Origin of the sequence: Haloarcula marismortui ATCC 43049 (genome assembly GCF_000011085.1) — an archaeon.
In the GTDB taxonomy this organism is placed as follows: domain Archaea; phylum Halobacteriota; class Halobacteria; order Halobacteriales; family Haloarculaceae; genus Haloarcula; species Haloarcula marismortui.
Map to the genome: position 1 here is coordinate 1 of NC_006394.1, position 55,514 is coordinate 55,514.

Below are 55,514 nucleotides of genomic sequence, written 5' to 3' on the forward strand. Positions count from 1 at the left end.
GTGTATACAGACAGTTGACTTAGTCATTTGGTATTTTAAAGAGGAGTTTAGTGTAACAGGTCTGGAGTTCGACTATGATATGCCCCTCTGGCCAATCTGACATCCAATCCGCCAACTATTAGCCATCTCTTTGTAGCTCCGATCAGACTCGGACAATATGCCGAAGCCCGATATCGAAGTCTTCGACGACGGCGACGCCTATCCATATTCGTCGCATATCCGCGTAGCAGGTACAGAACTCCAGCTGGGCGATCTTCTTCTCGTGTTTGATTCTCCCGATGACAATAGTGTCAGCTTCTTCGAGCGTGTCTATGGGTTCACTTGGCCGGGAATCATCACTCACGTCGTCGATGGGCCTGTTCCTGCTGAGTTTCACAATTTCGAGGACTTTGCTGCGGATCTCGACAGCGGGAAGATCGCGGTCGCCAGCAAACGCGAACAAACGAGCTTCTTCGTCGACGAAGACACCGTCCGGACTATCACGCTCTACCGATACCAGTACCAGGGCGGGTGGCAGCCGATCGTGATTGATGAGCGACGAGATCCACTTGAGAACACCCCCTTCAATGAATCAATTACTCTCTATGAGGATGGAGAGCAGGTAATTGAAGAACTACTCGGGATGAGTTCCCCTGAAGAGAAGCAGGAGGTTGAGCATATCCGCGAATTTCTGCGGTCTGCTGGTTATCAACTAGATCCAGTCCCTGATTCAGACGAATAAGCCTCTCACTCACCGATTCACATATAGTAGAAATACTGTGGCCGAACCTCTGAAATGGACTCAGTATCTACTTCGGATAGGATTGTACCGACACGCTTTGCAACACTCACGGTTGCTGGCATCCGAATTGCGTAGTCCGATGTATTCCAGTCGAGTTTTGTGAAAAAGAGAATCTCCTTACAGATCTCTAACGAAGGTGTCTCACAAATCTCGTCAGGTCGGATCTCAATCGGTGATGGTACTCCACTCCCCTGATAGGTCGTCTCTTCCGGGACATATCCGGATGTGTAGAGATAGTGGACGTCGTCATCAGGGACGCTCAGGAGGGTTCCCCGCATGGCGGGATAATCCGTAGGTGGGAACAACCTGACCTTTGGCCGCCTACGAACCCAGACTAGATCTAAATCGCGAACACCGTCTGTGGCATCAAGCAACCCTTCACGTTCTTCTTCCCAGAAGACAGATGGCTTATGAAGGACGAACCGGCTGGGACGTGTCCCTTTCTGAGCTTCGTAGTATTCCAGAATCTGCTCACCTACCTGTCTAGCCGCCTCATATGAGAGGTGGGGAGACCCATTCTCGTCCTCGGTGATATCCGGGAGTGGATCGCTCTGAAGGATAATATGGTCCCGTCCGTGAAAGACGTGAGCAAGAGCAGCTCGAATTACATCATCTCCTTCGTCTCGCTCTCTGTAGAACGAGAGCCCTGCGTAGCAGTGCCCATCTTCGATCTGTCGAGTTTTCCAGGGATGCCCTCGTTGAGACTTGTATAGAAGTCCAACTGTGAGATTCCAGGCCCGAGATGCTCGCTGTCGGTCAGTACGGATCGCAAGTGTGGATGGCTTAATCAGTTGTGTGGGGATTCGAGCCTCCATCCCGATCAGTTTGATTCGATTTCGAAGATCAGAACCTTCCGACTGGATTCGCGCATGGTCTTGGTTCTCAGGAGTACACGCGTCCATCACTTCTTGCGGAATACAGACGATGATTGCGTTCGGCTGAACCGAATCCCGTTCGATTATCTCTATGTCTTTCTGCACTAGCTTCAGGAATCGCTCCATCCGATCTCTGGGGGTCGATTTACTCGTAACAGATTGGATGTCTCGTCGACGAATTTGGCGTCTCCAGCCCTTTTTTGCATTAATAGAGAGATTGAGCGGGGAACTCTTACCTAGCCCGGGATAGGGAACCTGCCACGGATTATCACTTGTTCCTGGATGGATCCCGACCTCCATATCATGAAGTAGTTCGGTCAACCGGCGGATTGAATCTCGATCGCCGATAATCCCGAGTTTGATTGTATGGTGTCCTTCCTCATAGAGGCGTGGACCATATCTGATAAGGCCTCGTTTGGGAGAGGTTTCAGTACCTCCTTCAAACTGAATCTCTGGCTCCTCGAGGTGACGAAGCGTGAACGGGGTATCTTGGGGCGTCATTGTTCAATTCCACCTGTGTTTTCGAGATCAGAAGCTGACTCGATGAGCTCATCACGTTCGTCTCCGTCTTTGGGCGGGCGGACATTGAGGGACAGCGAGTCAACTCTGGTTACTTCGAGTTCCTTTACGACGGGTATCTTTTCACCCATAAACCGGTCAAGCTGGGTCTGATCCGACATCAGCAACTCTTCCCAGACACGCAGTTGGCGGTCGTACTTACTATTCTGGGCGTGGAAACGATTTGGCGAGAAGTCGTTTTGGAGCCGTGATTTACGCTCGCCTGTTACAGGTCGACGACCATCTGAAGTGAAAACCTGTGTGGGTAGCAGAACGTAGTAGTATTCTCCCGCATAGCGCCGTACTCGTACTTTGACACCGCGGTGGATGACATCGGGGTAGGAGTCTAACTCCTTTGCAACCCATGATCGACCTAGTTTTCGTTCGGTACCGTGCTGTCTGCGATCTAGTTCCGGGTATACGGTTGTTCCTTTCTCACGGTCGATGAGACAATCGTTGTCTCTTGCAACGAGAGTGAAAATCCCCCTGAGAAGGGATCTTACGATGTTTTCACGCTCCTCTTCTTGAGCCCGCGTTCGGAGGAACTCCTCGAACTCTCGCGTTTCGAAACGGTCCTCGTGTATGTAATGACGAGTAGACCCCGGAAGATGGTCCGGATGAACGAGCGAATATAATTTCCGCTCGTGAAGCTTGATGGGGAACGCTTCGTTGTTGTAATTATAGACGCGAGCAGATTCGGCTTCCTCTGTCGTCTCTATGATGTACAGTGTCTCTGGGTAGCGGGTTACCTGAAACAGATTCGTCGCATATTCTGTTTCCTCAGAAACCGGTTCATACGAATGAAGATATGGTTCGTACTGGAACCGTTCTGTTTTCTCGAGCTGATGAGCTTGTTGACGGAGGTCGTCGTATGTACCTACGAAAACATGGGTATCGATAGCAAAATCTCGGAACTCATCTACATCAGTATCATCTAGCCGATCTACGACCTCATCGTTAACGCTGTCTTTGAGCTTTTCGTAGAAGTCGACCAGTTTCTGATTATCGGTGACATCACGATCGAACAGGGCTTTCCAGAGCTGGTCATTAGAAAGTGTCTCCGTAAAAATATAGAAATCAAACCGGTGGGGTTGGGGTTGTTTGATATATTCGAGGAAATACCGGGCCAATTCGTCTCTAAAATCGTTCGGGCTGAGGCCTGTGGAATACGCTTTTGCCTCGGCTACCACTTTATCGCCCGTAGCTTTGTTCACAAACTGAATATCGTCAAGCGTAGAGTGGAAGGCTGAATCCCGTTCGACCATATAATTCAGCCCTTCCATGTACTCGATGACGACTTCCTTATAGTCCTCCCCGCGTCTCGCCGTCCCTTCCCGCTCTTTATATAGATTGTAGATGGGCACGTTGTATCTCGTTACAAGGAAGTCTCGTGTGAATTACTTTTCCCTCAGTCGTTGGATAGTCTACTGGGATCCGACGGTACTTCTATAAAACGAGCGGTATATATTGGAGATAATGAATCGCGAGGACTTGGGAACGACTCTGCGCCTCCTCAATCGCGAACGTGGGGCCGCGGATGCGTTACCGAAAAAGTCGCTTCACAAGCTCCTCTACCGTATTGACGTCAAATCTGCCGAGCGAAATCTGGATATCTCGATCCCGTATTATTGGTATCTCTTTGGTACTGTCTCTCCAGCCACGCCCTCGACTGTCCCCTCAGCGAGTATTAATGAGCCCGGACTTGAAGATCGCCTACGTTCTGTTGTCTCAGAGGCTCTCTCTGAATATTACGAACATGGATTAGAATGGCTCACAGACCGAATGTATGATGATGCGCCGTATCAGGTTCAGCGGGATTTTCGGGAGTTAGATAAGAAAATACGAACGTTACATACGGAGTACCACGATTTCTTTGAGGTTGACCCAAGCAGAGAATCAGTACTCAGCTCCGTCCACGACACTTTTGAATCATTTCCAAACGACCGATTTCCGGAGTACGATCGACCACTAATCAAGTGGTATAACGCGGTCACTCGAGAACTCCATTCTCATTCTCCTGATCCCTCCAGATTGATGACGGTGAATGTAACGTTCTGGCGTATCTTTGCACTCGAGCTTGCTCAACGGCATGCCCAGGGAATGTCTCCGGAAGAGGTTCGTGGGAACCTCGGTATAACCTCGTTTGAGGAGGCTCGGAGTTCTGCGATTCAGAAACTTGACGAATTCGAAGAGGAAGACCTTGATGCGAAATTTTCTGGATTACCGACTGAACTCGAATCTGAACGGAGTGCAGCTGACGAACTTGTTGCTCCGATTCTTGAACGCCGGGGAATTGCGCACGAAGATCTCCATCCGGGCCAATGACTCGATACTTCGTAGACACTAACGTCCTCATTGGACTCACGTTTTCTCACGATCGGTGGGCCGTAGAAGCAGAGCGTATCCTAGACGGTCATAACACACTCTTCACGAGTGAGTTTGTGATCTACGAGTATTGCAGCCGTCCACAAGGAGCGCCTCGAGTTGTGTCTGACCCCGATCAGCTACAGGTTGACCCTGACGATACCGATGGCGTGTTCGGGACCGTTCTTGAAGACTTTCAAGAGAACGTCGAGGATAATATCCCAATGTACAACCGAGAAATCGATTTACAGCGCTACGATGGGCTTTCCTTTGAGAGGATCTTAGAGATTTTCTTCGATAATATTGAGGTTCGAAGTCAGGCCAAGCCACACTTTGTTCGACACTTCCAGGACTACTTCTCCTCGCGTGAAATCACCCCACGGAATGCGAAACGGTGTGTCGAAGATCTTCGAGATCGTGTTCTCCACGACGCAAAGGAGCGGAAAGACGCACTAATGGATGCTGTCCACGTCATGTCGTCAACTTATGACGATCAGGAGCGCGCTCGCGGTCTAGTCAAGGAGCACATCGGAATTCGGGAGTCCCGGATTCCTCCAGTAGACTCTCAGTGGCTTCTTGACGCAATAGGGCTTGCAGAACGCGATGTGCTTCAGCGTATTGTGACCGGAGATAAGAAAGACATTGTCCGATATCAGCAACAGCTGACGTCATTATTTGATGTTTCAATCCTCTATATTTTGGATGAGTTTCATACGCGTTCCCAAGTCGGTCAGGATTCACACGAGATCCTCTGATTACGCAACGACTGGTAAGAAGGTACACTGTCGCCGGAGCTGAGGTCCACTCTGACAGGAAGTACTTATGGGTGCCCTCCGGACGAAGCGTATGGGACTCTTTGAGACCTTATTTAGCTCATCCACTGGGGATACTGTCCCTCAGGCACAGCAACCGAGTCAGCACGAAATCTTCCCCGAGGACAAGTACAATGTCGCATACGCTGTAGCCGCTCGGCGTGAAGAAATTCGGGCGTTAGAACACCTTCTAGAAGCGGATCAGACCTCACCTACCGCCCTGGAGGCTGAGCCTTTCCTTCAGGATATAATCGAAGAGATGGAGCGGGATCGGGAATACTCCCTCCGCCTTCGCACCTCTGGGGAGGAGCTCGTCGACGATCTCCGTGAACTCATAGAGCATTGGGACAATCAGGTAAATGAGCAGATAGGGACGATTTGGTGGCCTATCGGAGCAGATACGAGGTTCAGGTTGTACCTCCATTATCTGGAACTTCGTGCTGACGCGGAGGATGACCAATTTTCGTTCCCGGAGTCTGCTGGACAGGTTCACACTCTCGTCCAGCGTGGTCTCAGTGCAATAGACGATGATGACGACTCGAAGCTCGCTGTAGTCCACAAGCGAGACATTCCTTGGGAAGAACCAGTTGAGGACAGCTGATCCAGTTCGCTCCTTTGCAAAGAGACCGATTAATTGTATCCAGTATCAAACCCAGCTATGGTAGAAATCTCAGACTCCCTGTGTTCCCTGTTCACTGCGAAAATTAAGAAGGAGAATGGCACATTCGTCATCGAGATTCCTTCGAGTGAGATCAAGCATGGGGCGCTGACAGTTGATGAAACGTACCGCATCGCTCTTCTTGATTCATCCTCCGAAGCGGAATCAACATCCCCACAGAGCCCACGGCATCCCGCCTCTCAGGGGAGCACGAGCCATGATTCATCTGGTCCTCCCGTTGATGAGGGAGAAGTGCGCGACGTGACAATCGAAACCGTCGGTGATCAAGGAGACGGTATTGCGAAAGTCGAACGGGGGTACGTCGTGATCGTTCCCGGCGCTCAGCCCGACGACGAGCCAACAGTCGAAATCGAACAAGTTCAGGAGAACGTTGCGTTTGCGAGCATTGTCGATAGCGATCCGCGAGCACTCTAACCCATTCCCCTTCTGTGGATCAGTCTTCTTCTCGGTAAACCATCGGTGTGAGAAGGCTCCGTTCGCGTTTGTCTGATGGAGGTGGTTCTGAAAGTCACGTCACGTTTTCTTCACGCGCTCGCGATGGCACAACCTTCCAAAGCCGAAATACAATCTATGACAAAGGAACCGATTGAGGTACTCGACGACCTGGCCAACCAGGTCGCCGATGAGTTTGAGGCGTATAGGCAGCCGGACGAATTCAAGGATGTCTCGCTCGTGATTGAGAACAGCGATGAGGAACATCCGACGCTGATCGTCCACGTTGATAGAGAGGACGCGGAGTCCCTTGCCGACCGTATTGATGAGTTCCTCTGCGAGCATGGTGCTCGTACTGAACGGGAACGACACTCAGCTACGGATGTCCGTGTATTAGCGACGGTCGACTGACACCGCCCCTCCAATTTTTTGACTTACTGTAAACACCGCTGAAGGACCCTATCTTCATTTCCGATCAAGGGGGTCCCGACCGCTTCAGCTCAGGTGGTTAATCTGTACAGACAGATACTCTTGGAGAGCGGTGACCGTTTCTTCTGAGACTGCTGAGGCCCCGAAGTCACTCCGATACCCGTGCTTGAGTTCATCGCTCTCTATGATCTCCAGTCCACGCTCAAGCTGCTCCCGTAGCGCATCGTCGTCCCCTCGACGAAGGTGAGGCGTGACAGCGTCGAGATCGATTTCTTCTGCTACTGCCAGGACGTCCCGGAGGTCCGTTTCACGGCCGCTATGGAGCTTTGCCGCGACGAGGACTGCTCCATCGATGACTCTGGCTGTGGTCGTCACTGTACCTCCGCTCACCTCCTGTTGGTGGCTGTGGTCGTACAGGTAGTCGAATGACCACTGTGCCTCCGTCTGGCGACACCCGAGTCCGTTTACCAGGAGATCGAAGCCGATCGGCTGCTGCGGCGTGAGCCGCTTCTCGTACTCGATTACTTCGGTGTCGTAGAACCATTCTTTGGCGTGGCTGTCCGTTTTCTCGAATCCCCGCTGTTCGAGGAACTCGACGAAGTCAGCCTTTGAGTCCGGCGCGACGACGATATCGAGGTCCGTGGAGAAGCGAGCATTGAACGCTGAGACAGCGTAGCCGCCAACAAGAACGTACTCGTGGCCCTCTTGGGTGAGCTCTTCGAGCAGTTCGATGAGCGCGTCACTTCGGTTGTTGAAGCTCATGGCTGCGCCCGTTCGGTCTCTCGATACGTGACGCCGAGATCGAGGTCCTCGTACATCCGGTCGAGCATCGCCAGCCCCGACTGGAACTGGGCGTAGTTCTCGCGCATATACTCGATTGTCTCTGCTCTCGGGATCACCGGGTACCCTTCGACATGCTCGATATCGAGTAACGCGCGTGGCTCGAGGACGATCTGCAGCGGTCCGTCCAACTCGTCTCGGGGCTGTCGCTCGAATGCGGTCGGGAGGTCGAACCACTCGAAAAATGTCTCCCAGGCGTCGACGTCATGCTCACGAACAGCGAGGAACAGTGGATAGTCGTCGGGCTCGCGACCGACCTGGTAGCCGCCCTGGGTCCACACGTAGACGGCGTCGATCCGTGTGAACGCGAACGGCCAGTCACCGAATTGTGGGATGACGTACGTTTCCTCGATGGAGGGTGGACTGACGCCAGCGCTGGCAGCGACGAGCTCTCGTGCTGCGTCTCTCACGTGTTCGTCGACGACTGAGAGGCCGTCGTCATAGGTGACGTAGCCTGCGTCTTCGAGTCGGTTAACGGCCTGTCTCACCGTCTCGTACGGCGTGTGGAGGTGCTGGGCGACACGACGGATGGAGTCACCACTCTCGATCGCGAGGATGACCTGCGCCGCGGTGTCATCGAGTACCTCGTACATCTGGTGGTTACCAATAATCCGGTAACAGTTAAAAGTCTTACTCGAATGGCCATGAACCCACTATCTCTCCATACTCTCGAAGGTAGTCCTGATTCCCGCTGAAAACACGGGGAACGACTATAACGAATTCAACGAACAAAACGAACAGAACGAGAAAAACGAATGAATTGAACGCATTCTGGGGAACGAACTGGCACCCTCTACTCGATGAACAAAACGAAGAAAACGAACGTAACGAACAGAACGAATGAGTTGATGGCAACGAGTGCGTTTGCTTCAACGAGTGTAACGAACAGTTGGTTTTAACACTGTAGTAATCCTCTCACCGAGTGAAACACCCTCACCGAACGCACCGAACTAAACGACCATAACGAACGAAACGAACACAACGAGAGAAACGAAGATAATGACCGACACCAATACCGCACGAATCACGGTGGCGAATCAGAAGGGAGGCGCGGGGAAGACGACCGACGTCATTCATACAGGCGGCGCACTCTCTGCCAGAGGCCACGACGTCCTCCTGGTCGATATCGACTACCACGGAGGACTCACCTGCTCGCTTGGCTACAACGACCTGTACTACGATACCGACCGCACAACGCTGTTCGACGTCCTCGACTTCGATCAGATGGAGTCGGTGAACGACATCATCGTCGAGCACGAGGAATTCGACATCCTCCCCGCCAGTGAGAAGCTCGCGAACAACAAGAACATCCAGACGTTGCTTGAGGCGCCGAAGAGTCGCGAGCGTTTGGAGATGACACTCGACGAACTCGACAATGACTACGACTACATCATCGTCGACACGCCGCCATCCCTGAACGTTCTCACCGACAACGCCCTCGTCGCGACCGGCAACGTCGTCATCCCCGTCATCCCCGAGAAGCTCAACGCCAACAGCCTCCAAATTTTCGCAAAGCAGCTGAGCTCCCTCGAACAGGCGTACGGAGACATCAATCGGCTCGCGATTGTCTGTAACCGTGTCGAGCAGAACGCCGAACACCGCGACACCATCGAGGAGATCAAGTCGGCGTACTCCCTTCCAGTGTTCGAGATCCCGAAGCGGACTGACCTCTCCCAGTCGATCGGCGAGGGGGTGTCCGTCTTCGGCTTCGGCAAGGAGAACCAGCGCGTCGAGGATGCACGCGACTTGTTCAACGAGATCGCCGACCTGTTCGACGAGACGTTCGAGAAGACCGCGCCTGAGGAGGTGAAAGCATGAGCGACGGCTGGGGCGATGCTTCCGGCATCGAGGGCAATTACGAAGAGGAGGACGATGAGGTCGATTCCGGTGAAACGAGCGAGATGAGTGAAACGGTGGAAACCAGTTCATCGACCGAAACGACCGAATCGACTTCAACGAGTGAAACGAACGAAACGAGCAAAACGAAGACAAACATCAAGGACGAGTGGAACGGGCGGACGATCTATATTCCCGACGATGTCCTCGACGAGATGGAGGATACCTACCTCGAGTCCCAGCTGAAGCTCCGCAAGGCGGGGCAGGACGAGTTCAAGAAGAACCGCCACTTCTACCCGCTACTCGTCCAGTTCGGTGTTGAGGCGCTCTCTGATGCGGATGCTGAGGAAATTCAGGCTCGGCTTTCGGAACTCGGAGACGAATGACCTCGCGCAGAACGAGGACCGAGTTTTTGTATAGCGATATACGATATACAATATTCTGAAGTGCGGAGTTCCGGCGCTAAGAGACTCTAGACCCCCGAATTCTCCCGATGGCTCGAAAACAACAAGTGGTCCTGATTATGCTCGTAATCACGACCACTTTGAAGTACCCCGGCGCCGTCGGTGAAGCACGAATGCTGCAACCGCCTCACGACGACGCTTCCCCCAGGGTAGAGGACCCGAGACCGGGGCTGCAGGACGGTGGAGGGCCGGTGAATGCCTGACCGAGCGCTTTCGACGCCGCTCGACGACAGCTTCGAGCGCTACCTCCAAGACAAGGGGAAAGGCCGGGGCGGCGGCGGTGGGAACTATCGACGTAACGCTGCACGCGAGCTCGAACGGTTCGCCGAGTGGGCCGCCGGCGACCGCGGCGCCGACGACTGGACCGGGATCGCCGACGACGTCGGCCGCGAGCCGACCTTCGACGATCTCGACGAACGCGTGTTCCGGGAGTACGCCCGACATCTCGGTGGAGATCGGGGACTCAAGCAGAACACAGTACAAACCTATTACCGCTATATCTCTGCGTGGTGTGGCTGGTGCGTCAACGAGGGATATCTTGAGGCCCACTACGCGCAGCGAGCGAGTGCGATGGCGCCGCTGCCGGAGGACGACGGCCGCAAGCCCGGCGACCAGCAGGCCTGGACGTCTGAACAGCGCCACGCCCTCACCCGCCACGTCGACGAACGGGCCCGCGACGCTGTCGAGGCGTACACGACACTCCCAGAGGATACTGACCCCCTCGACAAGCAGCGAGCACGCTACGCGGCGCTGAAGGCGACTCGTGACCGGGCTCTGGTGTTCGTTCTCGCGTACACAGCTGTCCGCGTCGGCGAACTGCTCCGGGATCCGAACGACCCGCGCCGGCGCGGCGTCCGCTGGGAGGACCTCTCGCTCGACGACGGGAGCATGGACGTCTACCGGAAGAAACAGCAGTGGGACGCCGCCAGTCTTCCCGATCCGGTGATCTCGCCGCTCCGGAGCTATCGCCAGCTGATGGATCCGCCGACGGAGCGCTGGCCGGTGTTTCCGACGTTTGACCAACGGACGCTCGCAGAGCTCGTCCGGGAAGAGCTAGCCGAACGAGGGGAACGCCCAGAAGCAATCACTAAACGCCGTGCGGAGTACGCTCGCGACCTGCTGCTGGCGCTCGATGTGGACATTCGGCCGCCGTCGATCACGACGGACGGCGCACGGTCGATTCTCCAACGACTCTCGGAGGCCGCGGAGATCGACATCGACCATCCGAAACACGATTATCTTGCTCCGCACGGTGGCCGTCGTGGCATGGGCGAGGTTCTGGTCCGGGCATTCGGATATACTGTGGCGGCCCGATATCTCGATAATTCTGAGGAGATGGTTCGTGAGCGGTACTCGCATATCGAGGCTGGTGAGTTAGGTGATGTCGCTACTGAGGCCCTTGAGGAGATCGATAGTGTACCGCAGTAACTTATTTCGAGTGAGAGGGGTAGACCGTCGCGTTCACACCGCGTCGACGGTGAACAGCGAGTCGTCGCTGAGGACGACCTGTACCCGGCGGTGCCAGGCGTCAGCGAAAGCCTCTCGTTGCTGGTCAGTTGCCGATTCGTCGAGAATCCCTTGGAGGTTCCCGATTGCGGGTCCACCGTCAGGAACGTCGCTGACGTGGTAGGTCACTTCGACGGTCTCGTCCGTGTCGGTTCGCCGGAACCGGAACGTCGGGTCCGCCGTGTCCGGGTCGAACGCGTCGAAGCGCAGGAGGTCGCGGCGGCCGCCATAGCCGCCGGCGAGCCCGCTGAATCCGTCATCGCCGGTCGCGCCAGTCACGTACGAGATGATGCGGCTCATCACGCCGTACGCGGCATCGTCCTGCGGGCCGGCCGTCTGGACCTCGATTTCGCTCCGGACTGGATAGTCGTCGGGATACAGGGCGTCGAGCCCGAGCTGGACGATCCGATAGGCACCCGAGGCTGTCGGACAGGAGTGTCCGGCTTCTTTCACCGCGTCCCGGTAGGTGACGACGAACGGCTCGCCCGGTTCGAGGACGCCGAGGGCCTCCGCGACGGGGTCGCGGATTTCGATCGGGTCGGCGTCGTAGTCGACCTGCCAATTGGTTCTCGTCTGGGTCGTGTCAGTCGCAGTCGAATTCGATGTCATGAGTTGTGGTTGTGATCGTGTCTCGTGGTCAGTAGCGGAGCAGTCGCATCCCGTTGAGGATGACGAGGAGGACGCTGGCCTCGTGGACCAGCATTCCCGACGCGAGGGTGACGTAGCTGGTGAGCACGCCCGCGAGGAGGACGGTCACGGTCAGCACCGCGAGCCCGACGTTCTCGAGGACGTTCCAGCGCGTCGCCTTGCTGAGTTTGACCGCGTACGGGATGCGTTCGAGGTCGTCGGCCATCAACGCCATGTCAGCCGTTTCGATAGCGGTGTCCGTTCCCGCAGCACCCATCGCGATGCCGACATCGGCAGTGGCCAGCGATGGCGCGTCGTTGATGCCGTCGCCGACCATCGCGACGACGTGGCCGTCGGCCTGGTAGCCCTCGATGACGGACTGCTTGTCCTCGGGGAGGAGTTCGGCACGGTACTCGTCGATACCGACCTCCTCGGCAACGGCAGCGGCCGTCCGCTCGTTGTCGCCGGTGAGCATCACCGTCTCGATGCCAGCGTCTTGGAGCGCCGCGACGACCCCAGAAGCGGCCTCCCGGAGCTCGTCCCGCATCGCAATCGCGCCGATGATGTCCCCGTCCCGAACGACGTGGACGACTGTCTCGCCGCGCCCCTCACGCTCGCGGACGTAGTCGGCGACCCGATCGGGGACATCGACGTCGCGGTCGTCCAGCAGCGCGCGGTTGCCGACGACGACTTCCTGGCCATCGGCATGGGCGATGACGCCCTTGCCGGCGACCACGTCGAAGTCGTCGGGATCGGGGACCGACCTGCGCCCCACGTCCGTATCGTCCGCTTGGGCGACCGTCGCTCCACCGTCCGTCGCAGCCGTCTGGCGTTCGCGGGCCATGTCGACGATGGCGTCCGCGAGGTGGTGTTCGCTCTTCTTCTCGGCGGTCGCTGCGAGCGAGAGGACGTCGGCGGCGGCGACGCCGAACCCCTCGATACCGGAGACGGTGGTCTCGCCCTTCGTGAGCGTCCCCGTCTTGTCGAAGGCGACGAGATCGATCTTGCCGGCGCGTTCGAGGTGTTCGCCGCCCTTCATCAGCACGCCCGACCGGGCGGCGTTACCGATGGCCGAGACGATGCTGACCGGTGGCCCGATGACCAGCGCGCCCGGACAGCCGATGACCAGCAGCGTCAGCGACAGGATCGCGTTCTGCGTGACCGCGTACGCGCCGATAGCCAGGGCAATGACGGCCGGCGTGTAGTACTTCGCGAACCGGTCGATGAGACTCTCCGTGGGCGACTGAGCCTCCTGGGCCTCCTCGACGCGACGGATGATCCGTTCGAGAGTCGTATCCGATCCCGCTCCCGTCGTCCGGATTTCTAGCGCGCCCTCCTGGTTGACCGTCCCGGCGTACACCTCGTCGCTGTCGGCCTTGTGGACGGGCGCGCTCTCGCCGGTGACCGGCGCCTGGTTGACTGCGCTCTCGCCGTCAACGACGGTTCCGTCGACCGGGATCTTCCCGCCCGGCTTTACGACGACGACTTCGCCCTCTTCGACATCGCGGGCGGAGACCTTTTGGAGTGTCCCGTCGCGACGGACGGTCGCCGTGTCGGGCGTCATCTCCAGTAGCTCCTGAAGTGCCGTCCGGGTCTTCCGCATCGTCCGGCCTTCGAGGTAGCTGCCAAGGCTGAACAGGAAGACGACGGCGGCGGCTTCCCAGTACTCCCCGATGACGATAGCACCGATGGCGGCCAGCGTCACCAGCGTCTTGATGCCGAGCGTCCGGTTGGTGACCTCGTGGTAAGCGGTCTTGGCGATGTCGTAGCCACCCACGACCGTCGCGAGGACGAGGATGGCGGCGCTTGCCATCTCGAAACTCGTGAGGTAGCCGAGACTCCAGCCACCGCCGTACAGCAGGCCGCTTGTCGCCGTGACGATGGCCTTCCGGTGGTTCCGGTAGTACTGCGTGATCGATTGTTTGTTCATAGTGTTAGGCGGGCTGGGGAGTGTACCCCTGGTTTTCGATGGTCTCTGCGAAGGCGTCGGGGTCAGCGACGCTGTCGTCGTACTCGATCTCGACGCGGCCGGTCGCGTAGTGGACTTCGACGTGCTGGACGCCGTCGACGTTCGACAGGGCGCGTTCGACGGTACTCGCGCAGGTCGGGCAGTCGAAGTCGAGGACGCGGAATTGGGTTGTGTCGCTCATTACAGTTTGAGATAGTGCCCGTACCTCAATAAGTATTTTTTATATGATATGTTTGAATTCGGATACGAGTCGTTGGAACAGTCAAACGGGTCGTCTAGGGCTTTCGCTATCGCGGGTCCATCCTGTACTGGATACCTCGACAGACACCTACCCGACTCCTGCCCCGCTACCTTTTCCCGCGTGCTCGCGCTCAGTCCTCGTATGAGTGATTCCGATACCGACCACCGTCTCGACGACATCGCGGTGCGAGACACTCGGATTTCGGACGCCATCGACGAGCCGATGCGGGCGATGGTCCTCGACATTCTGTCCGAGGAAGCCCTAACTGCGACCGAGGTCCACGAACGCCTCGACGATCGCGGCATCGACCGGACGGAGAACACGGTCCGCCATCACATCAACGAGCTCCGGGATGCGGGCCTCGTCGACGTCGTTCGCTTCGAGGAGGGGCGTGGTGGGACGACGAAGTACTACCACGCGAACACGATCGTCCTCTCGTACTCACTACCAGATTCGGCCGACGCCGCCGTCGAGGAGATGATCGACGCTGCCCAGCCCCAGATCACGGACGCGCTCACTACGCTCACCGACGAGTACGACGACGCTATTGAGGAGATCGTCGAGGATATGCAGCCCTGCGAGCACTGCCAGACCCAGAAGTACGAGACGTACGTTCTTCTGACCGTCCTGCGACGTGCGTTCGTTCGCGCCCACAGAAATTCCTGAGGGGGAACCACCCCTACGCTGGCAGGGTCTTAGAAGGAGAACCGATCACGCGCGGATTGCATCGCGAGGCGAGTCAGGAGTCGCGCAGGGCCACGCTTTGGGAGGTCCCGTACAGTCTCGATGCTGGTCGGCGGTTCACTACCACCAATGTCTAACTCCCAGCCTGTCTCGTCCATGAAGCGTTCGACAGCCTGATTTACTCGCTGTCGCACGTCGTCCGAGTCCATTGTCTCGGGCACACCATTCCGGAGGACGACGTCGCCGTCAACGATCACTGTCTCGACGTCGGCCGGGACCGCGTTGTTCACGACGTGTGCGGGAACGTTGGTCAGTGGCGTGAACTTCGGTTTGTCGACGTCGAGGAGGATAATATCCGCGCGCTTTCCCGCTTCGATACTGCCGATCTCGTCGCCCATCCCCAGCGCGCGTGCGCCCTCGATAGTGAGCATTCGTATCAGTTCCATCGAGTCGAACTGCCCGGCTGAACGCTTGAGATTTGCCGCCAGCCGAGCTTGCCGCGCTTCACCGAACATGCTGTACGAGTCGTGCCAGTAGTGGTCGTCAATCCCTACTCCGACGTCGACGCCGGCGGCTCGAAGCTCGGGAACGGGCGTCCACTGCGTCTCCCCGTCCGGATTCCAGTAACAGAAGACGGACGGGCAGTGCGCAACAGCCGCGTCCGCCTCGGCGGTTCGCTGGATGTCCTCTTCGTCGCCGAGGCGGAAGTGAGCAGCGACCAGTCGGTCGTCCAGGAGTCCAACGTCGTCGAGCAATCCTACCGAGTCCTCGCCACCGTTCGCTCGTGCCATCGTGTTACTCTCCTCGAGTTCGAGCAAGTGCGTGTGGACGAGCAGGTCCGGATACTCTGCGGCGAGGGATGCGGTCCGTTCCCACAGCTGCCGGGTACACGACCAGTCGTCGTGCGGGCAGATCGTCGCCCTGATTCGGCCGTCGTACGTGTCGTGGTACGTTTCGACGAACTCGCGAGCACGGGAGAACTGCTGATCGACTGGTTGGTCCCAGAAGAGGTCCGAGATCGCCGGGCCGAAAAATCCGCGGAGCCCTGCTTCCCCGAACGCCTCTGCACCTGCGGCAGGCCGTGCGTCCATCGAGTTCACGGTTGTGACACCGCCCAAGAGGAAATTGAGCGCTGCGAGCTCGACGCCTGCCTCGACGAGGTACTCGAATTCGCCGTTCCCTAATCTGTTAAACAAGGCCGTCCCACTCCCAAGCATCTCCGTCAGCTCGAGTTCGCTAAACGCACCGATGAGCGGTGTCATCTCCAAGTGCGTGTGGGCGTTCACCAACCCCGGCATCACCAGTTTCCCGTTCCCGTCGATAACGGTGGACGCTTCTAATTCTCCGTCTCCTGCACGTGATGGTCGGACTTCTTCGATACAGCCATCGGTGATGCATACTGTGCCGCGCTCGTACAGGCGGTTCCGCTCGTCGGCTGTGAGAACGAGTGCATCATGGATTGCCAGATCGACAGCCATCGTAAATTAGGAAGTGGATGTGACAGTTACCGTACTGGACAACCGAGCAGGCCGGCGAAGGCTGTTCTTCCAGGTGGTGTTCCCCTCATTTGGGATATCATCGGTCTCTACTGGTCCCATTAGCCTCTAATACGTCGGCGTGATTTAATCAGATTCCCCTTTTGAATCTGAAGTCGGATTCCGTGGAGCTTGTGGAGGTTTGCAATGTTTTCCCCTCTTCACGATAGATCATCTATGGCCGACGGTTACGATGCCATAGTACTGATACCCTCATAGGCAGTATATTCTAATCAAAACCGCAATAGATGATCCCTACAATGATACACCTATGCAGGCGACGATAATCGACGGAGTTCTTGAATCCCTTCGTATCGGTGTCGGATTTCTCTGGACGGCGGCGTGGGCGATCATCATGGGCCTCACGATTACGAGTCTCGTCCAGGTCTACGTCTCGAAGGAGCGGATGGCACAGGTGCTGGGTGAGGGCGATCTAACTGGACTTACCAAGGCGACTGTGTTCGGAGCAGCAAGCAGTGGCTGTAGTTTCGGCGCCGTCGCCATCGGGAAGGGCCTGTTCAAGAAGGGGGCGCACGCGGTGAACTTCCTCGCGTTCATGTTCGCGTCGACGAACCTCATCGTCGAACTAGGGCTGATGATTCTCATCCTGCTTGGCTGGGAGTTCCTCGTCGCGGAACTGCTCGGCGGCCTGATTCTCATCGCCGTCATGGCCGCCATCGTCCACCTCACGCTTCCCGAAAACCTGTTTAACGAAGTCCGCGAGAAGCTCAACGAGCGCGACCACCAGGCGGGCGTCACGGAAGATCCCACCTGCGGGATGGAGGGGAAAGACGAGTACACGCTCACGACCGACGGCGGTGAGACGCTCAAATTCTGCTCGGAGGGCTGTATGGAGACCTATCGCCAGGAGACGTCGAGTAGCGGCGGGTGGCGTGACGAGTTGCTGTCGTGGGGTGGCTGGTACAAGGTCGGGAATCAGTACCGCAAGGAGTGGTCGATGATCTGGAAAGACATCGTCGCCGGCTTCCTTATTTCTGGGTTCGTCATCGTCTTCGTCCCGCAGTGGGTGTGGAACACGCTGTTCATTCAGGGCGACGGCCTGCTCGTGACTGCCGAGAACGCCGTCATGGGCGTCATCATCGCCGTCCTCAGTTTCGTCGGCAGTATGGGCAACGTCCCGTTCGCCGTCGCGCTCTGGGGTGGTGGCGTCAGCTTCGCCGGGATCATCGCGTTCGTCTACGCCGACCTCATCACCGTGCCCGTCCTGAACGTCTACCGGAAGTACTACGGCTGGAAGGTGATGCTGTACATCCTCGGCGTCTTCTTCGTCACGATGGCGTTCACCGGCTTCCTCATGGAGCTGCTGTTCGACGCGCTGGGTATCGTTCCAGATCTGGCGGGCGGCGAGACGGCGACTGAACAGACGTACTTCGAGCTCAACTACACGTTCTACCTCAATATTATCGCCTTTGCGCTCTCCGGGTTCCTTCTGTATGTCTACCGGCGGGGACTCGGCGCACCAGGTCAGTATCGAGATCCGGTGTGCGGGATGCGAACCGACGATGAGGGCCCGAGTGCGTCCCACGATGGGACGACGTACTATTTTTGCTCAAAGAAATGCAAGCGTACGTTCGAAGAAGAACCAACGGAATTTACTAATCAAAGCCCGCAAATATCGAGCCACGATCACGATCATGACCACTGATGATCGCACTGTGGTTCATCCGCTGTGATGGGGTTCATCATCACAGTTTCAATCCGCAATTGTCACACCTACTGCGCTCAAATAGACGGTATGAATAGTCAAATCCCGCAACTCGGGGCTGTCATATGAATCGCCGTCGAGCAGATACTGTCGTCGGTGTGCTTCTCGGGTTCGTTCTCCTGGCCGGCGGGGTACTCAGTTGGCGGGCCTATCAACAGCGTCGGGCTATCGAGCAATCGATGGGGTCAATGATGGGTTCATCTATGGGAACGATGCACGGCCCAGACCCCCTCTGGTACGTGGTTGGAACCCTGCTGGTTGCTGGCGTTATCGGTGGCGTCTATTACGTGGTCCGGGGAGAACTCACCGATCCAGAAGTGGCCGACACAACGGCGCCTGTCGATCCTGCACAGACATCGGCGGCAACAGCTACGTCGATGGATGATGACGCTGCACCGGCGACGTCTATCAATCCTGAATCGGACCCCCAAGCACGCGTTCTCGATCTCTTACCGGATGATGAACGACGCGTCCTCGAACCCGTCCTGAACTCCCCCGGAATCACGCAGATTGAACTTCGGGATCGATCTGAGTTCTCGAAGAGTAAAGTAAGCCAGACCGTGAGTTCACTCGAGGAGCGAGGTCTGCTGTATCGGGAACGACAGGGTCGGACCTATCGTGTGTATCCGAGTGATGACCTTCGGCAGCAACAACCGGGAAAATAGTCGCTATCTATCGGGCGCTCTCCCTCTCGAATTCCGTAGGTATGAACGGTCTCCCTCGAGCAAAACGGTTAGAAGATGTTATAGACGTTCTCGAACGTTCTCCTGTATGGATTCACACCCATGTCGATAACTCCCGAGCAGGCCTACGAGTAACCGAGGAGAGAGACAATGACCAACTTCAAACTCGGCCGGTGGCTGCTCGTGGCGCTCGCGATTGTCGGACTCGCGTTCGCCGCACCGGCAGTCAGCGCACACGACAACGCAACGACCGCTGACGACGCGCCTACGGACAATGCCACCGCAGATGAATGGGCCACTTGGATGGAGGCACAGATGACCGAACACATGGGCCCGGGTAGCGTCGAGTGGATGGAGTCGCACATGGGTGTGACCGTCGACGAGATGGCCCAGGACATGGCTGACGGGGAATACCACGACGGGGCTGACGACGGCTACAACGGCGGGATGTACGGGCAGGGCCACTGCTGACGGCTCTGGCCGTTTCGATCGCTCCAATCGAACACCACAACTCACCAACGCAAGATAATGACGCAACTCACCACTCACATCGGACGCACTGCTCGGCGACTCGCGATCCTCGCCGTCCCGCTGCTAGTTGCGGCGACTGGACCGGCTGTTGCCCACGGTAGTGGGAGCTACGGCGGCGGCATGATGGGGGGCGGCTGGGGCCTCTTCGGTGGAGCGATGGGGCTCTGGGGGTTCCTCTGGATGGGGCTCCTCATCGCCGTTCCGCTCTACATTGTCTATGCGCTCCTCAATCGAGGCTCCGGTGGGAACGAAGAGCAGTCGCTGTCGGTTCTCCGTGAGCGCTACGCCCGCGGAGAGCTCTCGGATGACGAATTCGATCGGCGGCGAGAACAGCTCGAACGCACCGGATGACTGGAGCAGCTGCTGTTCCAGCCGATACATCATATTCCCAACGGCCGCCGTTGCGGCACCCAACCGTTAACCCCGTAGACGGGGTATGATACTTCATGGAATACACAATACAGACTTCAGTCACCGGTGAGTTCGACGACGTCGTCGACACGACGATTGCGGCGCTCAAAGACGAAGGATTCGGCGTCCTCTGTGACATCGACGTCCAAGCGACGCTCGAGGAGAAACTCGGCGAGGAGTTTCGACAGTACTGCATCCTCGGTGCGTGCAACCCGGGGCTGGCACACGAGGGCCTGAACGAAGAGATCGAACTCGGCGCACTCCTCCCGTGTAACGTCATTGTCTACGAAACCGACGGCGGCGAGGTCATGGTGAGTGCCGTCGACCCACAACAGCTCGTCGGCATCGCCGACAACGAGGCACTCGACTCGATCGCGAACGAGGTCCACGACCGGTTCGAACGCGTTCTCGCCAGCGTCGCGGACGAACTCGAATCATCGACCGAGATCTGAACCATGACATCATCAAACCAACTCGACACCACAACCATCGTCCTCCTCATCCTCGGGGCGATCATCGTCCTCCCCTTGCTCACGATGGGGATGGGATTCGGCGGGATGATGGGATACGGTGGAATGATGGGTGGATACGGGACGACCAGCGGCTGGTGGCCACTCGTCGGGATGCTCGTCCAGCTGGTCTTCCTCCTCCTCCTGCTCGGTGGCGGATATCTCGTCTTCCGTCGCGTGACGGCATCGCAGTCGTCGCGGAATCCCGCAATGGAGGAGCTGCGTATGGCATACGCCCGCGGAGATCTCACCGAGGAAGAGTTCGAGGCGCGTCGGAACAAGCTCGAACGCTCGGAGTGACGGTCCGACCACCAACCTCCGGCGTTACTCACGTCCGGCCCCTTGGAATCCGAAATCTGTGACCCTCACAGCTTTCGGATGTGAATAGAAGTGTGCTAAAAGCATAAGACCATACTAGCTACTATGACGGAAGTTATCCTGTTCACACAGGAGACTTGTGGAGCGTGCGCAACGCAGCGAGAGAAAAACGAGGGTATCGAAGATGCGTATCCGGATGTCGAGTTCCGGGAGGTTGACATCCAGACCGATCTGGAGACGGCCGAGGAGTACGGTGTCCGAAAGACGCCAACGACGCTCGTGTATGCAAACGGGGAACAGACGGCCGAGTTCATCGGCATCGTCGACCGGGACGAATTGGAGGCTGCCATCGAGAGCGCCGGCCAGCAATCGCCCGGACTCACGAACCGGCTCGCCAGCATCATCCGTGGATAACAGAAGCCAACCAGCTACAATGACAGACTACAGTAGACGCCAGTTCCTGGGAGCGCTCGGTGCTGGCACAGTCGCGAGTGCGGGATTCACCCAACCAGTCGCCGCACAGGAGACGCCCGTCGTGAAGATGGGCAACAACTACTTCGACCCGATCGGGCTCCACGTCGAACCTGGCACGACCGTCCGCTTCGAGATAGCAGCCGGAGCTCACTCGGCGACGGCCTATCCGGACCGCGTTCCCGCCGACGCCACCGCCTTCGACAGCGGGACCATCTCGCAGGGGAGCTTCGAGCACACGTTCGAGGTGCCCGGAACGTACGACTACTACTGCATCCCTCACAAGACGGTCGGCATGGTCGGTCGCATCGTCGTTGGTAGCCCTGGCGGTCCAGCTGAAGACAGCCCGATCCCGGACGGCGAGGTCCCAGACAGCGAAACGATCGTCCAGAACGGCGCCGTTGCCGTCGGCTCGGACGTCGACGGCAGTGGGAGTACCGATGGCGGAATGATGGGTCCAGGGATGATGCACGGCCGGAACGGTGGATGGTTCGGTGGGCTGCCGTTCGTCGGCGGGGCACTCGGGATGCTGGGGCTGGTCGGCGGCTTCCTCTACTGGGCAATGGGTCGAGGCGATGCACCTCCAGAGAGTGACGATTCCGCTATGGAAACCCTCCAACGTCGTTACGCACGAGGCGAGATCGACGAAGAAGAGTTCCAGAAGCGTCGTGAACGGTTGGAGACTGGGAGTGAAGACCCATCTCGGTAAGGCGCGGTGTCGTCGCCATTTCTACACGCCTGAGGTCCCTCGCTCAGGAGTCCTTCGAAGACCTGTTCCTACGCCGCGGCACTTCTCCGCGGAACGTAAGCCGCACTCATCGGTGCCCAGAGAACGAGGGACACAGCAGCAACCAGAGTCCACCGAACCGTTTGCCCGATCAGACGGTCGTAGTGAAATCCGAGTCAAACTATCCAATTGAGCGAAGCTGGATATAGTGCTGTTTGGGTCTTCTCCCCTACAGTTACCGGAGTAAGTAGTCTACTGGCCTGATCTTACTTCTCCTGTGTAATTCGGTAGTAGACGCCGATTGTGAGGACAGCTACGAGGAGGAGGTATCCAGTAGCCCACACCAATGAGAGAGTCGTATCTACGTCCGTTGTGAGTCCGGTATCGACCATCACACGGACGGGCCAATAGCCGGGGAGTAGTTTCATCCACCATTCGGGCTCGGACTGGATGAACAGCGGATCCTGGAAGAGTCCGATATCGAGCATCGGGAGAATCAGCATTAGCCACATCCCGGCTAGGCGGTCGAAAACGGCCCCGACGAGCATCCCGATGAGACCATACGTGACCGAGACGACGAGCATCGCTGCGACGAACCACCAGAGATGCTCAGGCTGGAAATCGACGAGCATCACGCCGACTGAGACGCCGGTAACGATGAGAGTGATTGCTGCGAGGACCCCAAACCGGGCAGTGATTACCTGTCGTGCACGATAGCCGGCGACTGCCAGACGACCGTCTGTGTCTTTGGCTTCTCGCATCAGGAACAACCCGGCGAGTCCCGCGATGAGGGCGCTCGTAATCGGCGTCATAATCACGCCGTGGACCTCAGGCATCCCTCGCATGACCGTCACCGTCTCACCGTCGACGAGCGTCCGAACCGGCATCTCGACGTCCTGGGTGACTGCGAACGCCAACGTGATGAACGAGACCGGTAGGACGACCAGTAGAGCGACGAGGACGTAGTTTCGCGCCTGTTCTTTGATGCCGATTGTGAACGCCGTTGTCGTACGACTCATGCGGACCACCCACCACTGGTGCGCATCGTCACTCCGAACACTGCGGTGACGAGTACAAGCAGGACTAGCAGGTATCCGGCGACGAAGCCGAGATCACCCGTCGTATATGTGCCTTGGAACATCGCCTCCTGAAGGAGTTCCTTTGGATGATAGAGCGGGAAGTATTCCACGAACTCGGGAACGTCGGCGGCCAGCGGACTGTCGCCACTGAGGAACGCATCCATCATTGCAAGGAACACCACGACGAGCGAGCCTTCGAACAGTCGTGGAAGGAGCGCCCCGACGAGTGCGCCAAGAAACGCATAGACGAGGCCGGCAAGTACGAGGAATACGAACGTCAGGACAGGGGCTCCCGGTGAAATCGTCAGCCAGAGAACGCCGTAGTTTACGGCAGCCACGACAACGGTCACTCCTCCGAGCGCCGCTAATCGAGTCGCAAGCAGTGTTCGGGGTGGATAGCCTGTCTGAACGAGTCGCCGATCGGCTGCACGCGCACTAATCATCTGCGCGAGTCCCATCAGGCCGGCAATGATGGCGACCCCGAATATCGCTCCGAGAAGGCGACCTAGCTCGATCGGAATCGCCTCGACCGTCGGCATACTTGGTAACCCAGCCATTGCTTGTCCCCAGCCTTCGATAACGACAATCGGAAGGAGAAGTGCTAGGACAACATTCAGGGGGGTTCTGAGGAAGGTGGAGACGTTCGCCCGAATCCCCGTCCAAACCCTATTCATCGGTCTCTTCCCCCCGTTCACTGGCCGTTGCATCAGTCTCGCCTTCCTGGTCAGTCACGTCGTAGACCTGTCCGTCACGAACCTCATAGATGCGGTCGAGACGACTTTGCTCTTCGATCAGGTGTGAAATCATCGTGACAGCTGTTCCGTCGGCAGCGAGTTCCTCGGCGAGATCCCAGAACGTGAGATACGTTTCCCAGTCGAATCCAGTGTAGGGCTCGTCCAGCATGAGGACGTCCGGATCGTGCATCAGGGCGATACTGAGATTGATTTTCTGCCGGTTTCCACCACTGAGTTGGTCGATTCGGTAGTCAAGGTACTGCTCGAAATCGAGTTTCGACGCCAAGCGGTGTTTGGCCTCGTCGATTTCTTCGGCGGTCATTCCGTATCCGGAACCGAACAGTCGGAACGTCTCTCCGACCGTCAAGCGGTCGTAAAGCAGTGGTTCCTGTGGACACCAGCCAACGGTTCCCGTCCGTTCGACTGTTCCGGAATCCTGTTCGAGGACACCGACGAGGATGTTCATGAGCGTGGATTTGCCCGACCCGTTCGCGCCGACGATCCCGACGATTTCCCCCGTCCGAATTTCGAGATCGGCATCGGTGAGGACGGTCACTGACCGCGTAAATGGAAAACTCGATCCGTACGTTTTTTCAATCTCATTAGCACGGACGAGTACCTTGTTGCTTGTAGCTTCTCCTTTGGTGGTTGTGGACGCTTCCATAGGTGTATACACACGCTTCTAATTCACTGCGATTACTGTTTCAAATCAAAACTATTTGCAGCAAACTCGTAAGCAATCAGGAATTGAGTATACAGCTAATGCTAGACTCTAAGCATCAGATTTCTCTTGACTTTCTGTATACTGTTCCCTATACGTTGTTTCACAGTTCTCACTGCAAAACTGCTGGAGTGAACCACCGACACGGGTGGCTAGTCCGTCTTCACCGACAGTAGTTCCGCAATTTGCACATTTGAGTGCGGATTCAGTCCCCTCGGCATACGCTGATTGAGCAGCGTTCGACAGCAGTTGTACGTCGTATCGCCGCACGTCAGTCAGTGGTAGATATTGCTGCGCCCAGTTTCCGACTGTATTCCGCGGCGGCGTCGCAACAGCTACGATTTCGCCCTCCGCAGTTGTGAATACGTGTTCTACGGCTGGGGTCTCGAGGATCGATTCTCGAAGAGAATCCGTCTTTCCGAGCTCAGGCTGGAGGCGTACCATGACGTGTATCCGGTTTTCGTACTGTGTGAGGTCGAGATCAACGGTGAATCGACGAATGACATCTTCTTGCTCCAACTGACGGACGCGTGCTGAAACGGACGGGGGTGAAAGATTTACAGCCTCAGCAATAGTGCTGTAGGGTCGTCTCGCGTTCTCCGCTAAAAGACGGAGGATTTCGCGATCCGTGTCGTCAAGTTCTGGTTGGGTCATCGAAAGGCGGAATGGGGGTGGGTGTGGGGGAGCTACGACGCAGGTGTGGGGTGTGACGGTTAGACGTACTCCTCCGGTGTCGAGGTGAACGTCTCCTTGCAGCCCTCGGCACAGAAGTAGTACGTCTGACCGTCGTACTCAGCTGTGGCCGCCGGATCACTTTCATCGACGTCCATTCCACAGACTGGATCAGTTGCCATTCGGTTTCACCCCACATCAATGGTACGAGGGCCTGAATCAAGCAATTTGTTCTTAGCAATCCAAAGTCGGGATACATAGCGATTTGAGCCGTGCTGCACGGTTTGGCTTTTCTGACTCCACAATCAACGGTTAGTACCTCACAATCCCGAACTATCGTTCGAGTATACCAACGGATTCCTATCTGTGTCCTATATAAATACTGGAGTCTGAACCAATTCTAAACCTATGGGTCACGATCCACCACACGACAATCACGAGCAGTGAAGACCCCACAGGTCCATCCAAATTCGTGGATGCTCAAGCGTCGACGTGACGATCCGATTCTTTCTTGCGCCGTGCAAGTAGCAGTCAAGTAGTCTCTAGTTCCGCAACGAAGATAACGTGTCGCAGGAACGGCAGCGCGTGGTGAGCCTTCCGTACCTGCTCAGTAATCGCTGGGGGATCGAGATCATACGCTCCTAACAGTCGTTCAATGAGAGCCCGGAGCGGGCTCGTGAGTAGCTGGAGGTACAGCGTCGTCCACTTTCGGAAGCGTCCGACGCTGTGTTTCGTGATATCTTCGACCGCTTTGAGCTCAAAGCTCGTCTCGTCGAGAGCAGCTTTGTATCCTTCAACAGTACCCAAGGACGGCATATCCCACGCATCCGCAAATGAATCGACCAATCTCCGTTCCGTTTCAGTCACGTCTGACTGCATCACGAGATCGGAGACTACGAGAACCCCCTCGGGTTCGAGGGTATCTGCGACTGTAGCGAAAACGCGATTCCGCTCGGGGAGGTATACGAGTGCGTCGATGGCTGTACACGCGGTAAACGAGTCCCTGGTAAACGGGAGTTGTGTCGCGTCACCGATGATGAACTCGGAATCGAGGTGCTTACCCCGTGCGTTCTCGGTTGCCATCTGGATGTTGTACGGAACGAGGTCGACACCAGTGACGTTGAAGCCGAACTGATAGGCGAGGTGGAGGGCTGGACCCCCCCGACCGCAGCCGACATCGAGGAGGCGCACTCCGTCGGTTGTGGGTAGATGCGACGCGACCCTTGAGCCGACTTCCGTGACGAGGCGACGTTGACTCGAACCGGCTATATGTGGCTGGTACCACTCCGAGTAGCCGAGATTGAGGAACTCGTCAGTATCGAACAGGAGGTCGAACGCCCGCCAGATATCGGCTCGCTCGCCGCGGTAAGAAAACTGGTCGGTGATTCGGTGGCGGAGAGTACTCTGATCCATCGGCCACCTACTCGAGTTCGGAAACCTCCGAATAGCAGTACTCGGATTCGTCGCAGTACGCGAGGTCGGCACACCCGCGAGGACGCTGGTAGTCGATTCCCTTGTGCCGTCGGAGATACGTCACGTATCCGTCGTCGACGCGGTCCAGGATGTCGTGACAGATCCACTTCTCCCTAACCCACGTAGTGCCCAGATTTCGGTACGGACACAGGAAGATCGTCCGTTCGACCGAATCAACCTGTGGCGTCTCGACGATCCGGACACCGACAAGGCGATAGGCGATGCGAAGACGGGTAACGACCGATTCTGGCGTATTCGCGCCGAGGAAAAGGACGTATGCAAGCACGTATCCGAGATCGTGGAGGAGTCGTCGAATCATTGTTTAGGGTGTCGACTGCCGTCCCAAAGTATCTTGACCAGGTGTTTTCTGTTCAGATTTCGGTGTACACGTCACCTGTCTTTCCGCCGCCGAGTTTGTAGACGGTGAATGTGTCGGACTTCGTCCCGCCCATCCCCGGCGATCCAGCCGGCATCCCGGGCAACGCGATGCCGTCAATCGCCGGCTCTTCCTCGAGCATCGTCGCGATAACCTCGGCAGGAACATGTCCTTCGACGACGTACTCGTCGAGGACGAGTGTGTGACAGCTCTGTAGATCCGATGGAATACCGTGTTGGCGCTTGAGATCCGTCACGTCCTCGGTTTCGGTTTCCCCGAGCGTCGTGTCGAGCTGTTCCCGCAGGTACGACGCATATTTTCCACAACAGCTACAGCCTGGTGAACTGTATTGTTGGGCGTTCGTCACCGCTAGCGTTCCCTCGATATCCCACTCATCCCCACTCGATGACCCCAAACAACCGGCGGTTCCGAGTGCGACTGTCGTCGCACCGACCCGTAGTAGTTCGCGACGAGTTACGGCCCGTTCCATATGCTCGTCACTTGGCTCGGAAGTATTCAATTGTACGTCGACCTTTCCTGTGTATTGAGAACGGATTCAAGCACGACGGGGAAGGTGACTTTCAGTTCTGAGGAGGAAACCCCAAAGGTCAGAGTCCCGTATTCGTCTCTATGTGGCGACCCTCATCGGTCGAGGGTGCTGCCGTGACGGTTTTCCGTCAACGAGCATATCGGCCTTAAATTGCGCCCAACATGACCCAGAGCATGACTCGTCGCACCGACTCCGACACTTCACTCCTCGAAACTGTGGGAAATACGCTCTCGTCGAACTGATGCGACTCCAAACGACGTCTCCACTCTTTTCGAAATAGACGTGCTATAGCGAGTTACTTGCGATAAAAGCCTCAAGTCACCACCCCAGAGACTGTTCTCCCGGTTTCGATTCTTAACAGAAAGCACGGTAAATCGTCGTTACGTATAGATATGTATGAACTCCCCCAGCCATCTAGAAGTTCGAGAAGGTGCGGACATCAACCTGTACAACCAGATCCTCATTCCACTCTACGGAGCTGATATAAGGGACTCAGTGGTCCAATATGGCCTATCACTTGCAGAAACGTATGATGCGGCTCTCCACGTGTTATATATTCAAGATGAGGAACGCACGGAGGTGGAATCCGATCAAGTCACTAAACAAGAGGAATGGGACGCAGCAGCGGTAATTGAACCCGTGGTGGATCAGGCCCACTCGCTCGGACTCAATGTGATACCAGCAGTGGATAGTGGGCACTCTCCAGGTGTTATTCGGGAATACGCTGAGGAGAATGATATCGATTTGCTTGTCCACCAGAAACCTACACAGACTAGATTAGCACGAATTCTCCGGAGAGACGTCTCCAGCCACATCATTCAAAATATCTCTCTTCCTGTCTTGACGATACCTGATATGGATCCCTCTGATCCGGTAGGAGAGTTATCTACTAGTCAGTTCACAGATATTCTCGTGCCTACGGATGGATACGACGAGGCATCTGTGGCCTTCAAACATGGGCTACAAATTGCTAAACGGTATGATGCAACCCTACATGGACTTTTTATCATTTCCGAACAGTCCTATTCGAGTCGGCCTGGATTCACGTGGGAAGAGGTCACTGACTCTTGGGAACAGCGGGGAACTCGGCTCTTGGAGGACATTACGGAGAAGGCAGCGACCTTGGACGTTCCTGTCCGAACTACGTTGAGATTTGGTCAACCTCAGCAGGAGATTCTCAAATACACTGAGGTGACTGACATCGACCTTGTTACAATGGGGACACGAGGATTGACTGGCATTCGTCGGCTATTACAGGGAAGCGTCGCAGCTCAAGTGATCGAGGAAGCAGATTACCCCGTTCTAACGATTAACCGAAGGACAGCTGAATTGAAAAAACACCCGTACACCTTTCTTCGAAAGACAAACCAGAATCGGAAGTCAAGGCTATATTGAAATATTATTTGTAATATACTAATTTCAGTCTTAAATTCGGAAATTCTAATTGCGTATTAATCCCCGTTTCTTCTACCAAACCAAAGAGTGTTAAGTTCGTTCTGCTGAATAAAGCGCGCGTACTGACCAGAAGGAAAACCAAGAAACGACAGGGCTACTCCTAAAAATCGTGTTTGTCTTCACGTTTAGGTGCATCAGATGGACGTTAGTGCGAGCAACGCGAAAAGTTAACTGGCAAATGGCTCCACGGACTGAGTTGTTGAACTAGTCGTCCATGCCGGATGGGGTTTGGCCCGTAGTCGATCCCGACGGTGCCGACCCTGCGGCAAACTTGTAAACGGCGACGAGTCCCCAAATCACCAAGCCGAGCAGGATGATGCCCGCCCTAATGTCGATGGGGACCACTGCAGCGTGTTCGATTGCTCCCTCGCTATCGACTGGGTGCCCGGCTCCCAGTAGCATGTCGAGCAGGCCGATCACGACGACGCCCAAGACAACCAGGCCACCGCCGACGTACATGGCGATTTGGTCTGCCGTTGATAAGTCACTCATTGGTAGTCACCCGAGGAGTTTCCGTAATCGCGTGTTCTCGAACAGTTCCATCTCACGCAGGCGGTTATCGACTGCCAGGACGCCGCCCGCTCCAAGTGCCACAATGGTTCCGAAGACCATGATCCCAAGGAGTTCACCCGTGACCATACCGTTGGCCCAGCCGCCACCGTAGCCGTTGATGAAGTAGAAGAACAGCATCATGAAGGCACCAAAGAAGGCGGCGGTCCTCGTGAGGACACCGAGTATCAGCCCGAGACCGATGGCGGTTTGCCCAAGCGGTACCGCCACGTTGACGAACGCCAACAGGATGCCGTCGCTGAACGGCGTGACGAAGGGGGCGAGAATCGTGCCCTGAGCGGCTCCGCCGACGAACCAGCTGGCGTCGAAGGGCCACGCCCAGATTTTGTCAAGGCCAGCGTGGAGCATCCACCACCCGGCGGTCAGCCGGAGCAGCAGGATCCAATACGACAACCAGGCTCCCGAGACCGAGAACGACGTCTCGGTTCCGAGAAAATTCGTACGGATGGATTGAGTTGACATGGCATACTTCACCTCACGGCTGATTTTGTCAGATGTAGTAAAAAAGATTGATGGTGTTCGTGATTTCTAAGAGTCGGGGCTCATTTCAGGAACGCGGATATCCGAGGTGAGTTGGATGATTCTCAAGAAGGAATTCGGTCACCCTCTACGGACTGATTGTGTGCTGGGGCGTGTAAGCGGGAACACTGATGAAGCCGAGCCCACCGAATTCTGGATCTCGGAAAATTCGCTTGAGGGACTCCATTTGCTGATTTAATCCTCTGTACTTACCGATCCTCCCAGTAGCTAACAGATTCTGAGAATTTAACTCGAGCGGATGTCAATTAATCAACTCCCATTGGTTAGTCATTCCTCCATAGACACGGTTTAAAACTCGTCGTCTCGAGAAAATACGGGCAAACAAAACAGGGTGGCGGAGGAGACGCAGTAGAACTGTACTCGGAGACCGGTCAACGTCTTCAATATCGATCCCGGCAGCGGCACGAATTGCTGCTCCCAGAACCTTGGGATTACGAGTTTCAAGAAAGTATCTCACAACTGTGGCGAAAATGTACTCCGTTTTCATCCTCTGATATAAACTGTCAGGAAAATTGTGTAATTGGCCGCTGTTAGCCAACTCTGCGGCCAAGAATCCCGATTCAACGGCCTGTGAAATTCCTTTTCCAGTGAGTCGGTTTGCGATCCCCGCAGCATCACCAACCCGTACGACGGAATGCTCCGGTAGATAGGTTCTGTCGGGATCGAGACTGGGTCCCTCGGGAATGATTGCGACGTTCGTCCGTTCCTGCGACGGGACTGGCCACCCATTCCGCTTACAGGCTTCCCTCAATGCCTTCATATAATCACTAGGCCGGTCACTGACCGTCCAGCCGATACCAACGTTGGCTCGTTGCGATGTCTTCGGGAATGCCCACGAGTACCCTGTATAGTTCTCCAGAATTATCCGGCTGTTCGGGTACAACTCGGTGAAGTCCCCTTCGACATCACTGTTAAGCGCTACCATATATCCTGAATACTCGTTGGTTGTTCCGAGCGCTTTACTAGAGAGTGATGGCTGACCGGTTGCATCAACGACGAGATCATACTCATCGGTGAACTCGTGGAAATCTGTCCGTGTGATAGACTGGTTTTCGTGGATGTCAACACCCTTCTCTGAGAGTTGTTCTGCCCAGGACTGCTCAACGACATTTCGGTCCGTTATATATGTATCCGCAGCAGGAAAGGTGCCGGCTCCAGTGCGGTGGCGATCGGCGTCGATTCCGTCATACACCTCCACTTCCATCGCTGGCAGCGGATTGAGAAAGCCGTTCTCTACAGTCGGCTCGAGTGGGATCTTCGATACCGCTGTCATCGCTTCTCCGCAATTAACGCGTTTGCTATCGTAGGACTGCCGCTCATATAGTTCGACGACGAATCCAGCGTCGTCGAATCCAGCAGCTGCTGCAAGCCCGGCCATCCCTCCACCTATTACCGCAATTTTGGACGTTCGTGTCATCGGTTTTTGCCAATCTTTGAGGCCATCGTTAAGCTCCCAACAGCATCCGAAGTGACCCACGAACGCCCATCGGGAGTCCGATCGCTCCGATGAAGAACGTCATAAGCCACCACCACGTGTGATTCATCTCCTCTTTCGCATCGGCGAGATACCACACGATGCCGACAGTCACGACGAGTTTCAGCACGAACGTCGATCCGGAGAATCCAGTCGCCTGGTACACGAGATTCGTCACGACCAGCTTTGGGGAGTAGCCGAGGAACGTCACACCGATGAGATTCTGCGCAGCGTCCCACAACTGGCCGAAAACGGCCAGCAGAATTAGCGGGTGTCGAAGGTGTGTGATATTGACGAAACTCGCGCCCCAGTAGTAGAGTGCGGTTACGCCGAGCGCTATCCCCGTCGTCGCGACAGGAACCCATAGGCGGAGTGGGGTCGATGTCGAGAGGCCGTGCCAAACAGCCCACCAGACGGCCCCGACAGCCCACACCGACCCGACGAGCCCGACTGTTAGCGGGATAGATCCGATATTTTGGTCACGCAAGAGTGCACCGACACCGAGCGCGAGGATGGTGACAGCGGTGACGACGATGTAAATCGATGGCGTGATGAACCACACCGCGTAGTCCCCGAGCAGCCCGAGATCCTCGAGGGCGCGCATCGCCCCACCTGCGATGATGATCGGAGCGAACCCGTAGGCCAGTCGTGCGTCGAACGTGACGTCGAGTTGGTCGAGATACGCACGTAGTCCGGGGAGGCTGTATACGACTGCCGCGAGGTAGATTACCGTGTTCACCGCGTTGTAGCCCTGGACAGCACGAACCCCCTCGTGCGTGACTGGCTGACCGGCCGCATCGGCGACGACTGGTCCCCAGAGATACTGCCAGATGAACCGGTCGTAGACCAACGTCGGAAACACGAGGATGCCCCCACCGAGGAGGACGAGCGGGGCCAGCAGGTACAGCGCCCACCACTCGCGTGAGCCGGTCTCCGGAAGGACAGTCTCGACGCGGCGGGTGACAGTACTCACGACCCGTTCACCTCCAATCGCCACGTCGTGCTTTTCGAGCGCCCCCACTGTTCGAGTGAAACGATTGTGAGTTCGTCCTGGAGCTGGCTGAGATACTGCGCGACTGCCTTGGGAGATCCGTCGAGGTCGCTGGCAATCTCGCGAGCCCGGAGGTATGTCGGTTCGCTACTGGCTGTCTCGACGAGGTACCTTCGAACCGTGTGCCGGGAAATATTCGACATTGATCTAGAGGTGACGGTTAGCGAAGAAATCCGAAGAGCTTGTAGTCGTGATCGGGGGTGTACCGCCGGAACAGGAGACTGTTCGTCAGCACCGACACCGACGAGAACGCCATTGCTGCTGCAGCGAGCACGGGCTGGAGGAGGCCGAGCGACGCTAACGGAATCATCGCCGTGTTGTAACCGAGCGCCCACACGAGGTTCTGTTTGATCTTCTGGAGTGTCGCGTCTGAGATTCGGATCGCCTTTACCACGTCGAGCGGGTCGTCTCGCATCAGCGTGACGTCTGCAGCTTCGATGGCGACGTCGGTGCCGGAGCCGATTGCTGTCCCGACGTGTGCGACCGCGAGTGCCGGAGCGTCGTTGACGCCGTCACCGACCATCATCGCCTGCCGGCCCTCGTCTTGAATACTGTCGACCGCGTTGGACTTGTCCTCAGGAAGGACTCCTGCGCGGACGTTCTTCGGGTCGATACCCACCTGTTTAGCGACCGCACGGGCAGTTCGCTCGTTGTCGCCCGTAATCATCATCACGTCAACTCCCCGCTCTTGGAGTGCTGTGACAGCCTGCTTGGAGCTTTCCTTCACTGTGTCGGCGTCGGCGACCACACCCACGAGCTCCCCCTCGTAGGCGACCAGCATCGCCGTCTTCCCCTCGTTCTCGAGGCGTTCCATCGTCTCCTCAGCGGGAGAGGGGTCGATCCCGTTGTCCCGCAGCAGCTTGCGGTTGCCGACCAGCACCTCGCTGTCACCAATGACTGCTTTGATCCCGTGGCCCGGAACGTTCTCGAAGTCGTCAGGCTCAGTCACGTCCAGGCCGCGTTCTTCGGCCCCTTCGACGATTGCACGGGCGAGCGGGTGTTCGCTGCCGCTTTCAGCTATCGCCGCCAGTCGAAGCACATCATCCTCTGAGAGGCGCTCACGGGTGCTGAGCTGTCCACCATCTGGGGTCGGCTCGCCACCGTCAGTCACCACATTTCCATCGCTATCAAAGACGACCACGTCGGTGAGTTCCATTTCACCCTCCGTGAGGGTGCCCGTCTTGTCGAAGACGACCGTGTCGACGTCTTTTGCGCGTTCGAGGATGTCACCGCCCTTGAACAGGACGCCGTTCTGGGCACCAATCGTCGTCCCGACCATCGTCGCTGCGGGCGTCGCCAGCCCCAGCGCACAGGGACAGGCGATGAGGATCGAGGACGCGAAGACAATTATCGCGAACTCGAAGACTGAAACGGTCCCACCGACCGGGGCCGGGCCGCCAGCAACCTGACCCCACAGCGGGAGCCAGTCGACGAAGCCAGCGAGAGCCTCGGGGAACAGGAACCAGACGACACCCCAGAGAAGGGCGTTCGCGATGACCGCAGGCACGAAGTACGCGGAGATGCGGTCGGCGAGATTCTGGATGTCGGGCTGGCGCGACTGGGCCTCCTTGACTGTCTGGACGATCTGTTGGAGGGCCGTGTCTTCTCCAACCTTCGTCGCCTCCACGACAAGGACGCCGTTCTCGTTAATCGTCGAGCCGACGACCTCATCGCCCTCCTCTTTCTCGACAGGCACAGATTCGCCAGTGACCATTGACTCGTCGACGGCAGACTGACCGTCGACAACGACACCGTCTGTGGGAATCTTCTCACCTGGACGAATTTTCATCCGGTCACCAGTTGTGACCTCTTCGAGTGGAACTTCTTCTTCACTGCCGTCCTCGCGGACAATGGTCGCCGTTTCGGCTTCCATTTCGAGGAGCTTTCGGAGGGCCTCACCCGCTTGGCCCTTCGACCGAGCTTCGAGATAGTTACCCAACGTGATGAACACGAGGATGAGGGCTGCCGTGTCGAAATAAAGTCCACCTGCAATGAGTTCAGCAAGGACTGCCACAGAGTATAGATAGGCCGTTGTTGAACCGATCGCAATCAGCACGTCCATATTGGCGCGGCCGTTCTTCACGATCGCCTTGTACGAGTTCTTATAGAACGGCCAGCCGAGGATCGCCTGTACCGGCGTGGCGAGGAGGAACTCAACCCAGCCAAGTTCCACACCGAAGACGGCTTCAGGGACGATCGCGCCACCGAGCAGATAATTGTCGATGAGGAAGAAGAGCAACGGTGCCGATAACACTGCCCCAAAGAGGGTCAACCTGAGTTGTTTCCGAGTTTCGGCTTGACGGGCGGCATCTCGTGCGTCCTGGCCCGACTCTTCGTCGGCACCATCTTCGCGGACGGGCGAGTAGCCAGCCTCCTCGATAGCATCGTACAGCGCACCAATAGATACTTCCGCAGGATTGTAGGTGACCTGTGCTTCGTCGGTTGCGTAATTGACCTCCGCATTAACGACGCCCGGAATATTTTCAAGAGCGGTTTGGTTGGTCTCGGCGCAGTTGGCACAGGTCATATCGGAGATGGCAATCGTTACCGTCTCAGAGACTGCGCCGTACCCGGCCTCGTCGATCGCGTCGTAGATTTCTTTGAGCGATACCTCTTCAGGGTCGTAGGTGACGGAACCCTCGTCGGTGGCGAAGTTCGCATCCGCCTCCGATACCCCGTCGAGCGATTCGAGAGTGTCCTGGATCGTCGCCGAACAGTTGGCGCAGGACATTCCCGTGATATCAAGATGGATTGTTTGGCTTGTCATGCTTGTTCTACTATACGGGGTCTAGGTTTAGGCGATTTACTGCTTCGAGAGGCGGGGTTTCGACTGCAGGAAAATTTGGATTCCAAAGACAGCGTTACGCTCCCTCTTCGAGTCGCTGATACCGATCGTCGAACCGTGTGAGACAGGACGGACAACAGAAGTGATAGATCTCTCCGTCGATTCTCGTCGTTTCACCTTGATTATCAACGGTATTGTTACATTCAGCACAGGTGAGTGCAAATTCGACGCCATCAACGGACGGCGTCCATTCAAGCTCGTCAATTAGTGTGACGGTGTAATCTGCTACATCGATCTCGTTAAAGAGTCCATCTACCCACTGACGTACGTTCTGGGCTTCAACACGGGCATAGAACCAAAGATCTCCTTCGGAGGTCGTGAAGACGTGTTCAACGCCATCTGACTCTCGAGCCCGCTCGCGGGCGGCCTCCAACGACGCTGAGCCGATTTCGGCCTGAATAAATACCGGTACACCAGCTCGGAGATGAGCCCGGTTGACGTCAATCGTGAAGTTGTTAATGATGCCAGCTTCCTGTAATCGCTTTACCCGGTCAGAAACGGCTGGCCCCGACAAGTCGACCTCCTCGCCAATATCGCTGAACGGGCGGCGGGCGTCATCAGCGAGTAACGAGAGGATTTCTAAGTCGGTTTCATCCAAATCGCGCATACGACCGCTTCGTCTCGCAGGATACATTATTGTTGCCCACAACACACCTTCGAAATCGGTGATCTAGGGCTGCGACAACATTGGATTCTAAGCAGAAAACCACATAGAATACTCGCCCCTATCTACGAATGGATATGACTCAGACAATCACCGTCGAAGGAATGACCTGTGAACATTGCGAGCAGACCGTCGAAGAGGCACTCGAAGAAGTTGAGGGGGTTACGTCCGCTACTGCGGATCGTGACTCAGAATCCGCGACGGTCGAGGGGTCCGCTGAACGGGATGAGCTTGTGACTGTGGTCGAAGACGCTGGATACGATGCCTCTGCGTAACAAATCCCGATTCTCGTCGAATCGGATTCGGAGAGGGATTGATACGACTGCCAATCCCAGGTGTAGATACTATGACTGATACACTTCCGTTCGATGCCGTCCGCGAGCTCGACGTCGACGGGACGACGTACAAGATGGCCGATCTTCGAGCACTCGAAGAGCAGGGGCTCTGTGACCTCGACACGCTCCCTGTGAGCATCCGTATTCTGCTTGAGTCGGTGCTCCGGAACGCCGACGGCGAAACTGTTACTGCAGCGGATGTCAAGAATGCTGCTGGCTGGAAGCCAGACGTACCGGACGCAGAGGTTCCGTTCTCTCCATCACGAGTCGTCCTGCAAGATCTCACCGGTGTACCCGCAGTCGTCGACCTGGCGGCCCTTCGATCCGAGGTCGACCGCAAAGACCGAGATCCCACCCTGGTCGAACCGGAGATTCCTATTGATCTCGTGATCGACCACAGCGTCCAGGTCGACTACTTCGACTCCGAGGACGCCTACGAGAAGAACGTCGAACTGGAGTACGAGCGAAACGCCGAACGGTATCGCGCGATCAAGTGGGCGCAGAACGCCTTCGAGAACTTCAACGTCGTCCCGCCGGGGACCGGTATCGTCCACCAGGTGAATCTCGAACATCTGGGTCGGGTCGTCCACGCCCGCGAGCAAGACGGCGAGAACTGGCTCCTGCCGGACACGCTCGTCGGCACGGACAGCCACACCCCGATGATCGGTGGCATCGGTGTGGTCGGTTGGGGCGTCGGCGGCATCGAAGCGGAAGCGGCGATGCTCGGTCAACCGGTCACGATGAAACTCCCCGAGGTCGTCGGCGTCCGTCTCGAAGGCGAATTACCCGAGGGCGCGACGGCTACGGATCTCGTGCTCCACATCACCGAACGACTCCGCGAGGTCGGCGTCGTCGACCGGTTCGTGGAGTTCTTCGGTCCCGGTGTGGAGAATCTCACAGTCCCCGACCGGGCCACGATCGCCAATATGGCGCCCGAACAGGGCTCGACGATCAGTATGTTCCCGGTCGACGAGCAGACGCTCGAGTATCTCGAACTCACCGGGCGTGATCCCGACCACGTCGACCTCGTTCGCGAGTACCTCGAAGCCCAAGGGCTGTTCGGGGAACAGGAACCAGAATATACTGAGGTCGTCGAGTTCGACCTCTCGACAGTCGAACCGAGTCTGGCCGGACACAAGCGGCCACAGGACCGGATTCCGATGGGGGACGTGAAACAGAGCTTCCGGGGACTTCTCCACGGGGAGTTCGAGGACGACCTCGATGATGTCGACGAGGACGCCTTGCAGCGGTGGCTCGGTGAGGGTGGTGCAGCTGATGCGGAGACCGACGGTGGCGTTCAGGTCGAACCCGAATCGGAACTGCACCCGTTAACCAAACGTGTCGAGGTCGACCTCGACGGTGAGACGGTCGAAATCGGACACGGAGACGTCCTCGTCAGCGCCATCACGAGCTGTACGAACACGTCGAACCCGTCGGTGATGATCGCTGCTGGACTGCTCGCCCAGAACGCCGTCGAGAAAGGCCTAGACGTCCCGCCGTACGTCAAGACGAGTCTCGCACCGGGTAGCCGTGTCGTCACGCAGTATCTCGAAGAATCGGGGCTGCTTCCGTATCTCGAAGAGCTCGGGTACGCCGTCGTCGGCTACGGCTGTACCACCTGTATCGGTAACGCTGGGCCGCTTCCCGATCCCATCGAGCAGGCAATCGACGACCACGACCTCTGGACGACGAGCGTTCTCTCCGGGAACCGGAACTTCGAGGCGCGTATCCACCCGAAGATCCGCGCGAACTACCTCGCGAGCCCGCCGCTCGTCGTCGCCTACGGGCTCGCAGGGCGGATGGACATCGATCTCGAACACGAGCCGCTGGGCACTGACGATGAGGGTAACCCAGTCTATCTGGCGGACATCTGGCCGGACGCAGCGGACGTGCAGGCCGCAATCCACGAGAACGTCTCTCCGGAGATGTTCGAGGAGAAGTACGCCTCCGTGTTCGAGGGCGATGAGCGATGGGCTGCTCTCGACGCGCCCACGGGTGACGTCTACGAGTGGGATGAGGACTCGACATACATCCGTGAACCGCCGTTCTTCAAGGACTTCCCGGTAGAGAAACCCGGCGTCGCCGATATCGAGGACGCACGCTGTCTACTGACGCTCGGCGATACCGTTACGACCGACCACATCAGTCCAGCCGGCCCGTTCGGTCCCGACCTCCCCGCAGGTCAGTGGCTGCTCGATCACGGTGTCGAGCCACACGAGTTCAACACCTACGGCGCACGTCGGGGCAATCACGAGGTGATGATGCGGGGGACGTTCGCCAACGTCCGAATCGAGAACGAGATGCTCGACGACGTCGAGGGTGGCTACACGATCCACCACCCGACCGACGAACAAACCACGGTGTTCGAAGCCAGTCGCCGCTATCGGGACGAGGGGATACCGCTCGTCGTGATGGCTGGCGAGGAGTTCGGAACTGGGTCTAGCCGGGACTGGGCGGCGAAAGGAACGGACCTGCTCGGTGTCCGCGCAACCATCGCCGAGAGTTACGAGCGCATCTACCGCGACAACCTCGTCGGCATGGGTGTGCTTCCCCTGCAGTTCGATGATGGCGACTCGTGGGAATCTCTCGGTCTGGATGGGTCGGAGGTCTTCACGATCCACGGCCTCGATGACGGGCTCGACGTGATGGACGAACTGACCGTTATCGCCGAGCGTGCGGACGGGTCGACTGTCGAGTTCCCGGTCACAGCACAGGTCGGCACGCCGGCCGCCGTAACCTATATCGAACACGGCGGAATCCTCCACTACGTCCTCAGACGCCTCCTCAGACAGTAACACCAACGCGGTCAGAAACGATCGTCGTCGGACACCAGGCGGGCGCGACGGTGATCAAACTCCTCGTCGTCGATTTCGCCACGAGCGTACCGTTCTTGGAGAACAGCGAGTGCGCTGTCATCAGTATGGCCGTCCGTAGGGGACCGCGTTGTCAGCCAGTAAACGGCGTAGACTGGGAGGGCGATCAGAAGTGCCATCCACAGGAGCCCGAACAGTATCATCCCCCAGCCCCAGCCACCCCAGCCGGCTATGTGGCCGCTGTTCCACATGCCGTCGTGCCAGCTCCACATCATTGATTCTGGGACGGTCGCGTGCGTTAGCGCCATTCCGGCGACGACGGCCAGAGTCAGTGCCCCAACGACGATGAATCCCAGAGAACGAATCCCGCGTGCTTGAATTGGATTTTGCATTGTTGTACTCCCAACGGTCTCGGCGTGGTTAGCCGAGGATGTATTCGAGGGCGGGGTAGCGCTCGACGAGCGTCTCGCCGCCGACGTCGTAGTTCTCGATGTACTGGTCGAGGCCCAGGATGCGGCCCGCGGCGAACGCGGCGACCGCGAGGAACACGAGCATGTACGCGAAGTCCCCGTTGATGAACCCGTGACCCATGTCCCAGTTGCCGAAGTAGAACATGAGCATCATCAGCGCGCCGAAGAACGCCGCGAGGCGGACGAACGCGCCGACGAGGAGGCCGAGGCCGATGAACAGCTCGCCGTACGGCACGGCGACGTTCGCGAACTCGACAAACCACGGCGTCGAACCCATCCACGCGAACAGGCCCGCCAGCGGGTTGCCGTTCGTCGCCGCAACGTTCGAGAGGTAGCCGCCGGCCGCGAACTCGCCGGTGATCTTCGTGAAGCCGGAGTACGCGAACGCGTAGCCCATCATGAGACGGAGCGCCAGCACGAACCACGCGCTGAGGCTGTGGACTTTCCCGCCGACGGTCAGGCCGCCGACTCTGCTCTCAAGCTGGTTCATGCCGGAGTCGAGTGTGGACATAATTATTGCACCTTCAACTATCAGTAGGCGGGTAGAGACGATATAATAGCGAGCCGGCGTTCTGAGTCAGAAAACCGGCGGGCTATATTACCCTCCTGTAGCGAGTACGGACGTGTGACTGAGGAGGCCGACCCGTCGGACATCTTCGCCACACTCGACGACGAGTACGCCCGCAACATCCTCGTGGCGACGAAGACCGACCGACTCTCCGCGAAGGAGCTCAGCGAGGAATGCGATATGTCACGCCCGACCGTCTCGCGGCGTGTCACCCGCCTCGTCGAGCAGGGCCTCCTCGAGGAGTACACGCACGTCGACCCCGGCGGACGGCACTACAGCGAGTACGAGGCGCGACTCGAGCGTGTCGAAGTACTCCTCCAAGCAGAGGGCTTCGACGTGCAGATCGATGTTCGGCCGGACCCCGCCGACCGGATTACGTCCATCTTCGAGGAAATGCGGGGAGACTGACTCATGGAACACACGTTATTCGTCATCGGCAAGCTGTTCACGACCGCCCTGGCGCTGGTGATCGCCTACCAGGCCTATCGCGGATACCAACGGCATCACACGCAGTTACTCCTGTACGTCGCGGCTGGCTTCGCGCTGGTCGGGCTCGGCGGCCTCCTCGAGGGCGTGCTCTTCGAACTCCTCCAAGTGTCGATTTTCGAAGCAGGATTCGTCGCAGCACTCGTCACCGCCGCCGGGATGCTGTCGATCCTCTACGCCCTGTATGCCCCGAACCCCTGAGGATTCGGGACGTTCATTCGAGAAGCGGCCTCTGGGCGTTGTTCCTCATTCGAAGTCGCTATTGTTCGGATTCCCCTTATTCTCACCAGTGTAGGGTCGCAGCGGGAATTATGTCCGTACCGGTCGTACAGTATCGTATGATTCGAACACTCGTGGGTGTCCTTGGCGCTCTCTCAGCGCTGTTCCCGGACAAAATCGTCAGTCTCTTCGAGAAACTTGCGATTGCGAATCGAAGCGGGGGAACAGTGAGAGGGTGGGTCCGCCCAGCTATCCGGTCTGAGGGCGTTCTGATAGCTGCGATTTCCCTCCTCAATGGGCGAGCATACGCGTGGCTGATGAATCTTACCGGTGTGTTCGGCGCTATCGTCTTCCTGTTTCCCGATCTGTATCGAAGATTTGCCACCACGTTCCTGTACGAGCGTCCGGAGTCGGTCGAATGGAACGAGCGATTCCGCTCGGGTATTCGGGCTATCGGCGCACTATACGTCTTTTTAGCGGCGAAGACGTATCTGGAGCGCCACAACGGTACCTGAGTCTTCCCGCATCGTCAGTTGCTGAATCTGAAATTTGGTTCGTTTCGGCTGCACGTATCACTTGGAATCTAAAGTTTGACCCCCAAGAGACCAGTATAATCGAAGGGGAAATCCGCTAAAGAGAGGGAGCCGTATGTACCTCTGTATGACGACGACCATCACCGTGGAAGGAATGTCGTGCGGTCACTGTGAGCAGACGGTCGAAGAGGCCCTCGAAGAGGTATCCGGCGTGACTGACGTGACCGTCGACAGGGAGAGCGAACAGGCGAGCGTCGATGGTGAGGCAAATGTCACAGCTCTCGTGGAGGCCGTCGAAGACGCCGGGTACACCGCTTACGCCTGAGAATCGCGCGGACCACTCCGAGACAACGGCCAACCGTTGTCTTTGAAGCTTCGCTACGCTGGTCCTGCTGTACAGTTCAGTGGGGAAGATTCAGGGGGCCAGCGGATCCACCTCTACAGAGAATATGGGCTATGGACGACCACAAAGATACAAATGAGAATCTCCCTGGAGGGGAACACCAGCAGGACGACAGCAGTCACCAGCACGAACACGGCGAGCAGGATGAATCGGACGCCGAGTCGGACGAGCAGCGGGTAGAACAGGACCTACTGGAAGAAGAGGCACACCCTGCTGCGGAGAGTGAGACAGTGCTCGACGAGCAGCACGAGCACGCTGGACACGAGGGCGAAGGACACGACCACGGTTCCCATGAGGGCCACGGTGAGGGGCATGGCGGGATGCACAAGGGCCACGAGCAGATGTTCCGCCGGCGCTTCTTCGTCTCGACGCTCCTGTCGATCCCAGTCCTGCTATACAGCGAAATGCTGCAGGAGTGGCTCGGGTTCTCCGTCCCCGCGTTCCCGGGCAGCGAGTGGATCAACCCCGTCTTCGCGGTCATCGTCTTCGCGTACGGTGGGATGCCGTTCCTCCAGATGGCGGTACCGGAGCTGAAAGATCGGTCGCCGGGGATGATGACGCTCATCTCGATGGCGATCACCGTCGCGTTCGTCTACAGCCTCGCGAGCGTGGTCTTCCCGACGCAGTCGGCGTTCTTCTGGGAACTCGTCACCCTGATCGACATTATGCTGCTGGGGCACTGGATCGAGATGCGGTCGGTGCGACGGGCCTCGAGTGCGGTCGACGAACTGGCGAAGCTGATGCCGGACACCGCCGAGCGGATTACCGACGGCGGCGACACTGAGGAGGTCCCGGTGAGTGAACTCTCCGAGGGCGACCTCGTACTCGTCCGGCCGGGTGCGAGTGTCCCTGCTGACGGCGTCGTCGAAGAGGGAGACTCCGACGTCAACGAGTCCATGATCACGGGCGAATCGAAACCGGTCTCGAAAGACCCCGGCGACGAGGTCATCGGTGGGACGATCAACGGCGACGGCAGCCTCCGCGTGCGCGTCGGTGCGACGGGCGAGGAGACGACGCTCGCGGGAATCATGCGCCTCGTCGAGGAAGCCCAGCAGAGCAAATCCAAGACACAGGTACTGGCCGACAGAGCGGCAGGCTGGCTGTTCTACGTCGCCCTCGCGGCGGCAGTCGTGACAGCAATCGCGTGGACGCTCGCGGTCTCATTCGACGCAACGGTCATCGAGCGCGTCGTCACAGTGCTCGTCATCGCCTGCCCGCACGCACTCGGGCTCGCCATCCCCCTAGTGGTCGCAATCAACACGTCATTGGCGGCTCGCAACGGGATGCTGGTCCGGGACCGTATCGCGATGGAGGAGGCGCGGAACCTGGACGCCATCATCTTCGACAAGACGGGGACGCTCACCGAAGGCGAACACGGCGTCGTCGACATGGCGACCGTCGAGGGCGTGGAAGAAGACGACGCTCTCGCGCTGGCAGCAGCCGTCGAAAGCGACTCCGAACACATGATCGCGCGAGCCATACGCGAGGCCGCCGACGAGCAGGACCTCACCGCACCTGACGCGACCGACTTCGAGGCGATCAAAGGCCGAGGCGTCCGTGCGAACGTCGACGGAAATGAGGTGTACGTCGGCGGGCCAAACCTGTTAACCCAACTCGATAGCGAGATACCCGACCATCTCCGCCGCTTCGCTGACGAGGCGGGACAGAACGCTCAGACGGTGGTATACCTTGTTCGTGAAGGCGAGCTGATTGCCGCGTTCGCGATGGCTGACGTAATCCGTGAGGAGAGTTTCCGTGTCGTCGATACCCTCCACGATCTGGGCATCGAGGTGGCGATGTTGACTGGGGACTCCCAGGATGTCGCCAACGCTGTCGCCGACGAACTGGGCATCGACACGGTGTTCGCGGAGGTCCTCCCCGAAGACAAGGACGAGAAAGTTCAGGAGCTTCAGGACCAGGGCAAGCTCGTCGGGATGGTCGGCGACGGGGTGAACGACGCGCCGGCGCTGACGCGGGCCGACGTCGGTATCGCGATCGGGAGCGGCACCGACGTCGCCGTCCAGTCGGCCGACGTCATCCTCGTCCAGAACAACCCGATGGACGTCGTTCGGCTCGTGAAACTCAGTAAGGCGAGCTACCGGAAGATGCAGGAGAACATCGTCTGGGCGGCCGGCTACAACGTGTTCGCAATTCCGCTCGCAGCAGGCGTCTTGGCACCGATCGGGATTCTGCTCTCCCCCGCTGTGGGTGCGCTCCTGATGTCGTTGAGTACAGTAATCGTCGCGATCAACGCTCAGCTGCTCCGCCGCGTGGACCTGTCCATCCCCGAGCTTCCAAGCGGGACACCAGCGACTGACGCACAACCTGCAGACTGAAACGCTCCCGATCGCTTCGGAGCTTCTTTCAATTGAGTTCGGTTGATGGACAGCAAATGGCGACACTGCGTGATTTCGGTGGGTATCGCTATGCAGTCACCGATTCCACAGTTTTCCCGAGGGATACGTAGTTTGGTATACACAGACGCTTCCTCTGATGGACTACATTGTTGCACCAGCACTAGGTTTATACCGCTTGACGGACTTCTTTCCACCATGAGCCTCGAAGAGACAGTTGACTACCTCGCCGAGGAACTCGACCTCGAGCGAAGTGAACACGTTCGCGAGGTCGGACAGTCGGTCGCCGAGCTTCGCGACTGATCAGAACATTTCTCTGAAGTCCCGTTCGACCAGTCCGTTCTCCAGATACGTGAGGAACTCTTGTTTCGTTGGTCCTTGACGGTCAAGTAGATCGTCCCGTCCTGCTCGTTCGAGAACTGCCTGCGCGAAGTCCGTACAGTGAGATTCGTGCTGCCCAGCATACTCTGTGAGGGCTTCTCTCCAGTGCATATCCAGCTCGAACTCGGCTAATCGGATTTGGATCCCGTCTTTCCGTTCGACGACGTCGACGTCCAAGTCTTCGAGTTGCTTGAAACGGAGGTTGTTCCGGCGGACAGTAATGAGCCGTTTGGAATCGACGATATAGGGATCGACCCACTCTCGCCAGGAATCGTCGTCGACGTGCGTTCGTGGCATCTCAAAATCCGGGTCCACACTCTCAATACAGAACTGCAGCATCGCGATGCCAGTTCGATGATTCGCATTCGGGAGGGAATGTCGGAGGATCAAATTCGACATCACCTCTCCAGCGACGGTCGGAAGCGGTGCTTCCCAGGAGACGTGATCGAGTGCCTGCTGGATCTTTTGTGGTTCGAACTCCTTGTAGAGCCGGAACTCATCCTCATCTCGAACATCGACCGCGGCTTCGAGCAACTCTACTAATCGGAATGCGACAACCTGCCCAGCACGGGGGAGGTCACGAATACGATCGCTCAGCCATTCCTGATCAAAGTCGATATCTTGCGCTGATTCGATCTCTGAATCGCCTTCATAGAGCACATAGACCGGAGCTTCGAAGGGGTACCCGATGAGCTTTGTCGACTCGTCGGATTGCTCTTGCTGAGACCGGATCTCTGCTACCGATGCCGAGCTATATTTGAGTGAGAAATTCTCGGCCTGTGGGTGATGATAGAAGACGAGCCGAGCCATCTCAATGCGTATTCGTGGGAAGTGGGTAAAGCAGTCCCGCTTTGATATTGAGTTCTACTCGCCTGGTTCTACGACGTAGTGGGTGCGTTCACGTCCTCTAAATACTGGCTTTCCCACTCACGTCGCGCCTCGATCTCCCGCACTCCGCGTTGTGTGACCGTGTACACGTTCGTCCGTTTGTCGAGTTCACCTTTCTCCAGGAGGCCTTTGCCGACGAGGTCGTCGAGGTTTGGATAGAGCCGCCCATGATTGATCTCTTGTTCGTAGTAGTCGTCGAGTTCGGCCTTTACTGCGAGCCCGTGTGGTTCCTCGAGCCCGGCGATAACGTACAAGACGTCCCGCTGGAACCCGGTTAGATCGTGCATCCGTCTGCTCCCTATTTTTGAGGGATGGCATATGTTCTCTCTGGTACTCAGAAGCAGAGCTTCGGATCGAGGATATCTACCAGTACACTCGTCTCCAAACAGCGCTTAATACCCATGCCTCTGTATCACCGGTAATGGCGCTTCGGCCGAGGTCGCCGTTGAGGTTCCATGGCTGTGCTCGGTCAGCTGTCAGCCGGTGGTAATCAATTGTGTCTTCATCTCAATCCTCATCTTCCACGTGCGCGCTTTGTGGTAGGGCTGTCCCTGACGATAGAGTCGTGGGTGAGAACGACACCGTCTTCTGCTGTGATGGATGTCGAAACGTCCATCGAGTACTCGGTGGCGATGGAGTCCACAGTCGGATGGACCCGACAGACGACCCCATGCGCGAGTCCGGTGCTGGGGCGGGCGAACGCGATGCGGATACCCCTCGATTAGGGTCTGAGGAACGAGCTTTCTTTCAGGTCGACGGGATGCACTGTGCGACGTGTGAAGCATTTCTTGAATCAGTCGCCGAGGACTGCGAGGGTGTTGTAGACGTGGCAGCAAGCTACGTCACCGAGACGGTTCGTATCACATACGACCCTGATCGCGTCTCGAAGGAAACTCTCTGTGATACCCTGAGTACACTCGGCTATTCGGCAACCCTCCGTGCTGGAGGGAGCGATGACACACCGACTATAATCGGACAGTCGCGCCGGTCGGACGAGCCGAATGAACGAGGGATTGACGAGGTGCTGGGATTCCGTTACGCTGCTGGCGTCATTTTCGGGACGTTCATGCTCCTCCCATATGCGGTCCTCCTCTATCCGGCGCAGCTCTCGTCGTTCTTTGGTGAGGGGACGCTCGATATGTACGCGAGTACGTCCGGGATCGGCGGTGGAGATGGCCTGTTGATCCTCCCGCTCTTTCTCGTTCTGACGGGTGTCGTCCTCGTGTTTACCGGCCTGCCGCTGTTACAGGGTGCGTATGTCAGTCTGAAGATGCGACAGCCGAATACGGACTTTCTCGTCGCGATCACCGTGGTGAGCGCCTACGTGTACAGCACGATTGCCTTTCTCCTCGGTCGACTCGACGTTTTCTACGACCTCACGATCGTGGTTGCCGCGAGTGTGGTGGCCGCCATCTTCTACGAATCACTGAGCAAGCAGCGAGCGATGGATCGCCTGACGAATCTCACTATCTCCCACGTCACCGAAGCCAGGCGGTATGGCGCCGATGGGACGACGATGGTCGACGTACACAGTCTGGAACCCGGGGAACGGGTTCTCGTCCGTGAGGGCGAACGCATCCCAGTCGATGGTGTTCTCGCTGAGAGTGAGTGCACGGTCGATGAAGCGATCGTGACGGGCGAGTCGCTCCCGGTATCGAAACAAGCTGGGGACGAGGTCGTCGGCGGGGCGGTCGTCACAAATGGGGCTGCTGTCCTCACGGTGAGCGATGGGACAACCAGTAGTATCGATCGCCTCGTCACCTCTGTCTGGAATCTCCAGAGTGGGGATCACGGTGTCCAGCGGCAGGCCGATAAGCTCGCGTCAGTCATCATCCCGGTCGTCGTCGGTGGGGCGGTACTCGCTGGATTGGGGTCGCTTCTGGTGGGGACTGGTATTCCCGTCGCCGTCCTGACGGCGCTGGTAGTTCTCTTAGTGGGATGTCCGTGGGCACTTGGCCTGGCAACCCCGCTCTCGGTGGCAACCAGTATCGAACAAGCGGTAGAGCGGGGCATCGTCATCTTCGACGAGACAGTCTTCGAGCGCCTTCGGAACGTCGACGTCGTCGTCTTCGACAAAACAGGGACTCTCACGACCGGCCAGATGGATGTCCTCGAGGTGGATGCACCGTCGGATCTCCTTGAAACCGTCGCGGCCCTCGAACAGCGAGCATCCCACCCAGCGGCCGACGCAATCGTGAATACGTTTGCACAAAGGAATCAGGAGGGCGATCGCTCAAGAGCCGATGGGGGGGTTGCCGATGGCAGTGACCACGAGTACGCAGCGGACATCACCGAATTCACGAGCCACGCGACCGGCGTCGAAGGAGTCGTCGAGGACACGCGCGTTCTCGTCGGGAATCTCGATCTCTTCGCGGAACTTGGGTGGTCGGTGAGCGAGCAGATCGAGACGCGTGCCGCAGAGGCACGAACGGCCGGTCACCTTCCGGTCGTCGTCGGTCGTGACGGTCATGCAGAGGGCGTCGTCGTCGTGGGGGACGAACCACGGGCAGGTTGGGATGACACACTCACGCAGCTGAATGACCGTGATATCGAGATCGTTGTTCTGACCGGTGATGACGAGGCTGCTACTGACTTTCTCGACAGTCATCCTGCCGTCGATCACGTGTTTGCGGGGGTCCCGCCGGCAGGCAAGACCGCGACGATCCGGCGGTTACAGTCCCGGGGACAGGTTACAATGGTTGGTGATGGAACGAACGATGCACCGGCTCTTGCGACCGCAGACCTGGGAATCTCGCTCGGTGGTGGAACGGCACTCGCGTCCGATGCCGCGGATATTTCTATCGTCGATGATGACCTCGCGGCGGTGGAGACGACGTTCGATCTCGCAGATGCAGCTCGTCGGCGTGTCAAACAGAACAACGGGCTAGCGCTGCTCTATAATGGGGTCACGATGCCACTCGCAGCGACGGGGTTGCTGAATCCGGTGTTCGCGATGGGTGCGGTCGTGGCGACCGGCGGTCTCCTCGCAGCGAATTCGTTTCGAGACCTGCTTCACGAGTAGCGGCACCAACCCAGCGAAGCGGCAGATACCTGCTGTAACCGGGTGAAGACGATTCCTATCGCTTCATTCGAGCAATTCAAAGGCACCGAGCCCCGCGTACCCGACCGCAAAGCCCGCAACGATGATGCCTCCGGAGAGGACTTGGTAGAACGGCGTCGACGGGAGGAAGCCGGTTGCGAAGGTGCCGACAACGATCAGTACCGCTGCCAGTTCCAAAAACACGTACTGACGACGTTTTCCCCTCATATATTGAGGCATTTGTCCCCCTAGGTACCGTGAGATCACAGTAGATACCTTACCTCAGTCCGCCGGGATGATGGCAGCCGATTGATCGGGCTGTCGGGCTGCTTGGACCGAGTAGATTAGGCTCCCCGTGAAGAGGACGAAGCTTCCAACGATGAATACTGCACTGAGCGGCGAGGCCGAATCGACGAACACCCAGTAGAGAGGGGCGGCAATCGATGGCCCGGCAGCAAGTACCGCGATCTTCGCGACGAGTGGCCCACAGCATCCACAGGTACACGTCCCGACGATTGCAGCGCTTCCGGCGGTCCCTTCGGTCATGCCGGCTCGTTCCTCGACGCGCCAGTGACGGGCGATGAGAGCGGCGTTTAACCCGATGAGTGCGCTTAGCATCCCGACGACGATGACCTGGCCGGGTGACAGGGCTAGGAAGAACGGGATATGTATGAACGGGAGATGCGGAATCGCGATTTCGAGCGTCGGCCACGATACTAGCTGATAGATTGCGGGTAGAACGACGACCGTCACCTCTTCGGGGAAGCCCTCCTCGGGGAAAAACGAGAGGTATCCTGTTATAGAGACGAAAAAGAGTGCTAACACGACACCGACGCCGATGCCGAAGCGACGCGCAACCGGATCACGCATGACTGCGCGAATGACACTCCCTGCGTCCTTCCAGACAACGTAGCCGACTAGAATTGGTGTTCCGAGGACGATTGCGTACCCAAGTGGGTGTGTATCACTTGCCAGTCCAGGAATGAGGTAGGGGTACGAGATCCACAATCCCATGAGGATGCCGAGGAACGTGTATCGTGGGCGGGATGGCCAGCGGAGCCACCCAACGATGAAGCTCGCGACCATGATGCCCAAGCCACTCAGTAGGGCCAACGGCTGATACCACGACCGGGGGAACGGCATCGAACTCGCAGTATATGTCGGATCTGGGGAGAGCCCTTCGAAGAGAATTGCTCCGAGTGCCGTGATGGAGATCCCGACAAATACGCCGTAAAGGGCGGTTGTTGAGGTGATGCGATCGGTCCGTTTGAGAAGGATGAAGCCGCCGAGAATAACGGCACCAACGAAAGCAAGAAGTACACCGTGTCCTTGCGAGAGTCCACCGCTTCCGGTTGTACCGTGGGCGGACGCGACGGGAACCTGAGTGAGCGTAACAATTGCGGCAAGAAGTACAGAGAGTGGCCGAACAGACCCGATTCGAGTGGTCTGTCCACGGGAGGGATCTCCACGTGGGTGACGCTCTTCCGGTGACATTATTCTGTCTTGGACAGAGAGGCACTTCTACCTGACTGATTTACCTCTGATATCCTGGGCTTGACTGTCGTTAGATCCTGCTGGCTGTGGAAATATCCCCCTCCGAAAGTACGATCGGCACGGTGAATTCACTCGCCGTCCAGAAATACGAGGAACTGTATATGCTTGAAGAACCAGACCGGAAGAACGGCTCCAACCCCTGCAGCGAGTAGGAGACTATTCGATGCTGTCCACACGATCTGTCCAAGTACGGTGCCAATAATCAAGACGCCGTTGTATGCAATCGCATTCACCGCTAAATCGCCTCTTGACTCAGCCCGGGGCCATTTGATGAGACTGGGCCTGATTGCTGACGTCCGGCCGGATACTACTGCGATGAGAAGTCCGAGTAGGCCGGATACAAACCAGCCGAGTACAGCCGGTGGCCAGTTGTATACAACCGTTGCGGTGGCAAGAACAATCAGACACGGACTGGTGATTGTACCGATCTCTACGGAGGCATAGCGGGTCAAAATGTGTTCCTCAGTCCCTTGTTGTGCGGTAGCCATCTGTGAGGGTTATGGGTAGGGCAGTGGATCAGATCGGGGATGCTCCGTCGAGGATTTGAACCTCGGTCCTCGACGTGAGATGCCGAGATGGTTGGCCGAGCTACACCAACGGAGCAGCTTCAACTTGGAGCTTCAGTACTTCAGGTCTGGTCGGTGTCCTATTCAGTGGGAATCCGCCGTTTCCCCTTATGTTGGGGTCTTTGATAATGTGGTATGGAGCGTCGACAGGTTCTCAAGACAGCCGGAATTCTCGCAACAGGTGGCGTAACTGGTCTCGCTGGATGCAGTAGTTCGGGGAACGGAGACGGTGGCGGTGAGCCGACCACGACTGAAACGCAGGAGACAGCTGGTGGGTCTGGAGACTCGAATACTGTTATGATGGTCACTGACGGGAGCGAGTATTATTTCGATCCCATTGGTCTGTTCATCGAATCCGGGGAAACTGTGACATTCGAAATCCAGAGCGGCAGTCACTCGGCAACCGCCTACAAAGAGGGAACGAGCTCAGCATCAGTTACCCGGATTCCCGAAAGCGCAGAAACGTTCAATAGCGAAACGCTGAGTGAACAGGGCGCAACGTTCGAGCACACGTTCGAGACCACGGGGACGTACGATTACTTCTGTATCCCGCACAAGACTCTGGGGATGGTCGGTCGGATCGTCGTTGGCGAACCCGGCGGTCCCGCGGAGGGGAGTATGCCGCCGGACGGAGACGTCCCCGAAAGCCAGACCATCGTTGATCAAGGCAGCGTCTCGTACAGCTCGTTCTCCGGGTAGGCGGCCGCGTATACTGCGAGCTGTGCGCTCCGGAATCGCTTGTACACCATATGGCCGACATTGACTGTGCTTCGGACCGACAGTATGGAGACATACGCTGTCGATGACACTCGCACAAGGCCCGTGGCCGACATACACGGATGCTGCCCTCGATAGTGTTCTACGAGAACGACGTGAGGTTGAGCGCGAATGTCAAGCCTTCCAACGGTTTCGCCAGCGTATCCAGACCGTCGACACACAGACTCCTCGGTTCGAACGGTCCGTTGTTGGAGTGGATCAGAACCTTACATCCGAAGAGAAGTCGGTCCGTAATACCATCGAGCCGTGGTATCATGATACTGTGATGGCGGTCGACCACTACGGCGACGTGTACGGTGATTCGTTCGAGGCGAGCCTCAGTGCCGAATTCGGGGCCGATGTGTTGCTCCTGATCTCAGAAGCGACTACGTTCTCACCGCTCATCAAACAACGGCTCCTCGAGGCCGCACAGCAGTGTATTGACAACCGCCGAGTCTTTCTGGAGAGCCTCCAGGATGAATTCACTACCCTCAAAGACGTGCAATCTACAGTTCAAGAGATTCGAGAGGCGATAGCAGAACTTGATTCTACGAAATTACAGGGGAACTCAGATATTGAACTAACCGACCGATACGAGACGCTTCATACGTTGAATGATGAATGTAAGAGTTGGATCCAGCAACGGCAGGAGGAAATCCACGCTCATCGAATCGATCGGTCGGCAGACGTGGATGCCTACACTGACCTCTGTTCATATCTCTATGAGGGTCTGGAGGTTGATTATCCGGTATTGGCGACGTTTGTCGATATCTTGGAGATCATCTCCCAATATGAGTAGTCCTCTCTTTTACCTCCTACTCTGTCTTGACGTCGTCCTATGGCTGAACAGTAGTTGCTGATTTGGCTGCGATTAGTGCTGGCAAACTCAGCGATGGAATCGAGGAACTCCGTGCACCGGGTGCACGGCTTTCAGAATCGGCGTGAGTGGGCGTCGAACATGTTAGATAATCGACTCCGGCAATGACTGTGAAAGGGTGGGCTTCCGCTCGCACCGTGTCAATACCGGCTTCCAGCAAATCTACTTTGTTAACGGTTTTGTCTATCCGGTCACAACTGTACATATGGAATTCGACTTTGTGCGCTCGGTGGCCCCCCTTGTCGTAATTGTCGCCGTCGCGGCGATTGCGCTCACGACCGTGATGACCTCCTCGACGGTCTTTATGATGGTTCTGCCCTCGATGATTATCTTCTCGGTCATCGCGTTCTTCCTGGGAATGAAACATGGCGAGTTCCGCGCCAGTGCATAATAGGCCGACCCAGTAGCCGGAATCCGCTGTGTTGCGGTCCATGCTAGCCCCCAGCTGTGTTGATTCAGATTATTTCGATGACCGGTTCGCAGTCCTAGCGACGGCTGTTTTAGCGGGGTGATGTCGAACCAACAGGAGTCCACCTGGGTTGGGTAACCCCTATCGTTCAGTTAGATCCTGTCCTGGTCGTGGTGTAGAGGGTCTCTACGTGGAGTAGCCAGCGTACTCCATAAGTTGGTTGAAAATGTCAGTATCCATGACGGACCGATAGACCACGCCGGTGAGCATCCCGCCGGGATAGAACGTGCCGTTCATCACGTGGTTGACCTTGTGGCAGTGCATCAGGTAGATGCCGGGGTCTGCATCGGCAGTAAATTCGATCGTGTGTCGTTCAGCGGGGGCGACGTTCGTGACGTCCATGTCGTGGCGGGCAGCCTCTGGAATCGTCCCGCCGTCCTTTTCGACACGCTGGAAGCGGTGGTTATGGATATGCATCGGGTGCGACATGTATCCACCGTTGACGAGGTGGATGCGAACTGAGTCGCCCTCGTCGACGATGATCGGTGAGCCTTCTTCGGGGTGCAGCGTTCGGGGTGCGCTCTTCCCGTTGACGGTGAACACGTCCGGATTGCGACTGGCCGAATTGTATGTGAAGTCCGCCTCACCGGCCCACTTCCGCGGAACCCGCGAATCCCAGTCCTTGATCGTCATGAAGTATTCGCGGTCCGCCGGTTCGTAGCCTTCGGGATCAACTCGGTAGATCCCGTACATGCCCATGTCGATATGCCGGTGGGTCTGGAAGTGGCAATGGTAGAAATGCGTTCCAGGGACGTTAGCGGGAATCTCGTAGGTGTGTGTCTCCCCTGGCGGGACCTGAATCCCGGTCGTCGTCGGGACGCCGTCGTTCTCCCACGTCTTGCGAATTCCGTGGAAGTGAATCGTGTGGGGACGTCGGCCATCGGTGTTGTCGAGTGTCACCTCCATCGCGTTACCCTCGGTCGTTCTGAGAATTGGGCCTGGGACGCTGGGGTCGTTGTCGTCGGCCTGGAACGCCCAGACGCGTGGGAATTCGACGGGCCCACCCATTGTATCGAGCGGGTGGACGGCGTGGCGGGCCTGTTGAGTCCGCATCGTCACTCCACCACCCTGCTCGTCGACGTTGACGACTGTTGGAGGGCTGGTGTAGGGGAGATTAGGCGAGTCAGTTTGTGTCTGCGTGGCCGTATCGCTCGTTGCTGCTGGCTCGTTAGCTCCGCCCGCCGAACAGCCTGCTAACGAAGCGATACCCGTCGCGCCAGTTGCCGCGAGAAACTCACGCCGGGACAGTCCGGTTCCGGGTGCGCCGAAACGTGTGGTCATGATACACTCGGCATTTTGGTTGGCCTAAACATAGGGCGACTGCGGTGTCCCAATTCACGGGACAGTGCGTGGATATGTTCGGCAAAAGGCGAATGGAGATGGCGGCTTTTTATTTATACTTGTTCGCCGTTAGGAGTCTGAAATTGAGACGACAAAGTGGTCAGATTTTTAGAGTCCGCCCGTCGCCGTCAGATAGGCCCCTGCAAACTGCACCGCGTTATACGTCCCGTGAATCACAGCCGGCACTGTGAGGTTGTCCGTATACTCGTACGCTGCTCCCAGTACTAAGGCCAGGACGAATGCGATACCGATGTACACCAGTTTGCCTTCCCCTGACAACGAGAAGAGATGGATCGATGCGAACAGAGCGCTTGCGAGGATGATTGCACGAGCCGGATGGAGACTTTCACGGAGGGTGCCCTGTACGAGGCCCCGGAACAACAGCTCTTCTCCCGGGCCGACTAACAGGAATTGAAGGGGGATCAGAAGAAGGAATACACTCGGATTTTGTCGCCCGACCTCGACGATCTGATTCTGAGCCGAGTTCAGACCGAGGGCTGTGATTACTGAGGACGCCACAAAGAGCAACCCCAGGATCGCTATACTCCCGCCAACAATCACTGCTCCATCACGCTTGTCAGGTGAACGAACTGGAACGAATCCCAATCCGAGATCACGGCCTTTGAGATAAAGGATGGCGATGCCCCCAAACGTCACTCCTTGGAGGAAGAACGTGCTCACAACCAGTCTGAGGGCTGGGCGCGACGCGAGGTCGACTCCGAACAACCCGACTACCGTCGCGACGGCAAGGATTACGATAGCCCCCGCGACGTATGATCCATACGTGAGACCAATCGCCGAGGCGACAGACCGGAAACGAGATATCGACGACATTAATCAGATGTGAGCGTAGGGCTCCACCCTACAAGCTGGCTTCGATAGGTCGATTCCGGCGCTATTCATTCCAAGACATCCCGCGGTAGTGATTTTGTTCATAGCTGACGTTCAGGTTCGACGAGGTTGGATCCAGCGAGGACTGTAATTATCACGAGCACGAACGCGATGAGTGAGAGATTCGGAATTGTAAGTCCGAGCACCGGAGCCTGCCACTGGACAACTGCACAGGGGCCAGCAAAGGTGCATGAGGCCGTCGTTGCTTGGAGTACGGAGTGATATCCCGCGATTGAAGCTCCCACCACGGATAGTGGCACGACTGTTCGCCAGATTGTGTTGTGGCTCTCGAGGGCGGCAACGCCGAGAACGACGACAAGCGGATACATGAGGATACGTTGGTACCAGCAGAGGGTAC

Annotated in this window: 62 protein-coding genes and 1 tRNA gene (1 of these 63 running past the window's edge); 30 read left to right on the top strand and 33 right to left on the bottom strand. The window is 57.4% G+C overall.

The features are described from left to right. Positions 1-157 precede the first annotated feature (157 nt). Positions 158-721 carry a hypothetical protein gene (locus RR_RS01445; protein WP_011222391.1) on the top strand — a complete coding sequence of 188 codons (564 nt, stop codon included), beginning with the start codon at positions 158-160 and terminating at the stop codon, positions 719-721. Positions 722-738: 17 nt separating this feature from the next. Here the strand turns inward: RR_RS01445 and RR_RS01450 are convergent, their stop codons facing one another. Continuing rightward, positions 739-2,157, bottom strand: a complete 1,419-nt coding sequence (locus tag RR_RS01450) for an argonaute/piwi family protein (protein WP_011222392.1) — start codon at positions 2,155-2,157, stop codon at positions 739-741. After that, positions 2,154-3,578, bottom strand: a complete 1,425-nt coding sequence (locus RR_RS01455) for a hypothetical protein (protein ID WP_049938491.1) — start codon at positions 3,576-3,578, stop codon at positions 2,154-2,156. Before RR_RS01455 ends, RR_RS01450 begins: the two co-directional genes overlap by 4 nt. Before the next feature lie 112 nt (positions 3,579-3,690). On the opposite strand from RR_RS01455, the gene RR_RS01460 reads away from it, so the two are divergent. The 5 genes from RR_RS01460 to RR_RS01480 all read left to right on the top strand — a co-directional run bounded on the left by RR_RS01460 (position 3,691) and on the right by RR_RS01480 (position 6,912). Then, entirely contained in the window at positions 3,691-4,539 is an 849-nt protein-coding gene (locus tag RR_RS01460) for a hypothetical protein (RefSeq protein ID WP_011222394.1), read from the top strand. A gap of 161 nt (positions 4,540-4,700) precedes the next feature. Continuing rightward, entirely contained in the window at positions 4,701-5,333 is a 633-nt protein-coding gene (locus tag RR_RS01465; protein WP_232508511.1) for a hypothetical protein, read from the top strand. 91 nt (positions 5,334-5,424) lie between these two features. Beyond that, complete coding sequence (locus RR_RS01470) at positions 5,425-5,991, top strand: hypothetical protein (RefSeq protein ID WP_117614913.1); 567 nt, start codon at positions 5,425-5,427, stop codon at positions 5,989-5,991. A gap of 57 nt (positions 5,992-6,048) precedes the next feature. Continuing rightward, on the top strand, positions 6,049-6,483 hold the full coding sequence (locus RR_RS01475) for a TRAM domain-containing protein (RefSeq protein WP_011222397.1): 435 nt from the start codon (positions 6,049-6,051) through the stop codon (positions 6,481-6,483). A 156-nt stretch (positions 6,484-6,639) separates the two neighbouring features. Beyond that, on the top strand, positions 6,640-6,912 hold the full coding sequence (locus tag RR_RS01480) for a hypothetical protein (protein ID WP_049938509.1): 273 nt from the start codon (positions 6,640-6,642) through the stop codon (positions 6,910-6,912). Positions 6,913-6,996: 84 nt separating this feature from the next. Here RR_RS01480 and RR_RS01485 read toward each other — a convergent pair whose 3' ends face one another. Both RR_RS01485 and RR_RS01490 read right to left on the bottom strand, forming a co-directional pair. Continuing rightward, positions 6,997-7,692 (bottom strand): nucleotidyltransferase family protein, encoded by a 696-nt coding sequence (locus RR_RS01485; protein WP_011222399.1) that lies wholly within the window; start codon positions 7,690-7,692, stop codon positions 6,997-6,999. Then, the gene (locus RR_RS01490) at positions 7,689-8,363 is read right to left on the bottom strand and encodes a helix-turn-helix domain-containing protein (protein ID WP_011222400.1); all 675 of its coding nucleotides are present in this window, start codon (positions 8,361-8,363) and stop codon (positions 7,689-7,691) included. The genes RR_RS01485 and RR_RS01490 overlap by 4 nt, the downstream gene beginning before the upstream one ends. Before the next feature lie 406 nt (positions 8,364-8,769). On the opposite strand from RR_RS01490, the gene RR_RS01495 reads away from it, so the two are divergent. The 3 genes from RR_RS01495 (at position 8,770) to RR_RS01505 (ending at position 11,498) form a co-directional block, all read left to right on the top strand. After that, positions 8,770-9,588 (top strand): ParA family protein, encoded by an 819-nt coding sequence (locus tag RR_RS01495; protein ID WP_011222401.1) that lies wholly within the window; start codon positions 8,770-8,772, stop codon positions 9,586-9,588. Then, positions 9,585-9,992: a hypothetical protein gene (locus tag RR_RS01500; RefSeq protein WP_011222402.1), complete on the top strand. Its 408-nt coding sequence runs from the start codon at positions 9,585-9,587 to the stop codon at positions 9,990-9,992. The genes RR_RS01495 and RR_RS01500 overlap by 4 nt, the downstream gene beginning before the upstream one ends. A gap of 273 nt (positions 9,993-10,265) precedes the next feature. After that, on the top strand, positions 10,266-11,498 hold the full coding sequence (locus tag RR_RS01505) for a tyrosine-type recombinase/integrase (protein WP_011222403.1): 1,233 nt from the start codon (positions 10,266-10,268) through the stop codon (positions 11,496-11,498). A 33-nt stretch (positions 11,499-11,531) separates the two neighbouring features. Here RR_RS01505 and RR_RS01510 read toward each other — a convergent pair whose 3' ends face one another. The 3 genes from RR_RS01510 to RR_RS01520 are packed head-to-tail and all read right to left on the bottom strand — an operon-like array spanning position 11,532 to position 14,353. Further along, positions 11,532-12,185: a hypothetical protein gene (locus RR_RS01510; RefSeq protein ID WP_004594625.1), complete on the bottom strand. Its 654-nt coding sequence runs from the start codon at positions 12,183-12,185 to the stop codon at positions 11,532-11,534. A gap of 28 nt (positions 12,186-12,213) precedes the next feature. After that, positions 12,214-14,133, bottom strand: coding sequence for a heavy metal translocating P-type ATPase (locus RR_RS01515; RefSeq protein WP_011222404.1), 1,920 nt, complete (start codon positions 14,131-14,133; stop codon positions 12,214-12,216). A 4-nt stretch (positions 14,134-14,137) separates the two neighbouring features. Further along, a complete protein-coding gene (locus tag RR_RS01520) occupies positions 14,138-14,353 on the bottom strand; it encodes a heavy-metal-associated domain-containing protein (RefSeq protein ID WP_004594622.1) in 216 nt (71 codons plus the stop codon). Between the two features lie 201 nt (positions 14,354-14,554). Here RR_RS01520 and RR_RS01525 point away from each other — a divergent pair, with 201 nt between their 5' ends. Then, complete coding sequence (locus RR_RS01525) at positions 14,555-15,079, top strand: ArsR/SmtB family transcription factor (RefSeq protein WP_004048660.1); 525 nt, start codon at positions 14,555-14,557, stop codon at positions 15,077-15,079. 29 nt (positions 15,080-15,108) lie between these two features. Here RR_RS01525 and RR_RS01530 read toward each other — a convergent pair whose 3' ends face one another. Further along, on the bottom strand, positions 15,109-16,575 hold the full coding sequence (locus tag RR_RS01530; protein ID WP_011222406.1) for an amidohydrolase family protein: 1,467 nt from the start codon (positions 16,573-16,575) through the stop codon (positions 15,109-15,111). Positions 16,576-16,903: 328 nt separating this feature from the next. Between RR_RS01530 and RR_RS01535 the strand changes: the two genes are divergently transcribed. The 8 genes from RR_RS01535 (at position 16,904) to RR_RS01570 (ending at position 21,990) form a co-directional block, all read left to right on the top strand. Further along, positions 16,904-18,298: a permease gene (locus tag RR_RS01535; protein ID WP_011222407.1), complete on the top strand. Its 1,395-nt coding sequence runs from the start codon at positions 16,904-16,906 to the stop codon at positions 18,296-18,298. Positions 18,299-18,423: 125 nt separating this feature from the next. Then, a complete protein-coding gene (locus RR_RS01540) occupies positions 18,424-19,023 on the top strand; it encodes a helix-turn-helix transcriptional regulator (RefSeq protein WP_011222408.1) in 600 nt (199 codons plus the stop codon). A gap of 168 nt (positions 19,024-19,191) precedes the next feature. Beyond that, positions 19,192-19,512, top strand: coding sequence for a hypothetical protein (locus RR_RS01545; protein ID WP_004594618.1), 321 nt, complete (start codon positions 19,192-19,194; stop codon positions 19,510-19,512). 57 nt (positions 19,513-19,569) lie between these two features. Further along, positions 19,570-19,923, top strand: a complete 354-nt coding sequence (locus tag RR_RS01550) for an SHOCT domain-containing protein (protein ID WP_004594617.1) — start codon at positions 19,570-19,572, stop codon at positions 19,921-19,923. Positions 19,924-20,018: 95 nt separating this feature from the next. Continuing rightward, positions 20,019-20,435, top strand: coding sequence for a DUF302 domain-containing protein (locus RR_RS01555; RefSeq protein ID WP_004594616.1), 417 nt, complete (start codon positions 20,019-20,021; stop codon positions 20,433-20,435). A 3-nt stretch (positions 20,436-20,438) separates the two neighbouring features. After that, the gene (locus RR_RS01560) at positions 20,439-20,792 is read left to right on the top strand and encodes an SHOCT domain-containing protein (protein WP_004594615.1); all 354 of its coding nucleotides are present in this window, start codon (positions 20,439-20,441) and stop codon (positions 20,790-20,792) included. A gap of 123 nt (positions 20,793-20,915) precedes the next feature. After that, positions 20,916-21,224, top strand: a complete 309-nt coding sequence (locus tag RR_RS01565) for a thioredoxin family protein (protein ID WP_004594614.1) — start codon at positions 20,916-20,918, stop codon at positions 21,222-21,224. A gap of 19 nt (positions 21,225-21,243) precedes the next feature. Then, a complete protein-coding gene (locus RR_RS01570) occupies positions 21,244-21,990 on the top strand; it encodes a plastocyanin/azurin family copper-binding protein (protein ID WP_004594613.1) in 747 nt (248 codons plus the stop codon). Positions 21,991-22,274: 284 nt separating this feature from the next. Here RR_RS01570 and RR_RS01575 read toward each other — a convergent pair whose 3' ends face one another. From RR_RS01575 to RR_RS01605, 8 genes are all read right to left on the bottom strand, one after another. After that, positions 22,275-23,027 carry an ABC transporter permease gene (locus RR_RS01575; protein WP_004594612.1) on the bottom strand — a complete coding sequence of 251 codons (753 nt, stop codon included), beginning with the start codon at positions 23,025-23,027 and terminating at the stop codon, positions 22,275-22,277. Then, entirely contained in the window at positions 23,024-23,644 is a 621-nt protein-coding gene (locus RR_RS01580; protein WP_204365968.1) for an ABC transporter permease, read from the bottom strand. Before RR_RS01580 ends, RR_RS01575 begins: the two co-directional genes overlap by 4 nt. A gap of 109 nt (positions 23,645-23,753) precedes the next feature. Next, entirely contained in the window at positions 23,754-24,377 is a 624-nt protein-coding gene (locus tag RR_RS01585; RefSeq protein WP_004594610.1) for an ABC transporter ATP-binding protein, read from the bottom strand. A gap of 216 nt (positions 24,378-24,593) precedes the next feature. After that, positions 24,594-25,196 carry an AsnC family transcriptional regulator gene (locus RR_RS21380; protein WP_004594609.1) on the bottom strand — a complete coding sequence of 201 codons (603 nt, stop codon included), beginning with the start codon at positions 25,194-25,196 and terminating at the stop codon, positions 24,594-24,596. Positions 25,197-25,255: 59 nt separating this feature from the next. Next, on the bottom strand, positions 25,256-25,396 hold the full coding sequence (locus tag RR_RS01590) for a YHS domain-containing protein (protein WP_011222411.1): 141 nt from the start codon (positions 25,394-25,396) through the stop codon (positions 25,256-25,258). A 349-nt stretch (positions 25,397-25,745) separates the two neighbouring features. Next, positions 25,746-26,627 (bottom strand): class I SAM-dependent methyltransferase, encoded by an 882-nt coding sequence (locus tag RR_RS01595; protein ID WP_004594607.1) that lies wholly within the window; start codon positions 26,625-26,627, stop codon positions 25,746-25,748. A gap of 7 nt (positions 26,628-26,634) precedes the next feature. Beyond that, complete coding sequence (locus tag RR_RS01600) at positions 26,635-27,006, bottom strand: hypothetical protein (protein ID WP_004594606.1); 372 nt, start codon at positions 27,004-27,006, stop codon at positions 26,635-26,637. Between the two features lie 52 nt (positions 27,007-27,058). Then, positions 27,059-27,553, bottom strand: coding sequence for a DUF411 domain-containing protein (locus RR_RS01605; protein ID WP_004594605.1), 495 nt, complete (start codon positions 27,551-27,553; stop codon positions 27,059-27,061). Between the two features lie 456 nt (positions 27,554-28,009). On the opposite strand from RR_RS01605, the gene RR_RS01610 reads away from it, so the two are divergent. Further along, positions 28,010-29,008: a universal stress protein gene (locus tag RR_RS01610; RefSeq protein WP_011222412.1), complete on the top strand. Its 999-nt coding sequence runs from the start codon at positions 28,010-28,012 to the stop codon at positions 29,006-29,008. A 264-nt stretch (positions 29,009-29,272) separates the two neighbouring features. Here the strand turns inward: RR_RS01610 and RR_RS01615 are convergent, their stop codons facing one another. The 7 genes from RR_RS01615 to RR_RS01645 all read right to left on the bottom strand — a co-directional run bounded on the left by RR_RS01615 (position 29,273) and on the right by RR_RS01645 (position 36,155). Beyond that, complete coding sequence (locus tag RR_RS01615) at positions 29,273-29,560, bottom strand: hypothetical protein (protein WP_004594603.1); 288 nt, start codon at positions 29,558-29,560, stop codon at positions 29,273-29,275. Positions 29,561-29,566: 6 nt separating this feature from the next. Then, complete coding sequence (locus RR_RS01620) at positions 29,567-30,100, bottom strand: DoxX family protein (RefSeq protein WP_004594602.1); 534 nt, start codon at positions 30,098-30,100, stop codon at positions 29,567-29,569. A 319-nt stretch (positions 30,101-30,419) separates the two neighbouring features. Then, entirely contained in the window at positions 30,420-31,595 is a 1,176-nt protein-coding gene (locus RR_RS01625; RefSeq protein WP_011222414.1) for an NAD(P)/FAD-dependent oxidoreductase, read from the bottom strand. Between the two features lie 28 nt (positions 31,596-31,623). Further along, positions 31,624-32,625 carry a DUF63 family protein gene (locus RR_RS01630; protein WP_004594600.1) on the bottom strand — a complete coding sequence of 334 codons (1,002 nt, stop codon included), beginning with the start codon at positions 32,623-32,625 and terminating at the stop codon, positions 31,624-31,626. After that, positions 32,622-32,846 (bottom strand): DUF7123 family protein, encoded by a 225-nt coding sequence (locus RR_RS01635; RefSeq protein ID WP_004594599.1) that lies wholly within the window; start codon positions 32,844-32,846, stop codon positions 32,622-32,624. Before RR_RS01635 ends, RR_RS01630 begins: the two co-directional genes overlap by 4 nt. 17 nt (positions 32,847-32,863) lie before the next feature. Beyond that, positions 32,864-35,470, bottom strand: a complete 2,607-nt coding sequence (locus RR_RS01640; protein ID WP_004594598.1) for a heavy metal translocating P-type ATPase — start codon at positions 35,468-35,470, stop codon at positions 32,864-32,866. 94 nt (positions 35,471-35,564) lie between these two features. After that, positions 35,565-36,155, bottom strand: coding sequence for an AsnC family transcriptional regulator (locus RR_RS01645; RefSeq protein ID WP_049938493.1), 591 nt, complete (start codon positions 36,153-36,155; stop codon positions 35,565-35,567). A 134-nt stretch (positions 36,156-36,289) separates the two neighbouring features. Here RR_RS01645 and RR_RS01650 point away from each other — a divergent pair, with 134 nt between their 5' ends. Continuing rightward, positions 36,290-36,487: a heavy-metal-associated domain-containing protein gene (locus RR_RS01650; RefSeq protein ID WP_049938510.1), complete on the top strand. Its 198-nt coding sequence runs from the start codon at positions 36,290-36,292 to the stop codon at positions 36,485-36,487. A gap of 71 nt (positions 36,488-36,558) precedes the next feature. Beyond that, positions 36,559-39,342: an aconitate hydratase AcnA gene (gene acnA, locus RR_RS01655; protein ID WP_011222418.1), complete on the top strand. Its 2,784-nt coding sequence runs from the start codon at positions 36,559-36,561 to the stop codon at positions 39,340-39,342. 11 nt (positions 39,343-39,353) lie between these two features. Here the strand turns inward: acnA and RR_RS01660 are convergent, their stop codons facing one another. Further along, entirely contained in the window at positions 39,354-39,752 is a 399-nt protein-coding gene (locus tag RR_RS01660) for an SHOCT domain-containing protein (protein WP_011222419.1), read from the bottom strand. 28 nt (positions 39,753-39,780) lie between these two features. Next, positions 39,781-40,341: a DoxX family protein gene (locus tag RR_RS01665; protein ID WP_011222420.1), complete on the bottom strand. Its 561-nt coding sequence runs from the start codon at positions 40,339-40,341 to the stop codon at positions 39,781-39,783. 114 nt (positions 40,342-40,455) lie between these two features. Here RR_RS01665 and RR_RS01670 point away from each other — a divergent pair, with 114 nt between their 5' ends. The 5 genes from RR_RS01670 to RR_RS01690 all read left to right on the top strand — a co-directional run bounded on the left by RR_RS01670 (position 40,456) and on the right by RR_RS01690 (position 44,375). After that, positions 40,456-40,806: an ArsR/SmtB family transcription factor gene (locus RR_RS01670; RefSeq protein WP_049938495.1), complete on the top strand. Its 351-nt coding sequence runs from the start codon at positions 40,456-40,458 to the stop codon at positions 40,804-40,806. A gap of 3 nt (positions 40,807-40,809) precedes the next feature. Then, on the top strand, positions 40,810-41,085 hold the full coding sequence (locus tag RR_RS01675; RefSeq protein WP_004515576.1) for a DUF7521 family protein: 276 nt from the start codon (positions 40,810-40,812) through the stop codon (positions 41,083-41,085). A 137-nt stretch (positions 41,086-41,222) separates the two neighbouring features. After that, the gene (locus RR_RS01680; RefSeq protein WP_049938496.1) at positions 41,223-41,618 is read left to right on the top strand and encodes a hypothetical protein; all 396 of its coding nucleotides are present in this window, start codon (positions 41,223-41,225) and stop codon (positions 41,616-41,618) included. Between the two features lie 145 nt (positions 41,619-41,763). After that, positions 41,764-41,961: a heavy-metal-associated domain-containing protein gene (locus tag RR_RS01685; protein WP_049938511.1), complete on the top strand. Its 198-nt coding sequence runs from the start codon at positions 41,764-41,766 to the stop codon at positions 41,959-41,961. Positions 41,962-42,092: 131 nt separating this feature from the next. Further along, positions 42,093-44,375, top strand: a complete 2,283-nt coding sequence (locus RR_RS01690; protein ID WP_011222423.1) for a copper-translocating P-type ATPase — start codon at positions 42,093-42,095, stop codon at positions 44,373-44,375. Positions 44,376-44,696: 321 nt separating this feature from the next. Here RR_RS01690 and RR_RS01695 read toward each other — a convergent pair whose 3' ends face one another. Together RR_RS01695 and RR_RS01700 are read right to left on the bottom strand one after the other, a co-directional pair. After that, complete coding sequence (locus RR_RS01695; protein ID WP_011222424.1) at positions 44,697-45,584, bottom strand: hypothetical protein; 888 nt, start codon at positions 45,582-45,584, stop codon at positions 44,697-44,699. A 68-nt stretch (positions 45,585-45,652) separates the two neighbouring features. Then, complete coding sequence (locus RR_RS01700; protein ID WP_004594579.1) at positions 45,653-45,949, bottom strand: PadR family transcriptional regulator; 297 nt, start codon at positions 45,947-45,949, stop codon at positions 45,653-45,655. Positions 45,950-46,311: 362 nt separating this feature from the next. Between RR_RS01700 and RR_RS01705 the strand changes: the two genes are divergently transcribed. Then, positions 46,312-48,684 carry a heavy metal translocating P-type ATPase gene (locus RR_RS01705; RefSeq protein WP_004594578.1) on the top strand — a complete coding sequence of 791 codons (2,373 nt, stop codon included), beginning with the start codon at positions 46,312-46,314 and terminating at the stop codon, positions 48,682-48,684. Between the two features lie 63 nt (positions 48,685-48,747). On the opposite strand, the gene RR_RS01710 is transcribed toward RR_RS01705, so the two are convergent. The 3 genes from RR_RS01710 to RR_RS01720 form a co-directional block, all read right to left on the bottom strand. Beyond that, the gene (locus tag RR_RS01710; protein WP_225935282.1) at positions 48,748-48,930 is read right to left on the bottom strand and encodes a hypothetical protein; all 183 of its coding nucleotides are present in this window, start codon (positions 48,928-48,930) and stop codon (positions 48,748-48,750) included. Positions 48,931-48,984: 54 nt separating this feature from the next. Further along, complete coding sequence (locus RR_RS01715) at positions 48,985-49,788, bottom strand: hypothetical protein (RefSeq protein WP_004594576.1); 804 nt, start codon at positions 49,786-49,788, stop codon at positions 48,985-48,987. Positions 49,789-50,784: 996 nt separating this feature from the next. Beyond that, positions 50,785-50,859 (bottom strand) — tRNA-Glu (locus tag RR_RS01720). Positions 50,860-50,957: 98 nt separating this feature from the next. Between RR_RS01720 and RR_RS01725 the strand changes: the two genes are divergently transcribed. The 3 genes from RR_RS01725 (at position 50,958) to RR_RS01735 (ending at position 52,846) form a co-directional block, all read left to right on the top strand. After that, entirely contained in the window at positions 50,958-51,521 is a 564-nt protein-coding gene (locus RR_RS01725; RefSeq protein ID WP_011222427.1) for a plastocyanin/azurin family copper-binding protein, read from the top strand. A gap of 343 nt (positions 51,522-51,864) precedes the next feature. Next, positions 51,865-52,377: a DUF7260 family protein gene (locus tag RR_RS01730; RefSeq protein WP_004594573.1), complete on the top strand. Its 513-nt coding sequence runs from the start codon at positions 51,865-51,867 to the stop codon at positions 52,375-52,377. 283 nt (positions 52,378-52,660) lie between these two features. Continuing rightward, a complete protein-coding gene (locus tag RR_RS01735) occupies positions 52,661-52,846 on the top strand; it encodes a DUF7333 family protein (protein ID WP_011222429.1) in 186 nt (61 codons plus the stop codon). Positions 52,847-53,050: 204 nt separating this feature from the next. Here the strand turns inward: RR_RS01735 and RR_RS01740 are convergent, their stop codons facing one another. The 3 genes from RR_RS01740 to RR_RS01750 form a co-directional block, all read right to left on the bottom strand. Beyond that, positions 53,051-54,205, bottom strand: coding sequence for a multicopper oxidase domain-containing protein (locus tag RR_RS01740; RefSeq protein ID WP_004594571.1), 1,155 nt, complete (start codon positions 54,203-54,205; stop codon positions 53,051-53,053). Between the two features lie 168 nt (positions 54,206-54,373). Continuing rightward, positions 54,374-55,099 (bottom strand): CPBP family intramembrane glutamic endopeptidase, encoded by a 726-nt coding sequence (locus RR_RS01745; protein WP_004594570.1) that lies wholly within the window; start codon positions 55,097-55,099, stop codon positions 54,374-54,376. Between the two features lie 98 nt (positions 55,100-55,197). Next, a protein-coding gene (locus RR_RS01750; protein WP_049909643.1) for a disulfide bond formation protein B crosses the window boundary here: on the bottom strand, positions 55,198-55,514 show its 3' portion. It continues 100 nt past the right edge of the window; the window shows 317 of its 417 coding nt (coding positions 101-417); its start codon lies off the right edge, out of view — the gene reads right to left on this strand; it ends in the stop codon at positions 55,198-55,200.

Excerpts from the sequence above, each read along its gene's own strand:
- RR_RS01485 (WP_011222399.1), bottom strand. The coding sequence starts at position 7,692 with ATGAGCTTCAACAACCGAAGTGACGCGCTCATCGAACTGCTCGAAGAG.
- acnA (WP_011222418.1), top strand. The coding sequence starts at position 36,559 with ATGACTGATACACTTCCGTTCGATGCCGTCCGCGAGCTCGACGTCGAC.
- RR_RS01680 (WP_049938496.1), top strand. The coding sequence starts at position 41,223 with ATGATTCGAACACTCGTGGGTGTCCTTGGCGCTCTCTCAGCGCTGTTC.
- RR_RS01515 (WP_011222404.1), bottom strand. The coding sequence starts at position 14,133 with ATGAACAAACAATCGATCACGCAGTACTACCGGAACCACCGGAAGGCC.
- RR_RS01580 (WP_204365968.1), bottom strand. The coding sequence starts at position 23,644 with ATGGCTGGGTTACCAAGTATGCCGACGGTCGAGGCGATTCCGATCGAG.
- RR_RS01460 (WP_011222394.1), top strand. The coding sequence starts at position 3,691 with ATGAATCGCGAGGACTTGGGAACGACTCTGCGCCTCCTCAATCGCGAA.
- RR_RS01510 (WP_004594625.1), bottom strand. The coding sequence starts at position 12,185 with ATGACATCGAATTCGACTGCGACTGACACGACCCAGACGAGAACCAAT.
- RR_RS01685 (WP_049938511.1), top strand. The coding sequence starts at position 41,764 with ATGACGACGACCATCACCGTGGAAGGAATGTCGTGCGGTCACTGTGAG.
- RR_RS01450 (WP_011222392.1), bottom strand. The coding sequence starts at position 2,157 with ATGACGCCCCAAGATACCCCGTTCACGCTTCGTCACCTCGAGGAGCCA.
- RR_RS01530 (WP_011222406.1), bottom strand. The coding sequence starts at position 16,575 with ATGGCTGTCGATCTGGCAATCCATGATGCACTCGTTCTCACAGCCGAC.
- RR_RS01590 (WP_011222411.1), bottom strand. The coding sequence starts at position 25,396 with ATGGCAACTGATCCAGTCTGTGGAATGGACGTCGATGAAAGTGATCCG.
- RR_RS01595 (WP_004594607.1), bottom strand. The coding sequence starts at position 26,627 with ATGGATCAGAGTACTCTCCGCCACCGAATCACCGACCAGTTTTCTTAC.
- RR_RS01545 (WP_004594618.1), top strand. The coding sequence starts at position 19,192 with ATGACCAACTTCAAACTCGGCCGGTGGCTGCTCGTGGCGCTCGCGATT.
- RR_RS01575 (WP_004594612.1), bottom strand. The coding sequence starts at position 23,027 with ATGAGTCGTACGACAACGGCGTTCACAATCGGCATCAAAGAACAGGCG.
- RR_RS01520 (WP_004594622.1), bottom strand. The coding sequence starts at position 14,353 with ATGAGCGACACAACCCAATTCCGCGTCCTCGACTTCGACTGCCCGACC.
- RR_RS01700 (WP_004594579.1), bottom strand. The coding sequence starts at position 45,949 with ATGCACGATCTAACCGGGTTCCAGCGGGACGTCTTGTACGTTATCGCC.
- RR_RS01570 (WP_004594613.1), top strand. The coding sequence starts at position 21,244 with ATGACAGACTACAGTAGACGCCAGTTCCTGGGAGCGCTCGGTGCTGGC.
- RR_RS01470 (WP_117614913.1), top strand. The coding sequence starts at position 5,425 with ATGGGACTCTTTGAGACCTTATTTAGCTCATCCACTGGGGATACTGTC.
- RR_RS01615 (WP_004594603.1), bottom strand. The coding sequence starts at position 29,560 with ATGAGTGACTTATCAACGGCAGACCAAATCGCCATGTACGTCGGCGGT.
- RR_RS01715 (WP_004594576.1), bottom strand. The coding sequence starts at position 49,788 with ATGGTCGCGAGCTTCATCGTTGGGTGGCTCCGCTGGCCATCCCGCCCA.
- RR_RS21380 (WP_004594609.1), bottom strand. The coding sequence starts at position 25,196 with ATGACCCAACCAGAACTTGACGACACGGATCGCGAAATCCTCCGTCTT.
- RR_RS01645 (WP_049938493.1), bottom strand. The coding sequence starts at position 36,155 with ATGCGCGATTTGGATGAAACCGACTTAGAAATCCTCTCGTTACTCGCT.
- RR_RS01705 (WP_004594578.1), top strand. The coding sequence starts at position 46,312 with ATGGACCCGACAGACGACCCCATGCGCGAGTCCGGTGCTGGGGCGGGC.
- RR_RS01620 (WP_004594602.1), bottom strand. The coding sequence starts at position 30,100 with ATGTCAACTCAATCCATCCGTACGAATTTTCTCGGAACCGAGACGTCG.
- RR_RS01560 (WP_004594615.1), top strand. The coding sequence starts at position 20,439 with ATGACATCATCAAACCAACTCGACACCACAACCATCGTCCTCCTCATC.
- RR_RS01445 (WP_011222391.1), top strand. The coding sequence starts at position 158 with ATGCCGAAGCCCGATATCGAAGTCTTCGACGACGGCGACGCCTATCCA.
- RR_RS01710 (WP_225935282.1), bottom strand. The coding sequence starts at position 48,930 with ATGAGGGGAAAACGTCGTCAGTACGTGTTTTTGGAACTGGCAGCGGTA.
- RR_RS01695 (WP_011222424.1), bottom strand. The coding sequence starts at position 45,584 with ATGGCTCGGCTCGTCTTCTATCATCACCCACAGGCCGAGAATTTCTCA.
- RR_RS01505 (WP_011222403.1), top strand. The coding sequence starts at position 10,266 with ATGCCTGACCGAGCGCTTTCGACGCCGCTCGACGACAGCTTCGAGCGC.
- RR_RS01610 (WP_011222412.1), top strand. The coding sequence starts at position 28,010 with ATGAACTCCCCCAGCCATCTAGAAGTTCGAGAAGGTGCGGACATCAAC.
- RR_RS01490 (WP_011222400.1), bottom strand. The coding sequence starts at position 8,363 with ATGTACGAGGTACTCGATGACACCGCGGCGCAGGTCATCCTCGCGATC.
- RR_RS01495 (WP_011222401.1), top strand. The coding sequence starts at position 8,770 with ATGACCGACACCAATACCGCACGAATCACGGTGGCGAATCAGAAGGGA.
- RR_RS01650 (WP_049938510.1), top strand. The coding sequence starts at position 36,290 with ATGACTCAGACAATCACCGTCGAAGGAATGACCTGTGAACATTGCGAG.
- RR_RS01605 (WP_004594605.1), bottom strand. The coding sequence starts at position 27,553 with ATGGAACGGGCCGTAACTCGTCGCGAACTACTACGGGTCGGTGCGACG.
- RR_RS01660 (WP_011222419.1), bottom strand. The coding sequence starts at position 39,752 with ATGCAAAATCCAATTCAAGCACGCGGGATTCGTTCTCTGGGATTCATC.
- RR_RS01600 (WP_004594606.1), bottom strand. The coding sequence starts at position 27,006 with ATGATTCGACGACTCCTCCACGATCTCGGATACGTGCTTGCATACGTC.
- RR_RS01675 (WP_004515576.1), top strand. The coding sequence starts at position 40,810 with ATGGAACACACGTTATTCGTCATCGGCAAGCTGTTCACGACCGCCCTG.
- RR_RS01740 (WP_004594571.1), bottom strand. The coding sequence starts at position 54,205 with ATGACCACACGTTTCGGCGCACCCGGAACCGGACTGTCCCGGCGTGAG.
- RR_RS01725 (WP_011222427.1), top strand. The coding sequence starts at position 50,958 with ATGGAGCGTCGACAGGTTCTCAAGACAGCCGGAATTCTCGCAACAGGT.
- RR_RS01480 (WP_049938509.1), top strand. The coding sequence starts at position 6,640 with ATGACAAAGGAACCGATTGAGGTACTCGACGACCTGGCCAACCAGGTC.
- RR_RS01550 (WP_004594617.1), top strand. The coding sequence starts at position 19,570 with ATGACGCAACTCACCACTCACATCGGACGCACTGCTCGGCGACTCGCG.
- RR_RS01690 (WP_011222423.1), top strand. The coding sequence starts at position 42,093 with ATGGACGACCACAAAGATACAAATGAGAATCTCCCTGGAGGGGAACAC.
- RR_RS01555 (WP_004594616.1), top strand. The coding sequence starts at position 20,019 with ATGGAATACACAATACAGACTTCAGTCACCGGTGAGTTCGACGACGTC.
- RR_RS01500 (WP_011222402.1), top strand. The coding sequence starts at position 9,585 with ATGAGCGACGGCTGGGGCGATGCTTCCGGCATCGAGGGCAATTACGAA.
- RR_RS01635 (WP_004594599.1), bottom strand. The coding sequence starts at position 32,846 with ATGTCGAATATTTCCCGGCACACGGTTCGAAGGTACCTCGTCGAGACA.
- RR_RS01625 (WP_011222414.1), bottom strand. The coding sequence starts at position 31,595 with ATGACACGAACGTCCAAAATTGCGGTAATAGGTGGAGGGATGGCCGGG.
- RR_RS01535 (WP_011222407.1), top strand. The coding sequence starts at position 16,904 with ATGCAGGCGACGATAATCGACGGAGTTCTTGAATCCCTTCGTATCGGT.
- RR_RS01735 (WP_011222429.1), top strand. The coding sequence starts at position 52,661 with ATGGAATTCGACTTTGTGCGCTCGGTGGCCCCCCTTGTCGTAATTGTC.
- RR_RS01730 (WP_004594573.1), top strand. The coding sequence starts at position 51,865 with ATGGCGGTCGACCACTACGGCGACGTGTACGGTGATTCGTTCGAGGCG.
- RR_RS01745 (WP_004594570.1), bottom strand. The coding sequence starts at position 55,099 with ATGTCGTCGATATCTCGTTTCCGGTCTGTCGCCTCGGCGATTGGTCTC.
- RR_RS01475 (WP_011222397.1), top strand. The coding sequence starts at position 6,049 with ATGGTAGAAATCTCAGACTCCCTGTGTTCCCTGTTCACTGCGAAAATT.
- RR_RS01640 (WP_004594598.1), bottom strand. The coding sequence starts at position 35,470 with ATGACAAGCCAAACAATCCATCTTGATATCACGGGAATGTCCTGCGCC.
- RR_RS01540 (WP_011222408.1), top strand. The coding sequence starts at position 18,424 with ATGAATCGCCGTCGAGCAGATACTGTCGTCGGTGTGCTTCTCGGGTTC.
- RR_RS01665 (WP_011222420.1), bottom strand. The coding sequence starts at position 40,341 with ATGTCCACACTCGACTCCGGCATGAACCAGCTTGAGAGCAGAGTCGGC.
- RR_RS01565 (WP_004594614.1), top strand. The coding sequence starts at position 20,916 with ATGACGGAAGTTATCCTGTTCACACAGGAGACTTGTGGAGCGTGCGCA.
- RR_RS01525 (WP_004048660.1), top strand. The coding sequence starts at position 14,555 with ATGAGTGATTCCGATACCGACCACCGTCTCGACGACATCGCGGTGCGA.